This window comes from Agrobacterium sp. LAD9 (assembly GCF_003031125.1).
GTDB classification, from domain to species: domain Bacteria; phylum Pseudomonadota; class Alphaproteobacteria; order Rhizobiales; family Rhizobiaceae; genus Agrobacterium; species Agrobacterium radiobacter.
In genome coordinates, this window is sequence record NZ_PHGS01000018.1 from 57,672 (window position 1) to 114,530 (window position 56,859).

The following is a 56,859-nucleotide window of genomic DNA, read 5'->3' on the forward strand; positions in this document are numbered from 1 at the left end:
CATGCCGGCGCTTGTCGGCCAGAACAGCCTGCCGGACGAGACCGGTTTCAAGCGTGCCGTCGAGCATGCCATCGTCAATTTCCGTCATTCCGAAGTCCGCAAGGCGGTGCTTTCGGTCATGCGCGAACTGACCTTCGCCTCCGAGGTGGATGTCGAAAGATTGCTGGCGAGCCTCGCCAAGCAGAACCGCGAAGGTTACCAGTTCCGCATTCCGCTTCCCGATGGCGGCGACCTGATCGGCGTCAGCCCGGAACTCCTGATCCGCAAGCAGGGCGAGAAAATCATCTCGAACCCGCTGGCGGGATCGGCAAAACGCATGGTCGATCCGGCGGCGGACAAGGCCAATGCGGATCGGCTCTCGGCATCCGAAAAGGACCATTACGAGCACAGCCTGGTGATCGAGGATATCCGCTCGCTGCTTTCACCGGTCTGCGCCGAACTCGATGTTCCTGAAAAACCCTCCCTCATCAACACCGCCGCACTCTGGCATCTTTCAACGCGTATCGAAGGCCGACTCGCTGATCCCGAGACCAATGCGCTGCAGCTTGCTTGCCTGCTGCACCCCACACCGGCCGTCTGCGGCTTCCCCACCGAGCGCGCCCATCGCCTCATCCGCTTCGTCGAGCCTTTCGAGCGTGGCCTCTTCACCGGCATGGTCGGCTGGACGGATTCTGAAGGCAATGGCGAATGGGTGGTGACTATCCGTTGCGGCACCGTGCAGCGGGAAACCGTGCGGCTCTTCGCCGGCGCCGGCATCGTGGAGGCCTCGGAGCCCGAATCCGAATGGGCCGAGGTGCAGACCAAGCTCAAGACCATGCTGAACGCCTGCGGTCTTTCTGCCTAATTTTCCCAGGAACGAACCATGACAATCGAATTTGAACGCTGGCCCGAGGATTTCGTTAGCCGATACCGCCAACGCGGCTACTGGATCGACCGGCCGCTGAGCGGCATCCTCACCGAACAGTCGGAGCGCCGGCCGGATGCGACGGCGCTGATCTGCGGCGACCGCCGCTTCAGCTATGCCGATCTCGACCGGCAATCCTCCAATCTTGCCGGCCATCTCTCCGCCGCAGGCGTCGGCAAAGGTGACACCGCACTGGTGCAATTGCCTAACATCGCCGAGTTTTATCTCGTGTTTTTTGCGCTGATGAAAATCGGCGCGGCACCCGTCAACGCGCTTTTCAGCCATCGCCGGCTGGAAATGACCTCCTATGCGGAGCAGATTGCACCGAAGCTGGTGATTGCCTCCCGCAGCCACGAGCTTTTCGCCGGTGACGCATTTGTGGAGGCGCTGAAGGCGGTCTCTCCAGAGCTTGCCGTGACCCTGCTGCTCGGCGAAGCCGATCCGCAGCGCAGCCTTGAGCGGATGCTTGCCAGTCCCGCCGAAAACCCGCCCGCCTACGCCCCTTCGGCGGCGGACGAGGTGGCGTTGTTCCAGCTTTCCGGCGGCAGCACCGGAACCCCGAAACTGATCCCCCGGACGCACAACGACTATGATTACAGCGCCCGGGCCAGCGCGGAGATTTGCGAACTCTCGCCTGAGACCCGTTTCCTTTGCGCCATTCCGGTGGCGCATAATTACCCGATGAGCTCGCCCGGCGCGCTCGGCGTTTTCCACGCCGGCGGCACCGTGGTCATGGCCGCCAATCCGGAGCCGCTTGCCTGCTTCGATCTCATCGAAAAACACGAGATCGACATGGTGCCGCTGGTGCCGCCGGCCGTGGCGCTGTGGCTGCAGGCTGCACCCGCCCATCGCGAACGGCTGAAATCCCTCAAGCTCCTGCAGGTCGGCGGCGCAAGCTTTGCCGAAGCCCTGGCCCGCCAGGTGCCAGAAGTGCTGGGCTGCGACCTGCAGCAGGTATTCGGCATGGCGGAAGGGCTGGTGAACTACACCCGCGCCGGTGATCCCGACCATATCGTTTTCACCACGCAAGGGAGGCCGATCAGCCCGGATGACGAGATCCACATCGTCGACGAGGACGGCAACGATGTGCCCGAGGGCGAAGCCGGCATGCTGGCGACCCGTGGCCCCTATACGTTCCGGGGCTATTACCGCGCGCCCGAACATAGCGCCCGGGTCTTCGACAGGGATGGGTTCTATTATTCCGGCGATGTCGTGCAGCGCACGCCCGAAGGTTATCTCCGTGTCGTTGGCCGGGTGAAGGACCAGATCAATCGCGGTGGCGAAAAGGTCGCTTCGGAGGAGGTCGAAAACCTCATTCTGCGACATCCAGACGTCACCCATGCAGCACTCGTGGCGATGCAAGACGAACTGCTCGGCGAAAAGAGCTGCGTCTTCGTCGTTTCCCGCAATCCCGCGCTCAAGGCGCCGGCCATCCGCCAGCATCTCGCCGGTCTTGGCGTCGCGGATTACAAGTTGCCGGATCGCGTCCGTTTCATCGAGGCCATGCCGCTCACCGCCGTCGGCAAGATCGACAAGAAGCGCCTGCGCGACCTGCTTGTGACACCCGTCGCCATCAGCGCCTGACACGCAGCACAAAACAAAGGGGACGCTCAAAAAAGAGCGTCCCGAAACCAGAGATTAAGCGCCCCCTGGCGCAGCAAACCACCGAGGTCATCATGACGATCCCCAGCATTTCCGACTATCCGATGCCGGTTGCCGCAAGCTTTCCGGCCAACAAGACAAAATGGCAGCCTGACGCGAAACGCGCCGTGCTCCTCATCCACGACATGCAGCGTTATTTCCTGCGGTTCTACGAGGCCGACGGCAAGCTGATGACCACCCTCATCGACAATCTCGCAAAGGTGAAGGCTTGGGCGGTTCAGAACAGCGTACCTGTTATCTACACCGCCCAGCCGCATGACCAGCCGCCGGGCGACCGTGCGCTCCTGAACGACATGTGGGGACCGGGTCTCACCGTCGTCGATCCCGAACTGCAAAAGGTGGTGGATAAGCTCGCCCCGACACCTCAGGACATGGTGCTGACCAAATGGCGTTACAGCGCCTTCCAGCGCTCCGACCTTACTGAGCGCATGAAAGGCTGGGGCCGTGACCAGATCATCGTCGGTGGCGTTTACGCCCATATCGGCTGCATGATGACGGCGGTGGAAGCCTTCATGAAGGATATTCAGCCCTTCATGATCGGTGACGGCGTTGCCGATTTCTCGGAAGCCGAACACCGCATGGCCTTGCAATATGTGGCGACACGCTGCGGCGTGGTGATCGACACCGCAAGCCTTGTCGGCGCGGGAGAAGCCACCGATATCAGCGAATGGCTGAAAGCCCGCGTCCTGCAAATGGTGGAGGATGAAAGCGATATCGACCCCGACGAGAACCTGATCTTCTACGGGCTGGATTCGCTACAGGTGATGAAGCTTGCCGGCGAGCTGAAGGAACGCGGTGTCACCGTCGGTTTTGACGAGCTTGCGCGTGTACCCACACTTTCCGCCTGGTGGGCGCTGATCGAAGAAAAGCGGCTCGCAGCCTGAGCGGACGAAAAAGATGACGCAACAGAGATTTACCGGGCGGCGTGTGCTGGTGACGGGTACGGCCCAGGGCATCGGCCGCCGCATCGCCGAACGTTTCATCGAGGAAGGGGCCGAGGTCATCGGCCTCGACCTTCTGGCAAGAACGACGGAAGCGCCCTTCCGCCAGATCGCACTCGACATCACCGACGCGACGGCGGTGGAGACGGCCTGCAAGGCAATCGAAAGCGAATGGGGCGGGCTCGATATCCTGGTCAATGCCGCCGGCATCTTGCGGCTCGGCGACAGCGAAAGCCTGACGCCTGCGGACTGGAAAGCCTGCATGGACGTCAATGCAGCGGGACCGTTTTATATGCTGCGGCAATGGAGCGGCATCTTCAAACGGCAGCGGCGCGGTGCGATCGTCAATATCGGCTCCAATGCCGCCGTCGTGCCGCGCATCGGCATGATGGCCTATTGCGCCTCCAAGGCGGCGCTGGTCAGCCTCAGCCATTGCGCCGCCCTTGAGCTTGCACCCTATGGCGTGCGCTGCAACGTCGTTTCACCGGGCTCCACCGATACGCCGATGCTTGCCGGCATGTTGAGCGATCCCGCCGGCAAGGAACGGCTGGTCGCCGGCCTGCCCGAGCAGTTCAAGCTCGGCATTCCGCTCGGCAAGATCGCAAGGCCTGATGATATCGCCGATACGGTGCTGTTTCTCGCCTCCGATCAGGCCGGCCATGTGACGATGCAGCAGATCGTGGTTGATGGCGGCGCCACGCTTGCGGCTTAAATTCGCGCCGTTGGATTGAAGGTGAAGAATATGGCCGTCGCAACGGCGTTTCATCGCGAAGCCGTCTCCGGCGATCCACCGGAGGCCATCTGGCCTTGGCCGGACGACAGCGGCGATTGCCATTGCCTCACCCTTCGTTACAGCGCCGAAGAAGGCGGCGGCGAGGTCCCTCCCTTGCCGCCGCAGCTTTTAAACGCCGCGCAGAGACGCAAGGCGGAATTCATCGCCGGCCGCAGATGCGCGGCGGAAGCCACGCGCCGCCTCACCGGCTACGCCGTTTTTCCCGGTATGGGTGAGGATCGCGCCCCGATCTGGCCCGAGAGCGTCATCGGCGCGATTTCCCACAGCCATGAGCGGGCGATTGCGCTCGCCGGCTCTTCCCAGCGATTTCGCGGCATCGGCATCGATATCGAAAGGCTGCTGACCGAAGAGGAGGCCCGCGATATCGCCCCGCAGGCCTTGACCGCGAATGAGCGCCACGACCTCGGCAAGGATATCGATCCCTTCATGACCGGGTTGGTTTTTTCGGCCAAGGAAAGCCTGTTCAAGGCGCTTTATCCGACAGTGAAACGGCTTTTCTTTTTCGAGGCGGCCGAATTATCCGGCTTTGACGCAAACGGCTCCGCATCATTGCGCCTGACGGCCGACCTCAGCGAAGACTGGCGCCGCGGAACGGAGGTTCCCTTCCGCTTCTGCCGCTTCGAAGGCCTGCTGCTCACTCGCATCCTTCTCCCGTATTGAGGGAAAAATGGTAGATTCATAACTGAGAAGATCATATTTTAAACCCGTCTTCCCGTCATCCGAGTGAAACACTCGGAAGGTACGCAGCCTGTTGGAATGATTCCAAACATTGAACGGTGGAGACACGATATGACCGACATCGATACGAGCAAATTGTCTTGGGATGAGTGGGACGAACTGCAGAACCCGCCGCCGGCCGAAACCGATTTCGACCGCGTGGTTGAAACCGCGATTTCCCGCCGCGGCTTTCTCGGCGGCGTGCTGGCCTTCGGTTCGGCCGCGGCCGCCATGGGTACGCTGGGCAACCTGTTGAGCAGCACCTCCGCCGAGGCGCAGGAAGCTGCCGCCGGCCGTTTCCCGTTCAAGCCGGTTGCCGCCGCAACCGACCACACCATCCATGTCCCGGAAGGCTATAACTGGAAGCCGCTGGCGAAATGGGGCCAGCCGCTGTTCTCCAACGTTCCCGATCTCGACCCCGCCAAGGGCGTCAGCGTTGAAAATTCCGACAAGGTCTTCGGCGAAAACACCGACGGTATGGAACTCTTCGTGGTCGGCAGCCATCAGCTGATCGCCGTCAACCACGAATATGTGAACCCGGAAACCAACCTGCCGCACGCTGAAAAAGGCAACCCGAAGACGGCCGACGATGTGAAGATCCTGCAGAACATGCAGGGCGTCACCGTCATGGAAGTCGCGGAAGACAAGGACGGCTGGAAGATCGTTCTCGACAGCCCCTTCAACCGCCGTATCCACCACAACACACCGATGAAGCTTTCCGGCCCGGCCGCAGGCTCCGATCTCGTCAAGACCGCCGCCGACCCTGATGGTATCGACTGTCTCGGGACCTTCAACAATTGCGGCGCCGGCCGCACGCCGTGGGGCACCTACCTCACCTGCGAAGAGAACTTCAACGGCTATTTCGGCACCACCGACGCCGCCTTCAAGCTGCCTGATGACTACAAGCGCTACGGTATCGTGGCCGAGACGCGTTATGCCTATGAGAAGTTTGACGAGCGTTTCAACGTCGCCAAGAACCCCAACGAACCGCGCCGCGCCGGTTATGTGGTCGAGATCGATCCTTCGGACGCCAAGTCCACCCCGATCAAGCGCACCGCGCTTGGCCGCATCAAGCATGAAAACGCCGCCGTGGTGATTGCCCGTGACGGCCGTGTCGTTGTTTACATGGGTGACGACGAGCGTGGCGAATTCCTCTATAAATTCGTCTCCAACGGCATCTACGTGCCGGGCGGCGACACCTCCAAGCTGCTTGACGAAGGCACGCTTTACGTCGCCAAGTTCTCCGATGACGGCGCCGGCGAGTGGCTGGCCCTGACCCCTGAAACCACGGGCATGAAGATCGACGAAATCTGCGTCTTCACCCGACAGGCCGCTTCCAAGGTCGGTGCAACGACGATGGACCGCCCGGAATGGGTCGCCATCAACCCGGTCGCCATCGAAGCCTATTGCGCGCTGACCAACAACAGCCGCCGCGGCGAAATGAAGGACGGCAAGCTGCGCGCCAATGCCGGCGGCGACGCCATGGCGACCAATGCCGCCAACCCGCGCGAGAAGAACGAATACGGCCAGATCGTGCGCTGGTATCCGGAAAATGACGACCATGCGGACGGCAAGTTCAAGTGGGACCTGTTCTGCATGGCCGGCAACCCCACCGTCCACAAGGACGCCTATGCGGGTTCTTCGAACATCAACGAAGGCAACATGTTCAACTCGCCTGACGGCATGATGTTCGATAGCACTGGTCTGCTCTGGATCCAGACCGACGGCGAGGATAGCAATGAAGGCAACTTCGCCGGCCAGGGCAACAACCAGATGCTGGCGGGCGACCCGGCCACCGGCCGCATCGAGCGCTTCCTGACTGCCCCGAAGGGTTCCGAAGTCACCGGCCAGACCTGGTCCGGCGACAAGCGCACCCACTTCGTCGGCATCCAGCACCCCGACGCCCCCTTCCCGGATGGCGAAGGCAAGCTGCCACGCTCGGCCCTCATCGCCATCAAGCGCGACGACAATGTGAAGATCGGCTGACGCATCGGCATGAATGGACCCGGATCGCGATGGAAATCACGACCCGGGTCACGATAAAAACGCCGCGTGCCCGAAAGGACACGCGGCGTTTTGCCAGGTTACGAAAAGCATGGCTTTGCGAAATGGCACGTCGTCACCGGGTAGCCCCCATCCATTGATCACACAAGGTTGCTCGATCAAGGCCGGTATGGCCGTGCCACGGATCGCAAGAGACTGTTTTATGACGCAGATGCCCGTCAGCGGATGCGGGCATAGCGGCTGGGCGGCTCGGCGGCTCGGCGGCTCGGCGGCTCGGCGGCTCGGCGGCTCGGCGGAAGAAAATTCCACGCGCTTTATAAGCAATGCAACGCCGTGTGCCCTTGGAGGCGCACGGCGTTGCTGAGTTGATCGCGCTATGTCGTCCAGCGACAACGCCAGGCCCTTCGCCCTCAGGCCTCTCGGAAGGTACGGTTCGCCTGATCGAGAAGGGGTTTGAGGAAATAGGACAAGACGCTTCGTTCGCCTGTTGTGATGAAGGCTTCCACCGGCATTCCGGGCATCAGGCTGAATTCACCCAGCCGCTTTATCTGCTCCTGCGAGGTGGCGACGCGGACGATATAATAGCTGGCGCCCGTTCGCTGATCCACCGTCACGTCAGCCGAAATGCGCTCCACCGTTCCGGTGATTTCCGGCGTCGTTTTCTGATTGAAGGCGGAAAAGCGCAGATTCGTGGCCTGGCCGTAAAAGATCTGATCGATATCCTGCGGCGCAACCTTGGCTTCCACCACAAGCTTGTCGACTTCAGGCACGATCATCATGATCTGTTCGCCCGGCGCGACGACACCACCGACGGTGTGCACTGAAAGTTGATGCACCACCCCGTCCTGCGGCGCGACAATATCGACACGTTTCAGCTGGTCCTCGGCCGCCACCCGGCGCTCGACATATTCGCCGATGCGGGCATCCATTTCGCGCAGATCGGACCCCACCTCTTCCGACCATTGCTCGTCGATCTGGAGGATTTGCAGCGCGGTTTCGCTGATCTTCGCCTCAACCCCGGCAATGCCGGCCATCAGCCGGCCGCTATCGCCATCGATATCCGTGGCCTGGCGTTCCAGCGTGCTGAGCCGGCTTTTTTCCATCAGGCCCCTTTCATGCAGCGAGCGAAAGCGGCTGAGCTCCTCGTCGACCATGCCCTGCTCGCGGAAATTCGCTGCGCGCTCGGCCTCCATGCCGCTTATCTCATCGCGAAGCTGCCGCACGCGCTGTTCGAGCTGGCGTTTTTTGCTTTCCCGAACGGCCTTGCGGTTTTCATAAAGACGCTGTTCGGCATTCATCATCGCCAGAACCTCTGCATCATCTGCGCGGCCTGACAGCGCTTGCGGGAAAACCACGCGGCCGGCCCGATCACGCTCGCTCTCCAGCCGCGCCTTGCGGGCAGTGAATTGATCGAGGCTTTTGACGATGATGGCGAGATTGGCTCGCGTCATCGTCGCATCGATGCGCACGACCACGTCGCCCGCTTTCACACGGTCTCCGTCCCGCACCATCAGTTCGCTGACGACGCCGCCCACCGGATGCTGGACTTTTTTCAGGCTGGTTTCGACCACCAGAGAACCTTGCGCGATTACCGCACCGACGATCTCGGTGCCGACGGCCCAGCCGCCGAAGACGCCGGTCAGAGTTAGGAAGCCCAAGCCGCCCACAAAAAGGTGGTTGCGGATCGAGCGTCGCAGTGTCTGCCATTCATCCATTTTCATACCTTTCCTGCTTCCGCGGCCTGCACGACCTTGAGGGCGCCGGCCGCGCCACCGACCGGGCGCAGCACCTTGGCGAGCACTTCCTCCTTGGGGCCGAAAGCCTGCTGGCGTCCGTCAGCGATCATCAGCACCTTGTCCACGGCCAGAAGCGCACTTGGGCGGTGGGCGATGATGACGGCCACGCCACCACGCTCGCGAATGCCGAGAATGGCTGCCGTCAACGCATCCTCACCTTCGGAATCGAGATTGGAATTCGGCTCATCGAGCACGACAAGAAAGGGGTCTCCATAAAGCGCCCGCGCAAGGGCGATCCGCTGTTTCTGCCCCGCCGATAATTGCCGGCCGGTTTCGCCGACTTCGGTGGAATAACCATCCGGCAGGCTGACGACGAGATCGTGAATGCGCGCTGCGCGCGCTGCTGCGATGATCTTCTCCGAACTCGCCTGGCGATCAAAGGAAGCGATGTTTTCGGCGATGGTTCCATCCAGCAGCTCGATCATCTGAGGCATGTAGCCGATGTGGCGCGCCAATGCTTCCGCCGGCCATTGGTCCAGCGTCGCACCGTCCAGCCGGATGGAGCCCTTGAGCGGCCGCCAGAGACCGACAAGCAGGCGCGCAAGAGAACTCTTGCCCGATCCGCTCGCGCCGATCACGCCAAGACCGCTGCCGGCCTGGAGTGTGAAGGCGATGTCCTGCAAGACCGGCTCTGTCGTTTCCGGCGGAAGGGCGCTGACACGCTCGACGGACAGAAGGGCTTGTGGCGCAGGCAGATCGAGGCGCATGGCGGCATCCGGCAGCAGTGCCAGCGTTCTTTCAAGGCGATGACGGCTTTGCCGGGCGGCGATAAAGCCCTTCCAGTTGGCAATGGCAAGATCAACCGGCGCAAGCGCCCGCGCCGACAGGATGGAACCGGCGATGATGATGCCGGGTGTCGCCTGTTCATTGATGACCAGCCAGGCCCCGACGGCCAGAATGCCTGATTGCAGCAGCATGCGCAGCACCTTGCTCGCCACGCCGAAACCGGAGGCGATATCGCTTGCGGAGCGCTGCTCGCGGACATAGGCGCGATTATCCATCTGCCAGCGATCCCTGAGCGGCGTGGCCATGCCCATGACCGAAATGATATCGGCGTTGCGGCGGGTAGTTTCGATCAGCCGGTTGCGTCTGGACGCATGTTGCGCGGCTTCTTCCACCGGTCGCCTGGAGACCAGCTCCGTCATCAGCGTAAACACCGTGAGGATGGCCGCGCCGGCAAGCGCTGTCACGCCGAGCCAGAAATGAAAGGCGAAGCAGATGGCAATGTAAAAAGGCAGCCATGGCAGATCGAACAGCGCGGTCGGTCCGCTTCCGGAAAGGAAGGAGCGGATCGTATCGAGATCGCGAAGCGGCTGCGCCTGACGGCCGCTGACGGGCAGGCGCAATTGCAGGCCGATGACGGCATCATACACCCTGGAAGACAGCACCTGATCGAGACGATCGGAGATGCGCACCAGCAGACGGCCGCGTATGGCATCGAACAGCCCCTGAAACGCATATAGAACTGCGGCTATGGCGAAGAGGGCCAGCAGCGTCGGCAGGCTGCGGCTCGGCAGCACCCGGTCATAGACCTCCATCATGAACAGCGAGCCGGTGAGATAAAGAATATTGACCAGGGCGCTCATCAGGGCAATGCCGACAAAGGCAGTGACGCAGCCCGAGAAGACACCCTTGATTGGCCGGTTATTGTTGTTGGCAGAATGATGACGCATTTTTACGATCCGTTGAGATCGCGGCGGTAGCAACCGGCAATAACACGCCGATGACAACGGGCCGCGAACGAAAAAAGGCGCATCCCGGAGGATGCGCCTTCATGGTTCAGGCGAAGCGGAAGTCGTCGATGACGAACTGCTCGGTCTTCACACCGTCGAAGGTGATGGTCGATCCGTCCTTGAAGGCGATCTCGGCACCGTTGGCACCGTCGGTGAAGGCACCGGAGGCGATCAGCGCCTGATAGTCGGCAAAGACCTCCTTCGAGAGCTGGACGATATCCTTGCCATCAGCCCCGGCCTGGAAGTCCGTCACCACATCCCGGCCGCTGCCGGACGCGAAGACGAAGGTATCCGCACCGCTGCCGCCGGTCAGCACATCGTTGCCCGCGCCCCCAATCAGCGTGTCGTCACCGGAACCGCCGTTCAGCTGGTCGTTGCCAGCACCGCCGTGAAGAACATCATTGCCGGCGCCGCCCATCAGCACGTCGTTACCGGTGCCGCCCTCGACGATGTCATTGCCGTCACCCGCGACCATACGGTCGTTGCCAGCACCCGCATCCACCATATCGTTGCCGGCACCGGCGAGAAGCGTGTCGTTGCCGTCACCGCCTTCGAGCATGTCCTTGCCGTCGCCGGCCACCAATACGTCGTTACCGTCCGTACCGCTGACAACCGTATATTCGGTGTAGCCGTCCACCGTCACGGTCGTGGTGCCAAGGGCTTCACCGCCATTGGCGTCGCGAACCGTATAGGTGAGCGTCACGACCGCCTGCTGGTCATCCTCCAGAGCCGCAAAGGCCGAAGAAGGATCGACAACCAGCTTGCCATCCACCACCGAGAAGGCCGCGGCAGCCTGTTCGTTGGTCAAGGCGAGGCCGGCCACGGCTGCCACCGCGACGCTGACGAGCGTCAGGCGATCGCCTTCCACATCGGTGTCATTGGCAACCAGATCGAAACCGGCGTTATCCTTTTCCGACACGGTGATCCTGTCCTCGACAGCCACGGGCGCATCGTTGACGGGATCGATCGTTACGGTAACGACGCTCTGGACGATGCCGCCCTTGCCATCGGAAACGACGACCGTGAAGCTGTCGGTTCCGTTCACATCCGCGTTCGGCGCATAGACCCATTCGCCGGTCGCCGCATCGATCTTGACATTGCCTTTCGCCGCACCGGCATCGGCCTTGATGACGTAGGACAGTGTGTCGCCATCGATATCAGAGGCGACGACCTTGCCCTTCAGGACAACATCCTCATCGGTCTTTACGGCAATGGAAGCGGCAACCGGTGCGTCATTGACCGGCTTGACGGTGAAGCTTGCCGTCGCCTCGCTGGAGCCGCCGCGGCTATCGGCGACCTTGTAGGTGAAGGATGCCGCACCGTTGAAATCGGCTGCCGTGGTAAAGCGGATACCGTTTTCCTCCAGAACCGCCGTTCCACCGACTGCCAGAGAGACCCCGGTCACCGTCAGCTGGTCGAGATCAGCGTCCTTGTCATTCGCCAGCAGCGTGGTGAAGGAGATAAGGAAGGATGCCGCATCTTCATCGACTGCGGCCAGCGTATCGGCGGTAGCGACCGGGCCACGGTTGACGAGAGCTTTGACGATAGCATCCCGGTTGAGAAGTGTGCCATCTGCAAAGGTCACCAGTTCCACGCCGCCACCAGCAAGCTGGTTGCGCAGCGAGATTTTTTCACCGTTGGTGAATTCGATTTCGACGGCCTCGCCGAACTTGTGCAGGACGGCCTCGTTTCTGGCGATATCATGCAGAACGAGAATGTCCTTGTCGCCCGCGGCACCCGCAGTCTCAATGATGTCGTCGGAGCCGTCGCCGCGTCCGTAGACATAGGTGTCGGAGCCGTCGCCACCGAGCAGCAGATCGTTGCCGGTGCCGCCTTCGATGACGTCGTCACCGAGACCGCCGGAGACGACATCGTTGCCTTCATCGCCAAACAATACGTCGTCACCGTTGCCGCCGGACAGCGCATCGCGCCCTGCCCCGCCCATCAGCACGTCGTTGCCATCGTCACCACGCAGACGATCGTTGCCGCCATTTCCGATCAACCGGTCATTGCCGCCATAACCGAAGATCGTCTCATCGCCATCGGTGCCGACGAGTGTGTCGCGCGCTTCCGTGCCGTTGAGGGTCGTGCCTGCATCGAGACCCGATTTGAGATCGACCACCGTCAGATTGTCGAAAGTCAGACCCGCATTGCCCCAGGAGTAGAGACCGAAAGTACCGGCGTCGAGTTCCCGGTCGCCGATCGGATAGGCAAACAGCGCTTCATCGTTGACGAAGGCGGTGATCTTGTCGCCGACGACCTCGACGCGGAGCTTCGTTTCCTGGCCCGGCTCATATTTGCCCGGCACCTGAGCAAGGATTTCCTCGATGCCATTTCTCATTCGGACGAGGTTGAAGATGCTGCCGGCGCCATTGCCCGGGCTACGATCCAGAGTACCATCGGCGTCGAGTTCAAGCTTGTAGTAGTTCTTGCTGTCCTTGTAGCGGAACAGGAAACCAAGACCGTCCTTGTCCGGTGTCTGGAAAGTCGTCTCGATGGCATAGTCCGTCCATGCGAGCGCTGCTGGGTCGTTGAACAGCGCATAAGTGCCAAGGCGCAGCACGTTGACGCCGTCACCCATCGGGCTCCAGCCGCGCTTCCAGTAGTCGGAGCTGGTTGCGCCGGTCCAGGTCAGTTCACGGCTCGCAAGTTCGGTCGTCTGAAGCAGCTTGCCGTTGGAAATCAACCATTCGGACGCTTTTCCATCCGCTCCGATACCGCCGGATTCACCCTCGTCGACGATCTTGAAGCGCGCCATCGCTTCGGCGGAGGAGAAATCCTCTGCGACGAGGATTTTCGTCTTGTCCACGACCGTGACGTCGACGCGGTCCGTCGAAACGGAACCGTTGGCGGAGGTTACCTTCAGGATCAACCTGTTGATGCCCGCATCAAGGGCGACGTCGACCTTTTTGCCGGTGGCGACGACATTGCCGTCAAGGTCTGTCCAGACGAAGCCTGTCAGTTGCTCAGGTCCAAACGAAGACGATGCATCGAGCGTGACGGATGCCTTGCCGTCGCCATCCAGGTCATAGACCCGCTGGTCGATGCCGGCCTTCGCTGTCGTGACGGCCCGGGTGACAACGATGTCATCGAAAACCGAGGCGCGCTGGCCGCTGGAATAGACACCCACCGTGCCGCCTAAGAGCGGTGACGTTGCATCAACAACGGGACCGCCAAAGACGTTCTTGTCACCCAGGAAGACGTTGATGACGCCGCCGACGACCGAGACAGTCAGCGGAAGCTCCATATTGTACTGGACGCCCTCATTGACGGAGGCAAGGACAACGGCGTTGCCTTCCGAAACCTTGACCAGCTGACGACGGTTCGCTTCACCATCCATGGTAAAGCGGTAATAGTTGTTTGCATCCTTGTAGTAGAAGTAGACGCCAATCGCATCATTATCGAGCTGCGTCAGCGTCGCTTCGAAGACATAGTTGCTCCAGCCAGCTGATTGAGCGCCGATGTAAACGAGCTTGTTGGCGGTCGCATCGCTCTGGTCGAAAAGCGCCGCCTCCGGGGCGTCGAGGCCTTCAGTTGTGGTCGAGCGGGAAAATACCGTTCCCTTGAGCAGGAAATTGCCGGTACTGCCGTCAGTTGCGCCAAAATCGGTGGCCCAGCCGTCAGCCTTGCCGTCATTGAAGTTTTCAATGAGCAGGGTGCGGTCACCGCGAACAAGAACGTCAACCGTATCGATGGTCTTGACACCGTTAGCATCGGTTGCAGTCAGCGTCAGCTTGTGCTTGCCAAGCGAAAGATCGGCGGCGGCTTCCTTGCCCTCAGCAACCACATCGCCATTCTTGTCCGTCCAGACGAACTTCTGGATGTCTCCCGACAACAGCGACCTGGCCGCGGAGAGTTTGACACTCGCCTTCGACGCACCGGTTGCTGCATCGGCCACGATATCGTCGCCGGCATCGGCCAAGGCACGCGCCTTGCCTTCGCCGACATAGACATTCTCGAACACTTCCTGATGACCGCGATAATAACCGGTCAGGCCATCACGATCGAGCGTCGGCTTGGTGCGGTAACCATCGAGATAATCGTCGAAGGCGGTGAAGTAAGTTTCCGTGGTGATGCGGTTGTTGTCAGGGTCGATGGTGATCAGGCGTATCGCGCCGTTGCCGCCATTGTCGCCTTTGTCCTGATTGCCGTTGCCGGTAATTTCGCGCGACACACCGTTCTGGTAGTTGACCAGAAACTGGAAGACCGGCTCGCCATACTGGTTGTAGGTGATATCCGTTTCCGCGCCGTCGCCGAAGATGTGGCCGGAGAAGGTCATGACGATGTTCGGATAACGCGAAAGCAAGGCACGGGCGACATATTCGCCGTCGTTTGCACCGCGCTGGTCGGTGCGCATGCCGTAGTCGTAACCGGCGCCCTCATCATAGAGCGGCAGGGCAAGATTGTCCTGGCGCGTCGCATAGCTCGTCAGCGAATGTGTCGCGAGCATGACGCGGTGGTCGGGGAACTTCTCGATCACGTCACCCGCCCAGCGGATCACGTCGTCGCGCGGGCCGAATTCGAGCGAGATGGACAGCCACTTGGTGCCGTCAGGCGCAGTGAAGGTGCTATAGGTATTACGCGCCGCAGCCTGTTCCTGGTCGTAAGCGCCACCGAAGACGCCGGCATTGGTGATGGCCTGCTTGGCAGCAGAAAAGCGCCGATCCAGTTCGTTGGAGGAATGGTCGGCTGCACTTCCGCCACTCGCCTGATCGTGGTTTCCGGGAAGCAATGCGTAGGGGATCTTGCCATCAAGCTTGCGCAACGCCGCCTCGGCAATGTCCCATTCGCCGCTCTGGTTGTTCTGGGTGATGTCGCCGACATGGCTCATGAAGATGATGTTATGGCTCTGGCGGTTGTCGATCAGCCATTGCGTCATCTCGCCGAACATATGTTTGACACCATCATTGGACGTATAATCCTGGGTGTCGGGAAAGACGGCGATGGTGTAGGCGTTCGGGCCGGCAACGCGCACGCGGAAGTCGTCCGTCGCACTCCTGCCGGCGCCATCAGTGGCCGTCACGCGGATATCGGAGTGACCGAGAGCCGAGAAATCGAGCGTCAGCTTGTTTCCATCCGTCACGACCGCGGTAACGATCTCGTTCTTGCTGTTCAGTACGGTAAAGGTGAGATTTTCACCGGAAAAATGCTGGGAAAGGTCGATCGTCACATTCGTCGCATCAGGCGTCACCATCATGTCCTTGATGGCGGATGTCCTGGTCGCAGCGGCCGGATCGACGACGATTTCCTGACCGACAGCCAAAATTCCGGCTTCGGTTGCTGTCGTGGTTGTAAGGCTCACCCCCCGGCCGCTGAGGGTACCCTCTCCTAAAGCCGGTGCAGTGGAACCTTCGGCGAATTGGAATTCGACCGCGCCGGCAGCCAGAGCCGCCTCCTTCATCGACGCTGGCAGGATGCCGGTATCCTTGGGACCACCGAGCGAAAACATCTCATCTTTTGTCAGTACGCTTTTGATGAAGAGGAGATTGCTGAGGTAGCCGGCCGAGGTCTGTCCGCTATCGTCAGCGAAGATCTGGAAGCCCTTGGAAAGGTCAATTGCGAAACGACCGGCATAGTATGCTGATATGTCCTGGTTGGAGACGAATTCGCCGTTAATATATTTCTTCATCGAAACGCTACCGTTGGCGGCCTTCTCGATTGTCAGACCGATACGGTTCCAGGCATCCAGTTTGGCTGTGCCGCGGTAATCGCCACCCCAGCCGAGGCCGTAGCGTTCGTTGCCGACAGTCTTGCCAAAAATATCGTTGTCGCTGGCGTTATTGGTGTCGGTCTGCAGGAAGGGTATCCACTTGGCGCCGTTCGCCGCAAAACCGCCCGTCGGGAAATAGACGTCGTAGACGAGGCTGTAGGAGGTTGCCATGCCGCTGCCGTTCGGCGAAACGAGAATGCCCTGCTGTTGCGACAGGCGCGGAATGGTCAGCAGCCAGTCGGAAGAAGTTTCGATGGGATTGGCGATCGAATTTTGAGAAGTCGTCATCTTCTTTGACCCTTTACGTGAAACGGATTGGCCCGTGGCCATGCCGGCACGATTAAAGACGGGGACTAACGCCCCGATGACGATTTCTTAACAAACCGTAAACCTGCCATAGCGATTTCCGATACCTGCCATCGGTTTCGCAACGCGGTAAACGAACTCCTCGCAAAGACGTCATTGCGCTGTCAGCTTTATCGCCGATAGTCGCATTGCACCGGCGGCAGAACAGGACCCCATGTCGATCACACAGCTGAAGGCCTTCCACATCGTTGCGCAATCGGGCGGTTTTTCCCAGGCCGCGCGGGATATGGCGATCAGCCAATCCACCCTTTCGGCCCATGTGCGGGACCTGGAAGCCGTCAGCGGCGTGAACCTTCTGGAACGAAAACCAAGAGGGGTTTGCCTCAGCCAACAGGGCGAGCGTTTGTTCGAAATCACGGGCCGCCTGTTTCAGGCTGAGAACGAGGCCACGGCCTTCCTGCGGGGTGAAGCGAGTGCCGCAGGTGGGCATTTACGGGTCGCTGCAGACGGCCCCATCCTGCCGCTGCCCATCCTTTCGCGGCTGAAGGCCGAGCGGCCACAATTGACCTTCTCCCTTTCGGTCGACAATTCCGCGCGGGTGGTGGAACAGATCATCGACTATCGCGCCGATGTCGCCATCACCGCACGCGCGCCGGATGATCCACGTCTTTACGGCATCAAGTTTCTCAGCATGCGGCTTGGTCTCTGCGTGCCGGTCGCGCATCCGCTGGCGCAGCGGCAGGGTGTATCCGTGACAGAGCTTGAGGGTTTATCCTTCGTCATGCGCGAGCGGGGATCGCGCACCCGTGAAATCTTCGAAAAGAACCTCTCCGCTCACGGCATCACCATTCAGCAGGTGGTGGAAATCTCCTCACGCGAAGGCGTGCGCGAAGCCATCGCCAACGGGGTGGGATGCGGCGTGGTGGCCGATCTGGAATTCGGTCATGACGCACGCCTCTCCTTCGTGCCGCTCTTCGATGCCAGCGAACTCATCGACGAATACGCGATCTGCCTTGCCGAAAGGCGACATCTGCCCTTGCTGCGAAGCTTCATCGAGGCAGCCGGCCGGGCCTGATTGCGGCCCGATCACGGCTTCCTCAACCGGCCACCCCAATATTCAGAAAACGTTCCGATGCACATCCGTCATCGCGCGCCTCAGGTCGTCCACAGCAGAGGCCGTCGGGCCCGGTTGGTCGTCTAGTGCCGGCGGCATTTTCCAGCCGGGGTCGATGCCTTCCATATTCGGCAATTCATGGGCGATGCCCTTGTGGCAATCGATGCAGGTGGCCTTGCCCGTCAGCAGATATTTGGAATGGATATCGGCGGCGCGCTGCGTCTGTTTGGTAAAATCCATGGCGGCGGAGGAATGGCAGTTGCGGCATTCCAGGCTGTCATTGGCCTTCAGGCGCGACCATTCGTGCTGGGCAAGCTCCAGACGCTTGTCGAGGAACTTCTTGCGCGTATCGATGGTGCCGAAAATCTTGCCCCAGACCTCCTTGGAGGCCTGCATCTTGCGGGCGATCTTGTCCGTCCATTCATGCGGCACATGGCAATCCGGACAGGAGGCGCGCACGCCGGAACGGTTGGAGAAATGCACCGTCCGGGTCAGTTCCTCATAAACATTCGCGCGCATCTCATGACAGGAAATGCAGAAGGCTTCCTTGTTGGTCATCTCAAGCGCGGTGTTGAAGGCGCCCCAGAACATCACCCCGCCGACGAAGCCGCCAAGCGTCAGGAAGGCAAGGCTGAGCGTACCGGCCGGCGTCGTCAGAATAGCCCAGAGCCAGGCGAGAAGTTTTTTCACTCGGGCGATCATCATTCGCTACCCGCCGGTTTGACGCCCATTTCGCTCATGTCCTGAAACGTGTTGGGCACGAGCGGCCGCGTATCAGCCTGCGGCACATGGCAGGCGGTGCAGAAATAACGGCGCGGCGAAACATCCGCCAGCATCTGGCCTTCGCGCGTCATGTAATGCGTCACGCTGATCATCGGCGCGCCGGAATCCTGCGTGAATTCGCGCTTGTGACAGGACAGACAGCGGTTGGCATTGACCGAAAGCTGGTAGCCATCGATCGAATGCGGGATGACCGGCGGCTGTTCCGGATAGGCGCGCATGCGCCTGAAGTCGTCGATCACCCATTTCGGCAGAGGTTTGGCGGGCTCGGTGCGCATGGCGTCGCCGCGCGGGCCGGACAATTCCGGCACCATCTGCGCAACGGCACCCGTCGCCACCGCGACCACCAGAAGCGTGGCGACCATCCATCCGTGTTTCCTGATCATGCGACTGGCTCTATCTTGACTGCGCATTTCTTGAAATCCGTCTGCTTGGAGATGGGATCGGTTGCGTCGAGCGTCACCTTGTTGATGAGCTGGCTGGCATCGAACCAGGGAACGAAGATGACGCCGGGCGGCATGCGGTTGCGGCCGCGTGTTTCCACCCGCGAGCGGATTTCGCCACGGCGCGAGACGATGCGGATTTCCGCGCCCTGATTGAGCCCGCGCTTGCGCGCATCATCGGCATTCATGAAACAGCGGGCGCCGGGGAAAGCTTTGTAGAGTTCCGGCACGCGCATGGTCATGGAACCGGAATGCCAGTGCTCCAGCACGCGGCCCGTCACCAGCCAGGTATCGAATTCGTCGTCGGGGGATTCGGCCGGCGGCTCATAGGGCACGGCGATGATGACCGCCTTGCCGTCCTTGTTGCCGTAGAATTTCACGCCCTCGCCGGGTTTGACATAGGGGTCGTAACCCTCGCGGTAACGCCACAGCGTTTCCTTGCCGTCCACCACAGGCCAGCGCATGCCGCGCACCTCGTGATAGGCATCGTAAGGCGCAAGATCATGGCCGTGGCCGCGCCCGAAGGCGGCATATTCCTCGAAGAGGCCCTTCTGCAGATAGAAACCGAAATCCTTGGATTCCTGGTTCTGGTAATCCGCGTTGATCTCGCTCAGCGGGAACTTGCCGACATCGCTGTCCTTGAAGAGAACCTCATAAAGCGTCTTGCCGCGATAGGCGGGATTGGCGTCGAGTATCTCCGCCGGCCACACTTCATCGGTGGTGAAGCGCTTGGAAAATTCCACCAGCTGCCAGAGATCGGAACGCGCCTCACCCGAGGCCTCGACCAGCTGGTGCCAGACATGGGTGCGCCGCTCGGCATTGCCATAGGCGCCCTCCTTTTCCACCCACATGGCGGCGGGCAGAATAAGGTCGGCGCTCATGGCCGTGATGGTCGGATAGGCATCCGAGACCACGATGAAGTTTTCGGGGTTGCGATAGCCCTGATAGGTCTCGTTCTTGGTGTTGGGACCTGCCTGTACGTTGTTATTGACCTGCACCCAGTAGAAATTCAGCTTGCCGTCATGCAGCATGCGGTCCTGCTGCACGGCGTGATAACCCGGCTTTTCCGGGATGATGCCGTGCGGGATGCGCCAGATTTCTTCGGCATGTTTGCGGTGCTCGGGGTTGGTCACCGTCATGTCGGCCGGCAGGCGGTGGGCGAAGGTTCCCACCTCACGCGCCGTGCCGCAGGCCGAGGGCTGGCCGGTGAGCGAGAACGGGCTGTTACCCGGCTCGGAAATCTTGCCCGTCAGCAGATGGATGTTATAGACCATCTGGTTGGCCCAGACGCCGCGAACATGCTGGTTGAAACCCATGGTCCAGAGCGACATGACCTTGCGTTTCGGGTCGGCATAAAGCTCGGCCAGCTCCTCCAGAAAACCGGCTTCAACGCCGGTCATGGCCGCGGTCTTTTCCAGCGTGTATTCGGAGACGAATTCCTTGAAGGTTTCGAAATCGATCGCTTCGGTCTTGGTCGGATCAGCGGAATTGGCGGCATTCATCTCCACCGGATTGTCCGGCCGCAGGCCGTAACCGATATCGGTGACGCCGCGCACAAATTTCGTGTGGTTCTTCACGAAGTCTTCGTTGACGCGCCCGGTCTTGATGATGTGGTTGGCGATGTAATTGAGGATGACGAGATCCGTGCCAGGTTTGAAGACCATCGGGATATCGGCAAGGTCCATGCTGCGATGGGTGAAGGTCGAAAGCACCGCCACCTTCACATGGTCGAACCCCAGACGCCGGTCGGCGATGCGCGTCCACAAAATGGGGTGCATTTCCGCCATGTTCGAACCCCAGAGCACAAAGGCATCGGCATGTTCGAAATCGTCGTAACAGCCCATCGGCTCATCCATGCCGAAGGTGCGCATGAAGGCATAGGCAGCAGACGCCATGCAGTGGCGGGCATTGGGATCGAGATTGTTGGAGCGGAAGCCGGCGCGCATCAGCTTGGTCGCGGCATAACCCTCGAAGATCGTCCACTGGCCGGAACCGAACATGCCCACAGCCGTCGGTCCCTTTTCCTTCAGCACCCGCTTGCACTGCGCGGCCATCACGTCGAATGCCTCGTCCCAGCTTACCGGCTCGAACTCGCCATCCTTGGCATAAACGCCGTTTTTCTTCCGCAGAAGCGGGGTCTGCAGGCGGTCCTTGCCATACATGATCTTGGACAGGAAATAGCCCTTGATGCAGTTGAGGCCGCGATTGACCTCCGCCTGCATGTCGCCATGGGTGGCGACGACCTTGCCTTCCTTGACGCCGACCATGACGCCGCAGCCCGTGCCGCAGAAACGACAGGGCGCCTTGGACCATTTGATCTGCAAGGCGGAAACGCCGCCCGGCACCGGCTGGGCCGCGGCCGGCAGCGCAATGCCCGCCGTCGCCGCCGCAATGCCGGCGGCATGCGCCTTCAATAGATCACGCCGCGTCAGTTCGCTGCTCATCGCCGCTTGTCTCCTCTGTATCGACGTGTTCGAAAACCATGTTGGCGGCAATCACACCGTCGAGTGTCGAAATATAAGTGAGCGTATCGCCCAGCATGCCGGTGCTCGTGCCATCGATGACGATGACGATCTTGCCGTTGCCCTCGCCATGAACCTCGACATTGTCGAGCGTTAAAAGCGTTGCGAGCACGGCGTCGCGCATCTGCGGCATCACCGCCACCACGGCGCTTGAAACATGATACCGCCCTGTATTTTCAGGCATATTGCATCTCCGTGGCTGCTTCCTTGATCTCGATCACACCGGCCGGGCAGACGGACACGCAGGCCCCGCAGCCGGTGCAGGCTTGTTCGATAAGTTCAGGCACGAAGGGACCGCCGCGGCGGGGACGAAACCGGATGGCCTCGGTCGGGCAGGCATCGCGGCAGGCCTGACAATCAATATTGCCGAAGGCGAGACAGCCCTCGCCGATCGCCATGACATGATCGAAGCGTTGCGCGGCGGGGGCGGCAAACACCGGCTCCGGACAGGCCTCGGCGCATTTGCCGCAAAAGGTGCATTCCCCGACGGAGAAATCCACCGAAGGCAAACCGCCCACCATGGCAATGATGCCGGTGGGACAGGCTTCGACACATTTTGCGCAACCGCTACAAGCGGTGAGGTCGCTCAACGCGACCCCGGGGGGACAGATGCGTGGTCTATGTTTTTGCCCGCCGCGCAGCAAATCGCGCCGGCTGAGAGAGGCTTCCATCATCATGGCGCCCTCAATGACCGGGCGGCCCCGGAGGGCCGTAAATGATCTGGAACATCCAGACGATAAAGCCATAAGCCCCAACAAATCCGACCGCCAGAACGGGCCAGATTCCAAAGGCCAGAACGGCGAAGGTCACAAGTTCCCTCGTCCGGCCAGGCTTTTCATCTGCGTGTTGAGGCGCGACTATTTTAGGCATATTCGCGTTTCCTATTCGTTTCGAGTCATCATCGGCTAAAAGACGGAAATATTCAACCACTTGATTTTATTGATTATTTATCAAAACTAACATTCATCAAGACGGCTCGCCTAAGTCACTGATTTCGCATTGTGCTTTTGCTGAAAAAATAAACAGTCGACGTAAAACGGTTGAATGCGCCTGCTGCGGGAATCTCGCTCTCATCCGCAGGCTCCCGTATCGTCCATTCCCGGCGCGCGCATGAAGGGCAGAAAACCCTGCAGCCAGATGCCGAAACTCGCCGCCCAGAACATTGCACTGAGGCCATGATGATAGGGTGACAGGATCGCGGCGAAATCGAACTCAGGCAGGATGCGGATCAGCCCGGCCGCCACCATCAGGGCCGCCGCCGCATGGGCCTGCCACGGCAGAGACGCCAGATTGCGGCCCGTGTGCCGAAGCCCGGCGATGATGAAAACCGCCATGACAGCGCATCCAAGCGCACCGACCGACAGGAGATGCAGCCCTGCGGCGGGCGTGACGGAAAAACCGAGCCGTGTCGCCCCGAGCGCCAGAAAACCCGCGCCGGCAAAGGCGTTGCCAAGCCCGAGCAGCAGCACCTCGGTCCTGAAGACCGCGCGCCCGATGAACCATTCGGCCAGCCGGTCGAAAAACGCCGCACCGGCCGCAAGCGCTAGCCAGGCGCAGACATCGCTTTGCGGAAAGGCGAGCCTCGCCGCCATATAAATCGTCACCATGGCGCCCGCCATGTGCTGGCGGCCGGGATGCGGCCGGTAAGGCGTGGTCTCTCCGCTTGGATCGAGCGCCAGATTGATGACAACCACATTGATGCGCGCCGCCGAGAGCGAAAACAGCACGGTGAAGATGCACAACGCCACCTCCAGACAGCGGGATGCGAATGCGAGATCGCCGGCCCACCAGCCATAACGCACACCCGCTTCCGCCGCCGCGAAAAGAAGAAGCCAGATGAGGAATGTCAGGTGCTTCACCGTACGCCGCGCCAGCATCGCCCTGCCGATGATGGCAGAGAGCGCCAGCAGAAAAGCCATATCAAAAAAGCCGGCCAGCAGGCTCCACGCATCAGCCCCCAAGAAACCGATGATGCGGCCCGGCAGCCAGAGGCAGGCAAGATGGACCAGCGTTCTTCCCTGCGCCGGTTTCGTATCCGTCCATTCCGGCACCGCCGAACCGAGGAAACCCGCAAGCGCCATGCCATAGGTGCCAAAAATCATCTCATGGGCGTGCCATTGCGAGGCAGGCAGGGCATCGGCGAAAGGCAGGCCGTAACCGCCGATAACCACCCACAAAAACGGCCAGACTGCGCCATGTAGGGCGGCCAGAGGAAAAAACAGCCGCAGGGCTTCGGAAAGGATCGGCGGCGGCCTCATCTGACCCGCTCCCTCGCCGAAAACAGTTCGGCAAAGGCCGGGCTCTCGGCCAGGCGTTCCGCTTCGTCGAACACCGCCCGCGCCATGCGCCCGCCCGGCGAACCGGAAGGCTTGTGAGTGGCAACCACGCGGCCGTCCATGCCTGAAAGCACGATCAGCCTGTCGGCCACCATCAGCGCTTCATGAAGATCATGGGTGACAAGAAGGGTGGAGAAACCGCGCCTGCGGGTGGCATCCACCAGAAGCTCCTGCAAATGGCGGCGCAGGCCGACATCCACGGCGCTGAAAGGTTCGTCCAGAAACAGCATGTCCGGCTCCACCGCCAGCGCCCGCGCCACACCGGCGCGCTGGCGCATGCCGCCGGAAAGCTCGACCGGATATTTGCCTAAATCCGCTTCTTCCAGCCCAACTTCGAGCGCAAAACACCCAGCCCTTTCACGGCGTTCCCGTTTCGGCATGCCGGTGGCCGCAAGGCCGTAGGCGATATTGTCGATCAGCGTCATCCATGGCAGCAGCCGCGGTTCCTGAAAGACCAGACCCTGCCGGCGATATCGACGATGCACGCGGCCGCGAACGGGATCGATGATACCAGCCGCGATCTGCAGGATCGTCGTCTTGCCGCTGCCGGAAGGGCCGAGCAGCGCCACGGTTTCCCCCGGCGCTATGCTCAGGTCGAAATTCTCGAACAGGCTGCGACCTAAAAAGGCGTGGCCGACATGTTCGAAACGCAGGTTGGAATGATCGCTCATCGTTTGACACCCCATGGCAGCCCGGCGGCGCGCCAGCGTTCCAGCGCTTCGCGCAGCAGATGCAGCAGGCCGTAATCGGTGAGCAGCGCCAGCGCGACGGTGATGGTGAGCCAGGCGCTGACCTGCGCGATATCGAACAGCGCGCGTGCGGTGGCCAGTTCGCCGCCGATGCCGCCGGAATTCGACAGAAGCTCGGCCATGACAGTGACTTTCCACGCACTGCCGGCCGTCGTGGTCCAGGCGGGAAAGAGATAGGAAAGCACATGCGGCATTGTGACGGTCCGCAACCGGTAAAACCATGGAGCACCGAAGGCCTGCGCCATCACCTCCAGCTGACGATCCCGCTTGGCGACACCTTCCAATGCACCGGCAAAGGAAACGGGAGCCGATGCGATGACAACGGTCATGACGGCAGTGCCGCCGGAGGAACCGAACCAGATCAGCGCCAGCACGATCCAGCCTATGGGCGGAACGCCGAGCAGGACGGTGACAACAGGCTTCATCAGCCGCATGGCCGCGAAGGAGTAACCCGCCATCACGCCGGCGACGGTGCCGATGCCCGCCGCAATGGTGAAACCGGTCAGAGCCCTGACGGCGCTCTGCGACAGGATCGCGAAGAAATCCGGCCTCGCCGCAAGCACTCCGATAGCCGTGAAGGTCTCACCCGGCGAAGGCAGGATGAAGGAGCCATAAATTTCATGCCCGGCCTGCCAGGCGGCGAGAAAGCAGAAAATACCCGAAAGCCCCGCCCAGCCCGCCCAGAGATAGCGGCCCATCCAGCCAAGACTTTCGAGAATGCGGTTCATGCCTGCTACACCAGATAAAAACCGTCATCCGGCCGCCGACCGCCGATGATCGCGGGGTCGGCCTTGGCGAGTTCATCGTAAAACGCCTCAAGATCGGTACGCGCAGCACTCGCCTTCAGCGCACATAGATGGCTAGTCGGGAAGGAGGCAGCGATGATGTCAGGCGGAAAGCCCAGAGCTTCGGCGACGGCATCGGCCGCCGTCTTAGGGTCGGCCATGGCGCTGGCGAGCGCCGCCTCCATGGCGGCCTGTAGAGCCTCTATGCCGGACTTGCCGAGCTTTTGCTGAACCTGCGACGTCAAGGCGAGGCCGGCCTGCGGGATTTCAGCCTTGCCGGCCACCTTCGCCCATTCCTGCTGGATATCGATGGTGCGGTGAACGGTCATGAAAAACGACTTCGCCTTGATCAGCACAGCGGTCGCGGCCGGTTCGCTGAGCAACGCGGCATCCACCCTGCCCGTCAGCAGCAATTGCACAGCTTCCGGCGGCGAGGCGGCATATTCCAGCTTGATGTCGCCGGACTTCAAGCCGTTTTCGGCGACAAGGCGATGCAGCACGAAATCGGGCATATCATTCTTGAACGGCAAAGCGAGCGTCTTGCCGGAAAGGCTTTTCAGGGAGTTCAGCGTCTCGTCTTTCGAAACGATATAGAGCAGACCCGTGGTCAGCACGTTGAGCAGCCCGAGGCCGAGGCCGCGATTATGGAGATTGGCGGCGCCATAACTCGGCATCACCACCGCCCCCATGGAGCCGGAGGCAACGGCCGCGCGCATTTCATCCGGCGTTTTCCAGGCCTTGAAGACGGCCTCAGGCGCAACGTCCTTCAGGAACCCGCCTTTTACGGCATGGGCCAGCACGGCGGACGGCGCGGCGGGAGGCCCATAAAAGGTGAGCGGTGTCTCGGCTTTCAGAATATGGGGTGCGGCAAGCGTCGCCACCGTGAAACCGGAAAGGGCCGAAAGAGCCTGACGACGGGTGAGATGATGGGCCATGGTCCTGATCCTTGTTCGCGCCGGAAGCGCCCCCGATGCCCGCACAACCGGCCTTGCGGCCCGGAGCGTCACCAACCCGGAAATGACATTTTGCAAGCGGGTGCTCTTTGCGCAGGATCAAACAACGCCGGAAGCAAGGGGCTATTTGCATGTTTTAAGAGACCGGGCCTCTCGCAGAATGCGCGAACCCTCCTGCGCGGCGGCGGCGATATCGAGAAACATCAGGCTCGCCGTTTCGACCACGCCTTCATCGACCGTGTCGTCCTCGGCAAAATCCGATAGCATATCGGTCAGAAGCCCGATCTTGCGCCGCTCCTCGCGGGCGGCGGCAAGGAGCTTGACGACATTGCGCTGGCGCTCGAAATCCTCAAGCTCGCGCAGCGCGTCGTGCACCTTGTCGCGGCAGCCGCAATCGAGCGCGCTTTGCAAAACCACGTTACGCACGAGATGGATCGCCGCCGCGATATCCGCCCCGCCCGGCGCTGCCGCAGACTGTGATTGCACGTTTTTTCCGTTCGTCGTCATGCATTCACCCCATGCGCCGTGTTGCGGGCGCGGGCGATCCAGGCCGCCCCTTCCTGCCCGTGGTGAAAACCATTGGAAAACGGCACGTCCGGATAGATTTGGCTGAGACGGGCAAGACCATCTTCCGCACCCCGCCTGCCGGTCAGAACATCGTCATGGATCTGCGCCACCGCCACCATGTCGCAATCCTGCGGCGAGAGGCGGAAACGGGCGATGCCGGCAGCGGCCAGATCCTGAAGCTCGCCAAGCAGCGACTGGCAGGTGTGCGACACCGTCTGCACCCCGTTCAGCGCCAGAAATGATTGCCGGTCAAGCGTGCGGACCGGCAATCCATCCGGATCGTCGCCGCAGACGAACTGGCAATTATCCTTGATATTGCCCTTGGCGCGGGCATGGGCGCAGCGCGCCGAAATGGCGAGCGGCAGGCGGCCGAAGGCGAAGATTTCGAAGTCCACATCAGGCGTCTCCGCCACGATGCGCTCCACCGAGATCATCGGCAGTTCCGGCGGCAGGCAGATGGCGCTTGCCCCGCGCGAGGAGAGCAGCCGCGCGGTCGCGGCATTATAGACATTCACCATCGGCCCGACGACGTGCGGCGCGCCATGCAGCATGCCAAGGGCGGAAAGGTCATTCGCCTCGACGGGATAGGGACTATCGGCGATCAGGCCGCGCAGCTGGCGGCTTTCCCGTTCCAGCGTCACCAGTGAAAGCGTCGAGAGGATCACCTGTTTTCCGGCGTTCTCCAGCCGCTCGATCACCTCTGCCAGATGCGGCTCGGTGAAATGAAACCGTTTGGAACAGACGGTCTCGCCGAGATAGACATGGCTGACGGGCGCCTCATCGGCGATGCGGAAATAGAAATCTCGCCATTTCTCGCCCTGCCAGAGATAAAGGACCGGGCCGAGCGCCAGAGTGGCCTTTGCGGGTTTTACCATCGCCTTCATCTCCAGCGTTTCTCATAAGCGCCAACGGTGGTGCGCTGGCCTTCGCTTAAGAGCCGCAGGCGTGAGAGCAGCCTGCCGCGCTCTTCGGCACCGGCGGAAAGCGCCCGGTGCAGGGTGGAAACCACTTCCGCCACATAGGCCTTGCCGCGCTGGCGACCCTCGATCTTCAGCGCGCTGACCCCCGCCTCGCGCAGCGCATCGATCTGGTCCATCACGTCAAGCGATACCGGATCCTCGAAGGCATAGGACTTGTCATCGGCAATCTCGAAACGGCCCTTGCACAGCGTCGGGTAACCCGCCGCCTCACCCGCCGGAAAGCGGTTGATGGTGTAATCACCGAGTTCCGACACCAGCTCCTGCCCATCCTGCCGGTAATGCACATGGCTTGCCGGCGAGCAGACGCCGTTCATGTTGGGTGATTTGCCTGTGGCGTAGGACGAAAGCGAACACCGTCCCTCCGCCATGACGCAGAGACCGCCGAACACGAAGATTTCGATTTCGCAGCGGATTTGCCGCGCCAGCCGGGCGATGTCGGAAATCGTCAGGGTGCGCGGCAGCACCACCCGTTTCGCGCCGAAGGCATCGACGAGAAAATTGACCGCATCGGCATTGGAGGCGGAGGCCTGTACCGAGACGTGGATGCGCTGCTGCGGATGGTTTTCCGCCACATGCGCCATCAGGCCGAAATCGGCGAGGATAAGCGCGTCAGCCCCCGCCTTCACGGCATCGGCCGCGCCGCGATACCAGATATCCTCATTACCGGCGCGCATGAAGGTGTTGAGCGCCACAAAGGTCTGGACACCGCGTTTCTTCGCGTAAGTGATGGCGTCGGCCAGCTCTTCGCGGGAAAAATTGAGGCCGGGAAAATTGCGGGCGTTGGTTTCATCACGAAAGCCGCAATAGACGGCGTCCGCCCCGGCATCCACGGCCTCACGAAAGGCGGCGGGCGTTCCCGCAGGACAGATCAGTTCCATGCCTGCTCTCCCCGCGTTTCGGACAGAACGTGGCCGCGCAGACGGTTCGCGACACGCGTTACCACGGGCGCGAAAGGCCCGGCAAATGCACCGAGGTCACGCGGCAGATCGATACCGCTGTCATCAAGCGCATTGCGCAGCGCCAGCATCGCCTCCATGTCGCCGGTGACGCTGAGATCACGCGAAAAGAACAGCGCATCGGCATCCTGCCGCCCCTCCATCAGCGCAAGCAGCATGAAAAGCGGTCCCTCGACCGCCGCGTCCGTCTTGGGCAGGCGGCCCTTTCGGCTGACGGTGATGGCAGGACTTGCGGGTTCGACCATGAAGGCGAAGGGGAGATCGACAGGCAGAAAAGCGTAGCGCTTGTTGCGATGTTCGCCGAGCCGGACGAACATATTCGGATGCCGCTTCATGATCTGCGCCAGCATCGCCGCCGTCGCTCGCTGCACCACGGCAATCGGCAGAAAATTCAAGGGGGTGGCGATGGCGGCGGGAAAAGGTCTCATGAAGGGTCCTGTCGGCTCTGTTGCGGGCGGCAACCTAACCGTGGCGCACGGATGGCGGTTTGAGCGAACGCAAAGACAGGGTGATTTTCCGGCGTGAAACGATGAAAAGCGCTATAGATCACGGACTTGCCAAGCGAAGGAGGTCGCCCATGTCCGACATAAGGGTCAAACGGATTTACGAACCCGCCAGCGACGATGACGGCACGCGCGTTCTGGTGGACCGGCTCTGGCCGCGCGGCATGCGTAAGGAAGATGCAAAACTGTCGCTATGGCTGAAGGCGATCGCGCCCAGCAACGAATTGCGAAAGAACTTCTCCCATATGCCATCGCGCTTTGGCGAATTCACCCGGCATTATCATGAGGAACTGGCGGCCAACCCCGATGCCGTGGCCCAGATGAAGGAGCTGATGGCGAAAGGCCGGGTCACACTGCTTTATGCCGCCCACGATACCGAACACAACCACGCCCTCGTTCTCGCCGACTATCTTCGTTCGCACTGAACCCGCATTTGCGGCAGCGCAAGGACATGCCCCACTGCCACCGGCAAACAAGCGGCATGAGAGACGAACCGACAGACACAAAGACAGAAGAGAAACCCGCCCGCGCTACCGATCTGCGCGGTTTCGTCCGGCTGCTGGAAGAGCGTGGGCAGCTGCGGCGAATCCGCCAGCCGATCTCGCTGGTGCACGAGATCACCGAAATCCACCGCCGCGTACTCGCCGAGGGCGGGCCGGCGCTGCTGTTCGAGCAACCCGTCGACCACGAGGGCAAGGTGCGGGAGATGCCGCTGCTTGCCAATCTGTTCGGCACGCGTCAACGCATCGAATGGGGGCTCGGGCTGGAAACGGGCGGCCTGCCCACGCTTGGACAGAAGCTGGCAGAATTACGCGAACCGCGGCCGCCGAAAACCATGGCAGAGGCCTGGAGCAAGCTGCCTTTGCTCCGGGCAGCACTTTCCATGCGGCCACGCAACGTCTCCCGCGCGCCGGTACAGGAAAGGGTGCTGACGGGAGATGCAGTCGACCTTGCCCACCTGCCGGTGCAATGGTGCTGGCCGGGCGAACCGGCCCCGCTCATCACCTGGCCGCTGGTCATCACCCGTTCGCCTGATGATCCCGACGATATCAATGTCGGCATCTACCGCATGCAGATGTTGGGGCCGGACAGGGTGATCATGCGTTGGCTGGCTCATCGTGGCGGGGCACATCACCACCGGCTGTGGCAGGCGCGCGGGCTGGATATGCCCGTTACCGTCGCCATCGGCACTGATCCCGCCACAATTCTCGCCGCCGTCATGCCGCTTCCCGAACATATCAGCGAGCTTGGCTTTTCCGGCCTGCTGCGCGGCTCGAAAAGCCGCATCGCCAGAGCATTGACCGTGCCGATGCCGGTGCCCGCCCATGCCGAGATCGTGCTGGAAGGGACCGTCTCAGTAACGGAAACGGCGCTGGAAGGCCCTTACGGCGACCATACCGGCTATTATAATTCCGTCGAAGCCTTTCCGGTCATGACGCTATCGGCAATCACCATGCGCCGCAATCCGATCTATCTTTCCACCTATACCGGCCGGCCGCCGGATGAACCCTCGGTTCTCGGCGAGGCCATGCTCGAGATTTTCCTGCCGCTCGTCAAAAGACAATTTGCGGAAATCGTCGATCTGTGGATGCCGCCGGAGGCCTGTTCCTACCGCGTGATGGTCGCTTCGATCGACAAACGATATCCGGGGCAGGCAAAACGGGTGATGATGGGCCTTTGGTCGATGCTGCCGCAGTTCAGCTATGTAAAACTCATCATTCTGGTCGATCCCGACATTGATGTGCGCAACTGGGCGGACGTCGTCTGGGCGCTCTCCACCCGTTTCGACGCCTCGCGCGATACAACGATCATCGACGACACGCCGATTGATTATCTCGACTTCGCCTCGCCGAAAGCCGGGCTCGGCGGCAAGATGGGGCTGGATGCCACCCGCAAGTTGCCGCCGGAAACGGAGCGCGAATGGGGCCGCGTGCTATCAATGACACCTGACGTGATCGCGAAAGTCGATCTGATATGGCGTGATCTCGGCCTTGGAGAACGGCCATGACTCCGTGCCGCGTCGTGGTCGGCGTTACCGGCGCCTCGGGTGCCGCCATTGCGCTGCGCATCGTCGAACGCCTCGCCGGGATGAAAAGCGTCGAAATCCATCTCGTCCTGTCGCAATCGGCCAGACGCACCGTGCTGCATGAGGAAGGTGCGCAAGCCATGGGGCGGATGTTGTCGCTCGCAAGTGTCAATCACGCCGTCGATGACATCGGCGCGGCAATTGCCAGCGGCTCTTTCCCGACAGCCGGCATGATCGTTGCACCCTGCTCCATGCGCACACTTGCGGCCATTGCAACCGGGTTTTCGGACAATCTTCTCACCCGCGCCGCCGATGTGCATCTGAAGGAGCGCCGGAAGCTGATCCTGATGACACGCGAGACGCCGCTGCATCTCATCCATCTGCGCAACATGTGCGCGGTGACGGAAGCGGGCGCCACCATCATGCCGCCGGTTCCGGCCTTTTACAACAGACCGCAAAGCATCGCCGATATTGTCGACCAGATGGCCGCTCGCGCCATTGATCAGCTTGGCATCACTTCCGCGCCGCAGGCTACTATATGGCAGCCACATGTTGTGAAAGCGCCCTGAGCGATCAGAGATAGGCCATAGGGTCCGCGCCGAAGAGCGCAGCATGGCCACCTGCCAGCAGCCACCAGATCGTCAACGCCGTCAGCGCCACAGCAAGCAGCATCGGCCCGTCCACGGCGAGGCGCGTTTTGCCGGAGAGGATTGCTGCGAAGGGAGCCGTTGCGCTGCCGGCAGCCGTCGCGCTCCACGCATCGCCCAGTCTTTTCCGGGCGCGTTTTTCGGTCATGGCCATTCCGCCGAGAGAAAACAGCGCAAAGCCGCCGAAGAGAATAACGGAGCGCAGGTCGCCATTCGGCACGACATGCCCCAGCGACCAGAACAGAAAACCGACAAGCACCGGATGGCGGGTGATGCGGACAATGGCGCCCGGTCTCTGCCCCTGCCGTACGGAAATGGAGAGCGGATTGACGCTGAGGAGGCCTGCCAGCACGAAAAACAGGCCGAGCGGTGCTGCCAGAAACGTGACATGCGCCTGCCAGGGCGCGACATCCCAGAGCGGAATGTAATCGACGGACAGCGCGGCATAAAAAACCCAGGCCAGCGTCAGAAGCGAGACCACGGAATAGGCGCCGAAATAAGCGGGCCTGCCGATGGCCGCAATCAGCCGGCCGCGCACGGCCGGCACGGCGGGAATGGAATGCAGCGCCACGAAAAGCGAAAGAGCGGCGACAAGTTCAAGCATCCGACTGCCTTCTCACTGGTTCAGGAACAGCACCGACGCAATCGCCACGGAGGCAAGAACGGCGGAAACCGCGCCCATGCGCTGTAATACTCCCATACGGTACAACAGTACCGCAAAGCCAATGATAACAGGGGTTGCGACAATCAGCCCGACCTGTGCGTCGTTCATGGGAAGCTCCATTTTCCAGAGTTGCGCTTTGTCAGGACAATAGGGCTTTGCGCGCTCCCTTCTTTGACCGACCGCAAAGAAGCGGGGTTTGAGGACGCCTAAGCGTGGCTTGCTGTTTTACAATTACGGACAAGGCCATGGCGACAAATACGGAAGAGGAAAGCGGAAATCTGCTCCTGTGGATTCTGGTCTGGAGCGAACTTGCCGCCTTCGGCGCTTTGACCGGCGCATTCATCATCGCCTTCGCCCTCAATCCCGATGCATTCGCCGCCGCGCGCCAGCATCTGCAGCCGCAGCTTGCCGGTCTCAATACGCTTATATTGCTGGCGAGCGGCTGGCAGGCGGCCGTGGCGGCCAGCCGTCACACCGCGCTGCCGGGCAAAAGGCGGGCGCTTGTCATTGCCGGCCTTCTGGGCTTCGCTTTCGTTGGTGTGAAGCTCTATGAATATTCCACCGAAATCGCCTTCGCGTCCGATCCCGCCTATGGCGCATTCTTTGAGCTTTATTTCCTGCTCACCGGCTTCCACCTGCTGCATGTCGTCTTCGTGGCGATCCTGCTGTTTATCGTGGCCTGCTGGCCGAAAAACGAGAACATCACGCTGGTGACGACGCTGTGGCATGTCATCGATCTGGTCTGGATCGTCATCTTTCCCGTCGTTTATCTGGTTTGACATCATGATCCATCGCACCTCCCGCCAGCTTGCAAGAAGCTTCACAGCACTCGCCATTCTCGTTCTCGCCGGCACGGCCGTCGTCATATCGTGGAAGGCGGCGTTTCTGCCGCCGGTCGCAGCCGCCTGCCTGATGCTGCTTTTCGCGCTCATGAAATCCAGACGCGTCATCGACGACTTTCTGGGCTTTCGCGAAGAGCGCGGCCTGCTGCGCGCCGCCCTTCTGGCATGGCCCGCCATCTTCGCCGCCGCAGCCCTTTTGCGGGCATTCGTCCAGGGCATTTTGTCACTCTGAAAAGGCCGGCGGCACCACCTCTCCCGTTGTTTGCCAAAAGGCAAAGAACGCCCGCGGCCAACGGCTAGAAAGGGTTCAGGCCCCACCGCATTCCGCCAGCCCGCTGGCAAATCCCGGCATGAGGGTTCGATCAAGCCAGTCCGCATAAGCGGTCTTCCGGATGGAAAGGACCATTGGCATGGCAGAACGCCTGACCAAAACAGGAGCGCGAAACGTCTTTTACGGCGGCTCCATCTTCTTCTTTGTCATATTCGTCGGGCTGACCGCCCATAGCCATTATTACATGCGCACCACCTCGACGGATGAAAGCACGCTGACGGAAAGCGTCGCACGCGGCAAGCACGTGTGGGAGAAAAATTCCTGCATCAACTGTCACACGCTGCTCGGTGAAGGCGCCTATTTCGCGCCTGAACTCGGCAATGTCTGGAAGCGCTATGGCGGCGTGGAAGACAAGCAAGCGGCGCGCGATTCCATCAAGGGCTGGATGGCCGCCCAGCCCACCGGCATCGAGGGCCGACGCCAGATGCCGCAGTTCAATCTCACCGAACAGGAGCTCGATGATCTCGTCGACTTCCTCGAATGGACGAGCCGGATCAAGACGCAGAACTGGCCGCCGAACGAGGCGGGTTGAGGTGGACGGCAAGGAGATGACGAGATGAAATACCAGACACAAAAAGTCGCCATGCTGTATTTTTACGGCGCAATCGGGCTGTTCGTGGCGCAGATCCTGTTCGGCGTCGTCGCCGCCACGATCTACGTGCTGCCCAATACGCTTTCCGAGCTTCTGCCCTTCAACATCGTGCGCATGATCCACACCAACGCCCTTGTGGTGTGGCTGCTGATGGGCTTCATGGGCTCGACCTTCTACCTGCTGCCGGAAGAGACGGAAACGGAGCTTTACAGCCCGAAACTCGCCATCGCGCAGTTCTGGATCTTTCTGGTGGCCGCAGCCGTTGCGGTGGTCGGATATATGTTCCGCATCCATGAAGGCCGCGAATTCCTCGAGCAGCCCTTCGCCATCAAGGTCGGCATCGTCCTCGTCGTCCTGATGTTCCTGTTCAACATCACCATGACGGCGCTGAAGGGCCGCAAGACCACTGTTATCAACATCCTGCTCTTCGGTCTCTGGGGTCTGGCGATCTTCTTCCTCTTCGCCTTCTACAATCCCATGAACCTGGCGCTCGACAAGATGTACTGGTGGTACGTCATCCATCTTTGGGTGGAAGGCGTGTGGGAACTGATCATGGCCTCGATCCTCGCCTTCCTGATGATCAAGCTCAACGGCATCGACCGCGAAGTGGTGGAAAAATGGCTCTATGTCATCGTCGGCCTTGCCCTCTTCTCGGGCATCCTCGGCACCGGACACCACTATTACTGGATCGGCGCGCCCGGTTACTGGCAATGGATCGGCTCGCTCTTCTCGACGCTGGAAGTGGCCCCCTTCTTCACCATGGTCATCTTCACCTTCGTCATGACCTGGAAGGCCGGCCGCAAGCATGAGAACCGCGCGGCATTGCTCTGGTCGATCGGCTGCTCGGTCATGGCCTTCTTCGGCGCCGGCGTCTGGGGCTTCCTGCACACGCTGTCGTCGGTGAATTACTATAGCCACGGCACGCAGCTCACCGCCGCCCACGGGCACCTCGCCTTCTTCGGCGCCTATGTGATGCTGAACCTCGCCATGATGGCCTATGCCGTGCCGGAAATGCGAAAGCGCGCGCCTTACAATCAGTGGCTTTCGATGACGAGCTTCTGGGTGATGTGCACGGCCATGTCGGTGATGACCTTCGCGCTGACCTTTGCCGGCGTGGTGCAGATCCAGCTACAGCGCGTCATGGGCGAAAGCTTCATGGATGTGCAGGACCATCTGGCGATCTTCTACTGGATCCGCCTCGGCTCGGGTTTCGCGGTTCTCATTTCGGCGGCCATGTTCATCTGGGCAATCCTGGTCCCGGGCAAAGAAAAACAGGGTGGCGTTGCCCGCCTCGTGCAGCCCGCCGAATGAGAAAACGGACCGGCTCTCCTTTTCCCCCGGAGAGCCGGTTCCTTACCATCAAACATGGAGATGACCATGAACACCCTCTTCCGCCCGACGCCGCCGCCCTTACCAGATGCCCCCTTCTACACGCCGCTCGGCAATGAATGCGTGCTGTTCGAAAGCGCCTGGGTGCGGCAATTGCCGCTTCTGCTGAAAGGCCCGACAGGCTGCGGCAAGACCCGTTTCGTCAGCCATATGGCGGCGAAACTCGGCCTGCCGCTTTCGACAGTTTCATGCCACGACGACCTTGCCGCCGCCGACCTGACCGGCCGTTACCTGCTGAAAGGCGGTGAAACCGTGTGGATGGACGGCCCGCTGACACGCTCGGTGCGCCAGGGCGGCATATGTTACCTCGACGAGATCGTCGAGGCGCGCAAGGATGTGGCCGTCGTGCTGCATCCGCTTACCGACGACCGCCGCATCCTGCCGCTGGAGCGCACCGGCGAGGTTCTGCAAGCGCCCTCCGGCTTCATGCTCGTCGTGTCCTACAATCCCGGCTACCAGAACCTGCTGAAAAGCCTGAAGCCCAGCACCCGACAGCGTTTCGTCGCCATTGAATTCGACTTTCTGCCCAAGGAACAGGAAATCGCCGTCGTTTCGCATGAAAGCGGGCTCGATGCGCGCGATGTCGAGCCGCTCGTCGATCTCGCCCACCGGCTGCGCGGCTTGAAAGGTCACGATCTGGAAGAGGGCGTCTCCACCCGCCTGCTCGTCTATTGCGCCAGCCTCATCGATACCGGCCTTCCCGCCCGCCAGGCCGTGCGCGCGGCGATGATCGAGCCGCTGACCGACGAGCCTGACGTGAAGGCCGCGCTGCATGAAGTCGCGGATGCGATCATCCGATAGGGCGCATTTATATCCATACCGGAATGCGCGGCGAGGCCCGCGCATTCCGGCCCGATGCCATGAGGATAAACCATGCTGGACTTTCTGGAACTGGAAGAAACCGTCGGCCGCGCCTGGCACAGGCTGATCGGCGAAACCGGCACATGGTTGCGCTTTCCAGATCATGCCGTGAAGCTGGAGGACATGCAGGCCGTGCTGGCCATCTGTTTCCGCGGTTTTGGCGGTGAACATGCGGTGCAGATCGCCCCGGCGCGCGCGCGCACCTCCACGCACCGGCTGAGGCTTCGCCAGCGCATGGGCCTTGGCGAGGAGAAACTGGCCCAGCCCGGCCGCGATCACGCCACGCTGATGCTGCCGCCGGTGCTCGATCTGTTTCCCGACCGCCGCCTCAACCGCGATCTCTATCTCTGGCTCGCGGCCGCCATGGCGATGATGCCGCTTCAACCGGTCATGGTCGCCGACCCGCTGCGCAACGATCTTGCCCGGCTCGACAGCGCCGCAGAACTGGCGGAAGCTGTCATCCGTGCCTTCCCCGGAATGAAGACCCGTTATCGGCGGCTTTGCGCTGCCCTGCTCGCGGTGCGCCAGAAGCGGCCGCTGCCGCAGGCCGAGCAGCAGGTGGAACAACGAGTGCTCTCCATGCTGGCGGAAGCGGCGGGGATCGAGGGCCACACACCGCCCGCCGGCTTCCCGGTCAAAGCGCCGCCGCGCTACCTGCCCATGCTGCCGGTTCCGCTCTGGCCGGACACGCTGCTGCGCGAAACCTCCGAGGCGCGGCAGGGCGAAGACCAGCCGGCGGCGAGCGCCGCGCCGCAGGGGGCGGAAGCGGCCCGCCATATCGCCGTGCGTGAAAAGGCGGAGAACCGGCAGACCGAGCGAAGCCCCTTCATCCTCAACCGTTTCGAAAAGATCCTTGCCATGGCCGAGATGGTCAATGTCGACCGTCCCGGTGACGACAGCGACGATGCCGACGGCAGTGCGGCCGACGAGCTGGACGACATGACGCTTGGAGAAAGAAAGGGACGTCCTTCCGCCCGCTTCCGCTTCGATCTCGACCTGCCGCCCGAAGCGCTGGATCATACGCCGCTGACGGCGGAACTGACCTATCCCGAATGGGATTATCGCAGTGGCACCTACCTCGCCAACCATTGCCGGGTCATCGCCTCCCGTGCGAAGGGTGCTGAGACGGCACCGGAACCCGACCCGGACACCAGGAGCCTTATCCGCCGGGTCAGGCGGCAGTTCGAGGTACTGAGGCCACGTCACGAAATGCTGCGAGCCCAGCTTGACGGCAACGATCTCGATCTTGACGCGGTGGTTCGCGTCAGAAGCGACATCGCCGCCGGCGGACAGGGCAGCGACCGCATTCATATGGCAAGCCGCCCGCAGGCGCATGATCTTGCCGTGACGATCCTCGTCGACGTATCGCTGTCGACCGACGCCTGGTTCGACAATCGCCGAGTGCTGGACGTGGAAAAGGAAGCGCTGCTGGTGCTTGCCCACGGGCTTTCCGCCTGCGGCGACAGTCACTCGATCCTGACCTTCACCTCACGCCGCCGCTCCTGGGTGCGGGTGGAGACAGTGAAGGATTTCGATGAACCGATGGGCCACACTATCGAGCGTCGCATCGCGGCGCTGAAGCCCGGCTTCTACACCCGCATCGGTCCCGCCATCCGCCACGCCAGCGCCAAGCTGCATGAAAGACCGGAGCGCCGCAAGCTGCTTCTGTTGCTGACGGATGGCAAGCCGAACGATGTCGATCATTATGAAGGTCGCTTCGCCATCGAGGACAGCCGCCGTGCCGTTTCCGAGGCAAGGCGCTCGGGCGTCAGCGTCTTCGGGGTGACTGTCGACAGCAAGGCGCAGTCCTATATTCCGGCCATGTTCGGCCAGAACGGTTATGCCATCGTCAGCAGGATAGCGAAGCTGCCATCGGCGCTGCCGGCAATCTATCGCAGCCTTGCCGGCTGAAGCCTGTCGCGCAAACAGACCTGACGAATCTCAGGTTTATTTGCGCGGCGACAATGTCTCCCAACCGCACGGCGGATAGGTTTTTCCAGTCCGCCGGCCGGCCGCACCGCCGGACATCATTCCATCCGCGGCCGTGGAGCCAGCCTATGTCCGAAGCCCAAACTGCAACCAATATCGATGTGCGCATCATTCCGCACCGCGAACGCCATCCGCGCATTTTCGGCGCGCTCGGCGCATTGGCTCAAGGGCAATCGCTGCAGATCACCAGCGATCATGATCCCCGTCCGCTGCTTTATCAGCTTGCCACCAATTTCCCCGGTGAATTTGGCTGGGAATATCTCGAACAGGGCCCGGAAGTCTGGCGTCTCGATATCGGCCGGCTGGAAGAGCAGGCCGAAGGCTCCGAGGACGATATGTCCGGCTGCGAATGCTGCTGCGGATCCGAGCATTGACCCCAGCGCCTGCGGCATGGTGAAAAGACCTCTGGCGGACGGCTCATGCCGCCGCCAGCCGACTAACGAGGTGAAGCAATGACGGAAATGATCAGGGAACTCGATGTCCGGCCGCTTTTGCAGAGCGGCGGCGAGCCCTTTCCGGCAATCATGGAAGCCGTGGCCGGGCTTGCGCCGGGTGAGGCGCTGCGATTATTGGCCACCTTCCGGCCCGTTCCGCTGTTCAAGGTGATGGCCGAGCGCGGTTTTAACCATCAGGTCCGGGAAATCGGCGGCGGCGACTGGGAAGTGCTGTTTACGCCGCAATCCAGTGAAGCCGAGCAGATTTCCGTTTCGCCGGCGCTTGCGGGCAATGCCGAAGAGCCGCAGATATGGCCAGACCCGGTCATCTATCTCGATCTCAGCGACGAGGCGACCGGGGGGCAGGCGAGCCGTACGCTTGCCGCACTTGACCGTCTTGCGCCGGGCGCCGTGATCTTCGTGCTGATGCCGCAGGAACCGACCTTCCTCTACCCGGAGCTTCTGGCCCGCGGCCATCAATGGGCCGGCAATTTCGACGAGGCGCGCACGGCGTTTCGCATCTTCATCCGCGCCGGGGCCGGCGCACATTAAACCATCGGGTATCCTCGATAACGAAACGCCCCGGAAATTGCTTCCGGGGCGTTTCGTTTTGGCGGTTTAGCAACGAACCCGACTACGCTTTCAGCGGTTTGCGCTCACGCATCAGTATCGGCCCGTATTCAACGCAGAAGAGACCGAAACCGACGATCCAGAGAAGCGCCGAGCAGGCGTAAAGATGCATCATGGCGCCCGGGAAGAACTCGGCCGCAGGTCTCAAGAGCGCGCAGGCGATCAGAGATACATAAGCTGCGATGGTGACGCTGCTGGCCGCAAGCTTGCGTCCGGTGTGGCCAAGGCTTGCTCTCGTCATGACCGCAAGCATCATGCAGCCGATGACGCCGACAGTGAAGATGTGCAGGACGGACCGCGTGTCCATGACATCGAGAGCCGCCAGCGCTATGGCGATGAAACCGGCGGGGATAAAGGCATAGGCCACATGCAGCACCACCAGCACCTGCTCAGGCCAGGTCGTCCAGCCGCGCCAGCGAATGAGACGCACGGCGTGCATGAAAGCTGCCAGAAGTGCCGTGGGCACGGCCACCATGCTCTCGGGTTCCATTGTCCAGACGGCCAGCGCCGCGATGCCGGTGAGGATGGCGGCGGTGTCGAAGCCATTATAGGGCACAGGAAAATCCGTGCGGCCGAAACGGTTCAGCCAGTTGCGAGTGAAACTCGGCACGATCCGGCCGCCGACGATAATGACGAGCACGGTGTAGGCCGAAACGGCAAGGCGGGTCGCCATCTGGCTCAGGTCGCCTTCGATCGCCGCCACATGGAAAATGATATTGGCGACGGAAAGCGCCAATAGCCCGCCCAGCACTTTGAGGTCCTTCCACTTGCGCCCGGCAATGACCTCGCGCGCGCAGATCGTGAGAAGTGCCGGCAGGAAAAGTCCGTCAACGGCTGCGGCGGTGACCACGCCCACCGTGTCCGGCACGAGCAGGAAAATCCGGCCCGCGCACCAGAGCGCAAACAGCCAGACCAGCGGTTTGCCCGACACCGGCAGCCGCCCCGTCCAGTTCGGCACAGCCGTCAGTAGAAAGCCGGCCAGCACCGCCGAAGCGAAACCAAACAGCATCTCATGGGAATGCCAGTTCGGCGCACCGTAATCTCCGCCGATGTCGACAAGGCCGGAAAGGGCTGCGATCCACAACACCATCGCCACGATGGCCCAGATGGCGCCGCCGAGGAAAAATGGCCGGAAGCCATAAGAAAAGATAACCGGGCCGGTGCGTGCCAGCCCCCTTGGAATGCCGCCCTTTGGCCGGCTGCGCCCTTCGGTGAGAACGGTTTGGCTGCCACTCATTGTAATGCTCCTCGTTTGGTCTTGACATATGTCTAGACGCAAGCCCGTCTCGCTTCTTTGCGAACAGGCAAAGAGGAGGTGCGACGCCTCCGCATGAAGCCGTAACCGCCTGCCAAAATGTCGCAGGTGGCCCGACGCGCAGTTTGCTCCATCTCAAATTGTATTTCCGCCCCTCCGCTACAAATGCTGTGACAGAGCGAAACATGCTCTGCCCTAAGAGGGACAGGAGAAATATGATGACGGAAACCTTCCACATCACACGGCGTAATATTCTCGCAGGCGCAGCATTTGCAGGGGCTGTAGCCCCCATGGTCATACCATCGGCGGCGAGCGCGGCAGAGGAAAAGAAGGCCGCAGCCAAGCCATTGACGAGCGCGGAGATTGCAGCGCTTCCTCGCGTAAAGGTTGATCTCGTCAAGCCGCCTTTCGTGCACGCCCATACGCAGAAAGCCGAAGGCGGACCGAAGATCGTCGAGTTCACCTTGACGATCAAGGAACAGAAAATGGTCCTCGACGACAAGGGCACCGAGGTCCATGCCATGACGTTCAACGGCTCTGTTCCCGGGCCCCTGATGGTGGTGCATCAGGACGACTATGTCGAACTGACCCTCATCAACCCCGATACCAATGAGCTGCAGCACAATATCGATTTCCACTCGGCCACCGGCGCGCTCGGCGGCGGCGGGCTCACCATCGTCAACCCCGGTGAAAAGGCGATCCTGCGGTTCAAGGCCACCAAGGCCGGCGTCTTCGTCTATCACTGCGCACCTCCCGGCATGGTGCCGTGGCATGTCACCTCGGGCATGAATGGCGCGATCATGGTGCTGCCGCGCGAGGGCCTGACGGACGGCCACGGCAAGGAGCTTGTTTATGACAAGGTCTATTATGTCGGCGAACAGGACTTCTACATCCCCCGCGACGAGAACGGCAATTTCAAGAAATATGAAAGCGCCGGCGACGCCATGGCCGATACGCTGGAAGTCATGCGCAAGCTGACGCCAAGCCACATCGTCTTTAACGGCGCAGTCGGCGCCCTGACGGGGGAACACGCCCTTCAGGCCGCCGTGGGCGAAAAGGTGCTGATCGTGCATTCGCAGGCGAACCGCGATACCCGCCCGCACCTCATCGGCGGCCATGGCGATTATGTCTGGGCGACGGGCAAATTCCGCAACCCGCCGGATCTCGACCAGGAAACCTGGTTCATCCCCGGCGGCACGGCGGGCGCGGCCTTCTATACCTTCGAGCAGCCCGGCATCTATGCCTATGTCAACCACAACCTCATTGAAGCCTTCGAGCTGGGCGCGGCGGCCCACTTCAAGGTGACGGGTGAGTGGAACAACAGCCTGATGCAAGCGGTGCTCGCTCCGTCGAGCATCTAACGCGCCCGGAAGCGCGCCGCCGCCAACAGAGTGCGGCGCGCTTCCTTTCTGCTCTCTACGGCCTGAAGGCAGGCCCGAACTTTGGCGTTCCCAAAACGCAGGCAGGTTCCCATGGGCATTCCCGGCAGCAGCCATTTTCCAAATGCCGTCTCGCTCCTTTTGCCGCTCTCGCTTGCCACGCTGCTCGCGACGGCGATCGGTTTCCAGTCAGGGATCATCCGCAGCGACACTGATCCACGCGCAGCCATGGCGCCGCCGCAGGTCGTTACCGTGCCTGCTGGCAGTTTCACCTACCGGGCGGAAGGCGAATATTTCCGCAATGGTTATGCCGTCGATGGCCCGATGGTCGACGTAACGATGCGGCAAAATCTGACGATCATGAAATATCAGGTGTCGAGCGCGGATTATGCGCGCTGCGTCGCCGAAGGCGGCTGCCAGCAGCCGGAACCCGGCTTTGCCGCTCCGGTCGGCGGCGAGATACCGGCAACCGGCATCAGCCAGGATGATGCCCACGCCTATGCCGCATGGCTGAGCGAGCGGACGGGCACCACCTGGCGCCTGCCGAGTGATACTGAACTGGCCTTCGCCGCCGGCTCGCTTTTTCCTGACGAGACGCTTGGCGTAGCTGCCGATAGTGAGAACCCGGCCTTGCGCTGGCTGGCGGACTACGAGCGGCAGACCAGCCGCAAGGCCTCGGGCAATCCCGTTCCGCAATCCTATGGCAGCTTCGGCGAAAACGAATATGGCCTTGCCGATTTCGGCGGCAATGTCTGGGAATGGACCTCGAGCTGCAGCCGGCGTGTGACGCTTGGCAAGGATGGCGAAATGCTGGATACCGTCGCCTCCTGCGGTATTCCCGTCGCTTCGGGAAAACACCGTGCGGCGATGAGCGCCTTCGTCAAAAACCCGAAAAGCGGCGGCTGCGCGGTCGGCGTGCCGCCTGATAATCTCGGTTTCCGGCTCGTGAAGGATACGCGCTGGTATGCGCCGCTTCTCGAAAAGCTTCGCGCAGCCGCTCTGATTTCTTGATAATCGTCAATTAAAACAATTAGTTGATTCATATCATTTGATCTTCTTCAGCCGGTGATAGTGCTGTATTGTGAGGATACAGAAAAGGCCGACACCCGGGTGCCCATTGCGGGAACCGTGGCGGCGGCCGACCACCGGAGAGGGTGCAAGTGAAGATTGACCGAAGCGTCATCCGGTCGCTGGCCTTGTTTGCCAAGATGGCCGACGATGAGCTGGACGGACTGCTGACCCACGCCACATCCCGGCTCGTGCCGGCGGGCGAAGCCATTTTCGAGCAGGGCCGGCCGGCCACGCATTTCTTCCTGCTCATCCACGGCCGTCTGAAGGTAACGCAGGTGACCCATGACGGTCAGCAGATCATCGTGCGCGTGGTGCATCCCGGCGATCTCTTCGGTTTCGCAAGGGCGCTGCAGCGGGCCGATTATCCCGGCACCGCAACGACGGCTGCCGAAAGCGTGATCCTGTCCTGGCAGACGGATCTCTGGCCGCAATTCGTCGAGCAGAACCCGCATCTTGCCGTCTCAGCCATGCAGACAATCGGCCAGCGTCTCGAGGAAGCCCATACGCGCATCCGCGAAATGTCGACGCAGGAAGTGGAGCGCCGGGTGGCCCATGCCGTGCTGCGCCTTTCGCAGCAGGCGGGCCGCAAGGAGGTGGACGGCATCCGTATCGACTTCCCGATTTCGCGTCAGGATATCGCCGAAATGACCGGCACGACGCTGCACACCGTTTCGCGCATCCTCAGCAGCTGGGAGACCAAGGGGCTGGTGCAGGGCGGGCGGCAGAAGCTTCTGGTCTGCAATCTGCCGGGCCTTGCCCAGCTGGCGGAAGGCGAAGCCAGCCAGGTGTAGAGTGGAGGCGCCTGCCTCCATGTGCTTGGCCTTCGCCAAGGGTGGGCCTCGACCGGGTAGCCCCCGGCTCTCACTCAACCGGCTTTGAGGCCGCGCTTTCAATATAGGCGATGAGATTGTCCAGATCTTCCGGCTTGCTGATGCCGGCCAGCGCCATCTTGTTTCCGGGGATTTTCTTTTTTGGCGCGCTCAGGAAATCCCGCAATTCCTCCGGCGTCCAGACGAGACCGTCCTCGCCCGCTTTTTTCATCGCACTCGAATAAGTATAGTCAGGCACGCCGCCCGCCGCCCGGCCAATGATGCCGTTAAGCTGTGGACCGATCCTGTTTTTCGCGCCCTCGCCGATGGCGTGACAGGCGGAACAGCGCTTGAAGACCGTCTCCCCCTTGGCAACATCGCCCTCCGAGAGAGCGGGAATGGCGCTTGCGGCGACCATTGCCGCCGCGATGATTATTATATTGCGCATCATGTCATCCTTGTCTTGCCGCTTGAGTGTGGCCCGTCCACAAATGCGGACGGGCCAACAGTTCTCTCTTCAGGTCGTGCCCCAGGCAGGCGTGCCCCTCTTGTAGGAAATGCGGTCTTCGAAACCACCGGGAATCTCGTCGTAGACGAGAACTTCCGTGGCCCCGATCTTCGACGTGAAGAAGCCGAGCAGCGTCAGTTGTTTGACCAGCGTGAAGGCGTGCGGTTTCGCCGGTGTCTGTTCCGCCCTGGCCTGCTTGTCCAGCGCCGAAAGCAGCGCCTGCCGCTGTTCCGCCGTCAGCTCCAGAAAGGCCTTCTTGTATTCGGTCTGGCTGCGCTTCTCGATGTCGGAAATTGCCGAAAGGAAGAGTGTCCGCTGCTCGTCGGTGTAGCAATCGGCTGCATAGACGGCCATGAATGCACCCACTTCGGCATCCTTCGCACCGGGCGTGGAAGTGCGGGGAATGATGGTCTCCGCCACTTCGTCCAGAAAGCGGATTTCCTCCGGTGTAAAGACATGGCCAGCGCCGGCAGGCTTGGCAGCATTTTCCGCGGCCGTCAGGACATCCGCGCCGATCAGCGGAAGGCCGGTGGCAATGGCTATCAGTTTCAGCAGTTCGCGTCTGTTCATCACAGGTTCCCCTTCTTGCGTTCGGAAACGGCAAATTCGGCGGCACGCGCCGTCAGCGCCATGTAGGTCAAAGACGGGTTGACGCAGGAAGCCGAGGTCATGCAGGCACCATCAGTCACAAAGACGTTCTGTGCATCCCAGACCTGGTTGTTGCCGTTGAGGACGGAGGTTTTCGGGTCGCGCCCCATGCGGGCCGTTCCCATTTCGTGAATGCCCATGCCGGGTGCATAGCTGCCCCTGGAGGGTTTGACGTTCTTGATGCCGACCGCCTCGAACATCTCGACGGCGTCATTGACCATGTCTTCGCGCATGTCGAGTTCGTTCTGCTTCATCTCGACATTCATGGAGAGGACCGGCAGGCCCCATTTGTCCTTCTTCTCATGATCGAGCTTCACGCGGTTCTCATGGTAGGGCAGCATTTCGCCGAAAGCGGTCATGCCGATGGTCCAGCCGCCCGGCTCGGTCAGCGCTTCCTTGTAATCGGCTCCGATATTGAGCTCGGCGATTTCCCGTTCCCAGCGCGAACGGCTGGCCGAGCCCTGATACCCGAAACCACGCAGATATTTGCGCTTGTCGTCGCCGGTATTGCGGAAACGCGGAATGTAGAAACCCGCGGGACGGCGGCCCTTGAAGTAGAAGTCCTCGAAACCTTCCACCTGGCCTGTCGCACCCATGCGGAAATGGTGGTCCATCACGTTGTGGCCGAGTTCGCCGGAGCTGCTGCCAAGCCCGCCTTCCCAGACATCGGTGGCCGAATTCATCAGCACCCATGTCGAGTTCAGCGTCGAGGCGTTCAGGAAGATGATGTCGGCGGTGTATTCATAGGTCAGGTTGGTTTCTGCGTCGATGATCTCGACACCGCGCGCCTTCTTCTTGTCCTTGTCGTAGAGGATTTCCTTGACGATGGAGAAAGGCCTGAGCGTGAGATTGCCGGTGGCGACCGCCGCAGGCAGGGTGGATGCCTGCGTGCTGAAATAGCCGCCGAAGGGACAGCCCAGCCGGCACTTGTTGCGGAACTGACAGCGCGTGCGCTCCTGATCGGGAAGTTCCTGGGTAATGTTGGCGCAGCGCGAATTGATGAGGTGGCGCGTGCCCTTGAACGCTTTCTTCAGCCGGCTGGCCACATCCTGCTCCACGAAATTGAGCGGAATGGGCGGCAGGAATTCGCCGTCAGGGAGAATGTCCAGCCCCTCGCGGCTGCCGGAAATGCCGGCGAAGCGCTCGACATAATCATACCAGGGGGAGACGTCTTCATAACGGATCGGCCAGTCGACGGCGATGCCGTCTTTCGCATTGGCCTCGAAATCCGTCTGCGACCAGCGATAGGTCTGGCGGCCCCAGAGCAGGGAGCGGCCGCCGACATGGTACCCACGGAACCAGTCGAAGCGCTTTTCTTCGACATAGGGCGTTTCCTGCTCATCGGCCCACATGCCGAGCGTTGCCTCTTCCAGCAGGTAATCGCGGCTGAGAACGGGATATTTCGCCTTCATTTCCTGCGTGGCGCGGTTGCGATGGGGATAGTCCCAGGCTTCCTTGTCGGCATTCTGATAGTCGGTGATGTGCTCGATGTTGCGGCCGCGCTCCAGCATCAGGACCTTCAGGCCCTTTTGCGTGAGTTCCTTTGCGGCCCAGCCTCCACTGATGCCCGAGCCGACAACAATCGCATCATAATGATTGTTTGCCATGATAACTCCTCCGATGTGAGCTTGGAAAAAACGACAGGACAAAGCGCTTCCCGTCGCGACGCGGCGGAAACTGGTTATGTGTCTGTCGAACCTCATGCGCCCCGGCGAACCGGCCGCCGGGGAGCGGTTCTGGTTTTACTGGCAGTGTTTACTGAAGGGTCGGCAGGCGTTCGCTCAGGAACGCATTGCCCTTGGTCACGACGGCTTCGGCATCGAGCGGAAGGTCGTGTTCAAGGATGAACCATTTTGCGCCGGCCTGTTTTGCCGCCGGCAGGATCGTCTTCCAGTCGAGCGTGCCGGTGCCGAGTGTGGCGAAGCCGCGCTCGTTTTCCGCCGTTCCCGCAGGCGCATTGTCCTTGGCGTGGATGGCAAAAACCTTGCCCTTCAAGGTGCCGAGGAATTCGGCCGGATCATTGCCGCTGCGCGCCACCCAGGCGACATCGACTTCGGCCTGCAATTTCGGGCCTGCCGCATCGAGCAGCAGTTCCAGCGCCGTCTTGCCGTCGAACTTGACCATTTCAAAGTCGTGATTGTGGTAGGCCATGGAGAGGCCTGCCGCAGACAGTTTGTCCGCATATCCGCCGAGCTCCTTGCCGAAGGCGGTCCAGCCTGCGGCGTCCTTCGGACGGTCTTCCGGCTTCAGGAAAGGCACGGTCACGACGGGATTGCCGACGGCCTTCTGCTCGGTGATGACCTCGTCGAGATTGCCGCGCAGCTTATCGATCGGCACATGCGAAGAAATGACCTTGATCTTGTGCTTTTCGAGAAGCGTGTTCAGTTCGCTGGCGCTGACCTTCTGCATGTCCACCGTTTCCACGGCGGAAACGCCTGCGCGGTTGAGGATGGCAAGCTGTTCTTCCAGCGTTCCGGAATTGCGCAGCGTGTACATCTGCGCGGCGATCGGCAGCGTCTTGCTGTCATCGGCAAAAACCGGATTTGCGAAACCGGCCGCCAGTCCGACGACGAATGCCATGCCTGCAAGTTTTGACTTGAACGTTTTCAAACGCGTAACTCCCTTTCCGTTTGATCAATGTGACGACACGCCCACCCTTCCCGGTCTCCTTGACCGGGCAGGTGCCGGGCACAGCCTCCGGTGCCCTGCGTCGTCTCCTCCAATAGGCTGCGACCTAGATGTCGATTTTGACCCAGGTCGAGGTCTGGCTGGAGCGGACGGCGGCATCGATGAATGCGAGACCCGCAAGGCCGTCCTCCATGCCGGGGTAAATCACCTCCCCGGCGGCTGTTTTTCCCTCCCTTTTGGCGATGATTGCATCTGCGGCTTCGCGGTAGATCGTCGCAAAACCCTCGAGATATCCTTCCGGGTGCCCTGACGGCACGCGGCTAACACGGTTGGCGGCAGCTCCCGCGCCCGCACCGTTGCGGGTGATCAGCCGCTTCGGCTCCCCATAAGGCGTGAACCACAGCTCATCCGGCACGCGGTGGTGCCATTCAAGCCCGCCTTTATCGCCATAGACCCGGAGCGACAGGGCGTTTTCATTGCCGACCGCGATCTGGCTTGCCCAGAGCATGCCCTTGGCGCCGCTTTCGTAACGCAAGAGAATATTGGCGCTGTCATCCAGCTGCCGGCCCGGCACGAAGGAGGTCAGATCCGCATAAAGGCTGCTGGGGATTTCGCCCGTGACGAAGGCGGCAGCGTTGAAAGCGTGCGTGCCGATATCGCCGATTGCCCCGCCCGCGCCGGAGCGGCTGGGGTCCGTGCGCCATTCCGCGCCCTTCGCCCCGATCTTTTCAACCGCTTCGGTCAGCCAGTCCTGCGCATATTCGGCCTGGACGTGACGCAGCTTGCCGATATCGCCACTGGCAATCATCTCCCGCATCTGCCGCAGCATGGCATAGCCGGTGTAATTATGCGTCAGAATGAACAGCCTGTCGGATGCCCCGACGATTTTGGCCAGTTCCTTCGCCTCCTCCAGTGTCGCGGTCACCGGCTTGTCGCAGATGACGTGGATCCCGGCCTCGAGAAAGGCCTTGGACGGGGCGAAATGAAGGTGGTTGGGGGTCACGATGGCGACCGCCTCGATTCCGTCTTCACGACCGGCCTCAACCGCCGCCATCTCCTCAAACGAGGCATAGGAGCGCTCCGGCGCGATGCCGAGCAGCGTTGCCGAAGCGCTAGCACGCGCCGCATCGGAAGAAAGCGCGCCGGCCACGAGTTCGTAACGGTCATCCAGCCGGGCGGCGATGCGATGCACCGCACCGATAAAGGCGCCCTGACCGCCGCCGACCATTCCGAGACGGATGCGGCGGCTATCGAATTTTTTTGTAACGGAGGACATGGCTATCCCTTTCAAAGTCCGAGAAGGCGGCGATTGGCGGCATCATCGACGCCGCTTTTGGCGAAATCGTCGAAAGCCCGCTCGGTCACGCGGATGATGTGGTTTTCAATGAAGGCTACGCCCTCACGCGCGCCATCTTCCGGGTGCTTCAGCGCGCATTCCCATTCCAGCACCGCCCAGCCGTCGAAGTCATATTGGGTGAGCTTGGAAAAGACTGCGCCGAAATCCACGTGCCCGTCGCCCAGCGAACGGAAACGCCCCGGCCGGTCGACCCAGCTCTGATAACCGCCATAAACGCCCGAGCGGCCCGTCGGATTGAACTCGGCATCCTTGACGTGAAAGGCGCGGATACGCTCGTGATAGATGTCGATGAAATCGAGATAATCCATCGCCTGCAGCACGAAATGCGAGGGATCGTAGAGGATGTTGGCGCGTGCATGGTTGCCGGTGGCGTCAAGAAAACGCTCGAAGGTGACGCCGTCATGCAGATCCTCACCCGGATGCAGTTCATAGCAGAGATCGACACCATTCTCCTCGAAAGCATCGAGAATGGGTGTCCAGCGCTTGCCGAGTTCGGCAAAGGCCATTTCGACAAGACCAGCCGGACGCTGCGGCCACGGATAAACGAACGGCCATGCGAGCGCACCGGAGAAAGTCGCATGGCTTTTGAGGCCAAGATGCCGCGACGCCTTCGCCGCACACTTCAGCTGGTTGACCGCCCATTCCTGCCGCGCCTGCGGTTTGCCGCGCAGTTCGGCCGGTGCAAAACCGTCGAACATTTCATCATAGGCCGGGTGAACGGCCACGAGCTGGCCCTGAATATGGGTCGAAAGCTCGGTGATCTCGACGCCTATCTCGGCCAGACGGCCCTTGATATCGTCGCAATAGGTCTTGGAGGCGGCGGCTTTCTCGAGATCGAAGAGCTTGGGATCGGTCGGCACCTGAATGCCCTTGTAACCGAGGGAAGCCGCCCATTGGCCGAGATTGTCGAGCGTGTCGAAGGGGGCTTCGTCCCCGACAAATTGCGCGAGGAAAATCGCCGGGCCTTTGATCGTCTTCATGTCCTTACACTCCTTGCATTCACAATTCCGATTGGCCGCTATCGGTGCGGCGGGCGGCAGGGCGCGACCGAGCCGCGCACCACCAGTTCCGTATCCAGCACGATGGTTTCGGCCGTGCGTTTGCCGTTCAGCCGGTCCACCATCAGCGCCATGGCCTTGCGGCCCATCTCCTGCCGGGGCTGGCGCACCGTCGTCAGCGGCGGTTCGAAGGCATTGGCGAAGATGATGTCGTCGAAGCCGATGACCGAGACATCGGACGGAACCGACAGGCCCCTGCCCCGCAACTCGCTGATCGCACCGATCGCCATCTGGTCGCTCGATGCGAAGATCGCGGTGAAGGCAATGCCATTTTCAAGAAGACCTGCAATCGCCTGACGGCCGGCCTCGATGCTGTAATCGCCCGTCACAACAAGTTCGTCGGCATAAGCGATACCGGCCTCGGCAAGTGCATCGCGGTAACCGTCGAAACGCTCCTGCGCCAGACTTTCCGGCACGGGACCGGCCAGATGCACGATCTTTTTGTGTCCGGCCTCGATAAGGTGGCGCATGGCGTTGATGGAGGCGGCGCGGTTATCGACCTTGACGGTCGGCAGCGCGAGGCCGGGCACCGTTTCCGACGCGATGACGATGGGCGGCAGCGCATCGCCCTGATCGAGAAGCTCGGACGGGAACTGGCCAGTCATCAGGATCAGGCCGTCGGCATGTTTCTGGCGCACCATGTCGATATGGGTCGCCACGCGGTGCTCGTCGTTGCGGGCGTCACCCATCAGCACCTTGAAACCCGCTTCGCCGGCCGCTTCCTCCACACCCTTGTAGATTTCGAGATAAAACGGGTTACCGATATCGCGAACGAGAAGGATGACGGTGTTGTTGGATTGACGCCGGAAGCTCGCCGCCTGCGCATTGGGAACGAAGTTCGCCTGCCGGACGGCGTCGAAAACCTTCTTTCGGGTTTCCGGGCGAACCTTGTCGGGTTGCTGCAGCGCCCGCGATACGGTCGCGATCGAAACGCCCGCGAGAGCTGCAACTTCCCTGATATTCGAACCTTGGTCTTTGCTCATCTGTCACACACGCAACTGCTTTTGGCGGCCATAAAGCAGCATCAGCGCTAGCAACGTGACACCGAATATGATCTGCCGTGCCCATACATCGAGGTTGAGCGTTATCAGTACGCTTTGCAGAATGGTGAGCGCAACTGCCCCGGCCATGGTTCCGACATATCCGCCCGCACCGCCCGCAAGCGAGGTGCCTCCGATGACGACAGCGATGATCGACGGAAGCACATATTGGTCGCCAACGGAGATGAAGGACGTGCCGGTGTAACCGATGACGCAGACCCCGGTCAGCCCGGCAAACAGGCCGGACAGGCCGTAAAGCAGCGTGCGGATCAGGGAGACGGGCAATCCGGTGAGCGTCGCCGCTCTCTCATTCGAGCCGATGGCATAGATGGCGAAACCGAAGGCCGTGCGGCGCAGCACGAACAGCATGATAGCGGCGATGCCCAGCCAGACGAAGAGCACGCCGGGAATGCCGAAGATGAACGGACGGTTGATGAAGCCCGCCAGCAGCGGTGCCGCCGCACCTGATGGAACGCCCTGCGAATAAACCACCAGACCGCCCTGAATGACCGCCGTCATGCCGAGCGTCATCACCAGCGGCGGAATACGCACGAAGGTGATGCCGAGACCATTGATGAGGCCGATCAGGAAGGGAATGCCGCCCGCAACGAGAATGGCAAGCGGAATGCCGGCATTCTGGCCGTTCATCATGTTGCCGGCAAGGACCGCGCCGAGCGAGATCATCGCACCAACGGAAAGATCGATGCCTTCGCGTCCGCCGAGGATGACCAGGTTCTGCCCCGCCGCGACGATGCCGAGAATGGCGGCGATGGTCAGCAACCGCACGATCTGCGAGCCCTGTGCAAAACCGGGCGAGAGCAATTCCCCGACCAGCAAAAGGAAGGCGGACGCGCCAATGGCAATGGTCAGAGGATCGGTGAGAAGGGTTTTGAGTTGCAAGCCGGGATTGGTCATATCAACGCCTCGTCACCAGAACACCGCCGGCAAGAGCCGTCAGCACGATCAAACCCTGCACCAGTGTCTGGTACTCAAAGGGCAAGCCCGCAAAGAAAATCACATTCCCGATCATGCCCAGCACGAGTGCGCCCGCAATCGACCCGGTCGAACTGCCGAAGCCGCCGGAAAGCGCAGTGCCGCCCAAGACCACCGCCGAGATGGAGGAGAGCGCCAGACTTGCGCCGAGAAGCGGATCGCCCGAGGCCGTCTCGCCGGTGAGGCAGAGCGCTGCCAGCGCCGAGAACAGACCGGAGATCATGTAGGCGCCAATGCGGATGCCGGAGAGGCGCAGGCCCGTCTGGAAGGCTCCGGTGCGATTGCCGCCGACCGCCAGGAGATGCGTGTGAAACGGAATACGCGACACGATCAGCGTGAAGGCGATGCCGGCCACGAGCACCCACAGCACGAAGGGCACGCCGATGAAGCTGCCGGAATAGGTCTGCCAAAAGGCTTCCGGCACCGGAAGACCCGCCTGCGGCAGCACCCAGATCGCCGTCCCGGCGAAGATGATGCCTGTCGCAAAAGTCGTGACAATCGGCTGGAAACGCAGGCCGGAGATGAAGAGGCCATTGACCAGTCCACAGAGCAGCCCGACAGCCGCACCCGCCGCCATGCCGGCAAAGACGGCGCCCGTCGTACCACCCAGCGCCGCGATGACACTGACGGTAACGACATTGGCGAGCGCCACGATGCTGCCGACCGACAGATCGATATCTCCCGCCAGAATGACATAGGTCTGGCCGATGGCCACCAGAATCAGCGGCAGAAACGTCGTCAGGTTCGATTGCAGCACGGATGGCTGCACGAAAGACGGCTGCAGAAACGTGTTGACGGCAACGAGAACGGCCAGAACCACGAGGGTGATGATCCAGGGTTGCCTGCGCAGAAAACCGGAAGAGCTCATGCGGCGTCTCCATAAGCGGCGCGGGTCATGTTTACGGATGTCATGTCGGCTCCGGTCAGTTCCGCGGAGATGCGCCCGCCATTGAAGACGAGAATGCGGTCGGCATATTCGAGGATTTCCGCATCTTCCGAGGAATAGAGAAGAATGGTCGCGCCGGCATCGGCCTGCTGCCGCATCAGCGCGAAGAGATCGGCCTTCGCACCGAGATCGATGCCCTTGGTCGGATCATCGAGCAGCAGCAGTTTTGGTGCGGTGGCAAGCCAGCGGGAAATGAAGATCTTCTGCTGGTTGCCGCCGGAAAGCGTGCCGATCGGCATATCCAGGCCGGCAAATTTCGTTTTCATGTCATCCGCGACCTTCTGCACGCGCGGCTTCAGCGTCGCGGGCCGGATCAGCCGCATCTTTTCGCGCACCATGAGGGCCGCAACGAGATTTTCGAAGATCGACCGGCCCTGAAGCGACGCGTCACGCCCGCGGTCACCCGAGACATAGGCAAAACCACTATGAACGGCCTGAGAAGGCTTACCGATGGTGATGTCACTGCCCTCGAACCGGATTTGCCCCGTTGCAAACGGGCTGGCGCCAAACAAGCCCTTCAGCAAGGCCGATTGTCCCTGCCCCTGCAGACCGGCCAGACCGACGATTTCGCCCGGATAGGCTTCAAGACTGACGCCACGCACGCCCTCGCCCGCAACATCCGTTACCTTGAGGCTGGGGACTGCGGCGGCACGCCCCTGCTGGCGAGCCGGTGCTGCGCGGACATCGCCGACCATATCGTGCACGACGGCCTCGCGGCTGGTGGTGGCCGTATCCAGTTCGGAAATCGTCGCGCCATTGCGCATCACGGTGATGCGGTCGCAGACGGCAAAGACCTCATCGAGACGGTGGGAAATCATGATAGTGGAGACGCCGTCGGCCTTCTTGGCCCGAAGTATCCCGAAAAAGCGCTGCGACTGGCGGCCATCGAGCGCCGCCGTCGCCTCGTCCATGATCATCAGGCTGGCATTCTGGGCGAATACCTTGAGGATTTCGACAAGCTGGCGCTGATCCGGAGGCAGCGTGCCGACGATCGCATCCGGCTCCAGCCCTTCGCCAGCCACGCCGTCAAACAGCGCGATCAGTCTGCCCGCTTCGGCCTTCAGCGCCTTGCTGTCGACAAAGACGCCGCGTTTCGGCTCACGCCCGAGGAAAATATTGTCAGCGACGGAAAGCTGCGGAATGAGGCTGAGTTCCTGATAAAATAGCGCGACACCGGCATTTTCGGCGTCCCGCGGGCTTTTGAAGCGCACGTCCTCACCGTTGAACCTGATGGTGCCGCTGGTCGGCGCGACCGCGCCTGCAACGATCTTGCAGAGCGTGCTCTTGCCGCAGCCATTGGCGCCCAGGAGCGCGTGAATTTCACCGCGGCCCACGGTCAGCCTGCCGTCCGAAAGCGCACGCACGGCGCCAAAATTCTTCGTTATGCCGGCCGCTTCCAAAGCGTTCGCCATCGCATGTCCCCGAATTGTGTCTGTCGCAGGCGGATGGCCAAGGCCCGGTCCGCGCTCGAATTTCTGGTTCGGGCCGGCGTTCGCCGCCGGCCCGAGACGGATATTACTTGAAGAACTCGCCCGCCTGTTCCGGCGTCACGGTTGCCGTAACGGACCAGTAGCCGGGTTTGCCTTCTGCAGTCTTGATGTTGTCGGCAAGGTTGTCGTTGCTGACGAAGGGGATCGGAATGTAGATGGCGTTGCCATAGGTGCCGCCAAAAATGCCGTCCTTGAATTCCTTGCCCTGCAGCTTCAGGACAGCAACGTTGAGCGCGCTGGCCATGACGCCGGGAGGATTGACCGAAGCGCCGGAATTGAACTTTTCCTTTTCCCAACGGGTCATGAAGTCCTTGCGGATTTCACCGGTTGCGGCAATGTCCTTGGTCTTGCCGGCGGCTTCGATGGCGCGCCATGCACCATCCGCCATGCCGTCCTGAACCCAGACGCCGCTAATATCGGGATAGGTTGCAAGCAGGTTCTGCATGGCCTGCTGGCCCTGCGCCTGATCCCAGCTCGCATTGGCTTCGTTCAGCACCTTGATGTCAGGGTATTTCTTGAACACTTCCCGGTAACCGGCGACGCGGGCTTCGTTGGCGGGGTTGCCGGCGATGCCGTTGATGGCGACGACGCTTCCCTTGCCCTTCAGCGCATCCGCAAGCCATTGTGCGGACTGGGCCGCCCATGCCTTCTGGTCGATGCCGACATAGATCGCATCCTTGGAAGACACTTCCGCATCGGTGGCGATGACGAGAATGTTGCGCGCCTTGGCCTGCGCGAAGATCGGGTCGAAGGCCGTCGGGCTGCCGGGATTGATGAGGATCGCATCAACGCCTTGGTTCATGAAGTTACGGATATGACCGATCTGCCCCTGCACATCGACATTGCCGCTCTGAACGACGACTTCGACCTTGACGCCCTTTTCGCCCCACGCTTTTGCGGCAGCCTGAGCCTCTTCGATCATCTGCGTGCGCCATTCGCTGCCGACGAAGGAATTGGAAAGACCGATCTTGAAGCTCTGCTCCTGGGCGTGCGCGGACGTGCCGGCCGCCAGCACCAAAGCGGCGGCAGCCATCAAATGTCTAAACATGAAATTTGCTCCTCCAAGCACGGTTTTCAACTGATGAAACCGTTTACATCGGCAAATGTAACCGGTTTCATAATTGAGTCAATCCCGAGAATGATTTTTGTTGCGGCGTGCGGAAAGAAGGAAAATGACGGCTGGCAGCGTTCGAAAACCCATATGGAAGAGCGGGATAACCACGCGAGAACGGTCGTGTCATCGGGTTTTCGAGAGGCATATAAGCGTTTCCGGTCGGGCAGATTTTCACTCGGCTGTGGACAAGCGGGGAATTCCCACATCAAATCGCCGCTCGAGACCAGTCAGGAGAACAACCATGGAAATATTGCGCGCGGGAACACGAGCGTCCGGCAAAGGTCCGGATGCCTGGTTCACCGGTTCGGTCCGTATCGATCCGCTCTTCAACCCCTTCGATGCCGAACGGGTGCAGGGTGCTCAGGTGACTTTCGAACCCGGCGCCCGCACCGCCTGGCACACCCATCCTCTCGGCCAGACCCTGATCGTGGTATCCGGCCTTGGCCGCGCGCAGCGTGAGGGTGAGCCGGTGGAGGAGATTCGCCCCGGTGATATCGTCTGGTTTGCACCGGGTGAACGGCACTGGCACGGCGCCGCACCTGATGTGGCGATGACCCATATCGCGCTTCAGGAGGTCAAGGACGGCAAGGTGGTAGACTGGATGGAGCATGTGACGGATGAGCAGTATGGCGCCTGACGCTATTCCGCCGATCTGGCGGATGAATGGCCCGTAGCAGCGTGCGGGAGCGTCAGCAAAATCCGACGCGTCTGGAGCCCCGCGACGTTAGAGAAGCTGTCGCCGGAGCAAGGCCTCCAGCCATTCCGCAAAGACCTGCAACCGCCGCGACAGATGCTGGCGATGCGGATAAAGCAGCGTCATCGGCATCGGTTCGGCCCGATGGGCCGGCATCACCTCGATGAGTTCACCGTTCTCCAGATGCGGCCTCACATCATAGGCAGGTAT

54 protein-coding genes (2 of these 54 running past the window's edge) are annotated in these 56,859 nt (G+C 61.3%); 22 read left to right on the plus strand and 32 right to left on the minus strand.

Features of this window, described 5'->3' with window-relative positions; genetic code table 11:
* The 6 genes from DA915_RS19210 to DA915_RS19235 all read left to right on the plus strand — a co-directional run.
* Positions 1-844: the 3' portion of an isochorismate synthase MenF gene (locus DA915_RS19210; RefSeq protein ID WP_107676957.1), read on the plus strand. The gene continues 332 nt to the left of window position 1, outside the view; 844 of the gene's 1,176 nt are visible here — the last part of the coding sequence; the start codon falls outside the window, past its left edge; it ends in the stop codon at positions 842-844.
* 18 nt (positions 845-862) lie between these two features.
* Complete coding sequence (locus tag DA915_RS19215; protein WP_107676958.1) at positions 863-2,488, plus strand: (2,3-dihydroxybenzoyl)adenylate synthase; 1,626 nt, start codon at positions 863-865, stop codon at positions 2,486-2,488.
* Between the two features lie 92 nt (positions 2,489-2,580).
* Positions 2,581-3,450: an isochorismatase gene (locus tag DA915_RS19220; protein WP_107676959.1), complete on the plus strand. Its 870-nt coding sequence runs from the start codon at positions 2,581-2,583 to the stop codon at positions 3,448-3,450.
* Positions 3,451-3,463: 13 nt separating this feature from the next.
* Positions 3,464-4,219, plus strand: coding sequence for a 2,3-dihydro-2,3-dihydroxybenzoate dehydrogenase (gene dhbA / locus DA915_RS19225; RefSeq protein ID WP_107676960.1), 756 nt, complete (start codon positions 3,464-3,466; stop codon positions 4,217-4,219).
* Positions 4,220-4,249: 30 nt separating this feature from the next.
* The gene (locus DA915_RS19230) at positions 4,250-4,960 is read left to right on the plus strand and encodes a 4'-phosphopantetheinyl transferase (RefSeq protein ID WP_107676961.1); all 711 of its coding nucleotides are present in this window, start codon (positions 4,250-4,252) and stop codon (positions 4,958-4,960) included.
* Between the two features lie 129 nt (positions 4,961-5,089).
* Positions 5,090-7,003, plus strand: coding sequence for a PhoX family phosphatase (locus DA915_RS19235; RefSeq protein ID WP_107676962.1), 1,914 nt, complete (start codon positions 5,090-5,092; stop codon positions 7,001-7,003).
* A gap of 428 nt (positions 7,004-7,431) precedes the next feature.
* On the opposite strand, the gene DA915_RS19240 is transcribed toward DA915_RS19235, so the two are convergent.
* The 3 genes from DA915_RS19240 to DA915_RS19250 all read right to left on the minus strand — a co-directional run bounded on the left by DA915_RS19240 (position 7,432) and on the right by DA915_RS19250 (position 16,548).
* Entirely contained in the window at positions 7,432-8,736 is a 1,305-nt protein-coding gene (locus DA915_RS19240) for an HlyD family type I secretion periplasmic adaptor subunit (protein ID WP_107676963.1), read from the minus strand.
* 2 nt (positions 8,737-8,738) lie between these two features.
* Complete coding sequence (locus DA915_RS19245; protein ID WP_107676964.1) at positions 8,739-10,490, minus strand: type I secretion system permease/ATPase; 1,752 nt, start codon at positions 10,488-10,490, stop codon at positions 8,739-8,741.
* Between the two features lie 106 nt (positions 10,491-10,596).
* Positions 10,597-16,548 carry an Ig-like domain-containing protein gene (locus DA915_RS19250; protein WP_192886609.1) on the minus strand — a complete coding sequence of 1,984 codons (5,952 nt, stop codon included), beginning with the start codon at positions 16,546-16,548 and terminating at the stop codon, positions 10,597-10,599.
* Between the two features lie 232 nt (positions 16,549-16,780).
* Between DA915_RS19250 and DA915_RS19255 the strand changes: the two genes are divergently transcribed.
* Positions 16,781-17,641 carry a LysR substrate-binding domain-containing protein gene (locus DA915_RS19255; protein WP_107676965.1) on the plus strand — a complete coding sequence of 287 codons (861 nt, stop codon included), beginning with the start codon at positions 16,781-16,783 and terminating at the stop codon, positions 17,639-17,641.
* A gap of 42 nt (positions 17,642-17,683) precedes the next feature.
* On the opposite strand, the gene DA915_RS19260 is transcribed toward DA915_RS19255, so the two are convergent.
* The 14 genes from DA915_RS19260 to DA915_RS19325 all read right to left on the minus strand — a co-directional run bounded on the left by DA915_RS19260 (position 17,684) and on the right by DA915_RS19325 (position 29,179).
* Positions 17,684-18,379: a cytochrome c3 family protein gene (locus tag DA915_RS19260; RefSeq protein ID WP_272872986.1), complete on the minus strand. Its 696-nt coding sequence runs from the start codon at positions 18,377-18,379 to the stop codon at positions 17,684-17,686.
* A 2-nt stretch (positions 18,380-18,381) separates the two neighbouring features.
* Positions 18,382-18,873 (minus strand): nitrate reductase cytochrome c-type subunit, encoded by a 492-nt coding sequence (locus DA915_RS19265; protein ID WP_080814697.1) that lies wholly within the window; start codon positions 18,871-18,873, stop codon positions 18,382-18,384.
* Complete coding sequence (gene napA, locus DA915_RS19270) at positions 18,843-21,347, minus strand: periplasmic nitrate reductase subunit alpha (RefSeq protein ID WP_107676967.1); 2,505 nt, start codon at positions 21,345-21,347, stop codon at positions 18,843-18,845. The genes DA915_RS19265 and napA overlap by 31 nt, the downstream gene beginning before the upstream one ends.
* The gene (locus tag DA915_RS19275) at positions 21,322-21,609 is read right to left on the minus strand and encodes a chaperone NapD (protein WP_060724395.1); all 288 of its coding nucleotides are present in this window, start codon (positions 21,607-21,609) and stop codon (positions 21,322-21,324) included. Before DA915_RS19275 ends, napA begins: the two co-directional genes overlap by 26 nt.
* Positions 21,602-22,102 carry a ferredoxin-type protein NapF gene (locus tag DA915_RS19280; RefSeq protein ID WP_107676968.1) on the minus strand — a complete coding sequence of 167 codons (501 nt, stop codon included), beginning with the start codon at positions 22,100-22,102 and terminating at the stop codon, positions 21,602-21,604. The genes DA915_RS19275 and DA915_RS19280 overlap by 8 nt, the downstream gene beginning before the upstream one ends.
* A 7-nt stretch (positions 22,103-22,109) precedes the next feature.
* Complete coding sequence (gene napE, locus DA915_RS19285) at positions 22,110-22,295, minus strand: periplasmic nitrate reductase, NapE protein (RefSeq protein WP_107676969.1); 186 nt, start codon at positions 22,293-22,295, stop codon at positions 22,110-22,112.
* 200 nt (positions 22,296-22,495) lie between these two features.
* Positions 22,496-23,683 (minus strand): NnrS family protein, encoded by a 1,188-nt coding sequence (locus DA915_RS19290; RefSeq protein ID WP_107676970.1) that lies wholly within the window; start codon positions 23,681-23,683, stop codon positions 22,496-22,498.
* Positions 23,680-24,432, minus strand: a complete 753-nt coding sequence (locus DA915_RS19295; RefSeq protein ID WP_107676971.1) for an ATP-binding cassette domain-containing protein — start codon at positions 24,430-24,432, stop codon at positions 23,680-23,682. The genes DA915_RS19290 and DA915_RS19295 overlap by 4 nt, the downstream gene beginning before the upstream one ends.
* Entirely contained in the window at positions 24,429-25,238 is an 810-nt protein-coding gene (locus tag DA915_RS19300) for an ABC transporter permease (protein WP_003504683.1), read from the minus strand. Before DA915_RS19300 ends, DA915_RS19295 begins: the two co-directional genes overlap by 4 nt.
* Before the next feature lie 5 nt (positions 25,239-25,243).
* Entirely contained in the window at positions 25,244-26,230 is a 987-nt protein-coding gene (locus DA915_RS19305; RefSeq protein WP_107676972.1) for an ABC transporter substrate-binding protein, read from the minus strand.
* Positions 26,231-26,371: 141 nt separating this feature from the next.
* Positions 26,372-26,755: a hypothetical protein gene (locus tag DA915_RS19310; protein WP_107676973.1), complete on the minus strand. Its 384-nt coding sequence runs from the start codon at positions 26,753-26,755 to the stop codon at positions 26,372-26,374.
* The gene (locus DA915_RS19315; protein WP_099086885.1) at positions 26,752-27,690 is read right to left on the minus strand and encodes a U32 family peptidase; all 939 of its coding nucleotides are present in this window, start codon (positions 27,688-27,690) and stop codon (positions 26,752-26,754) included. Before DA915_RS19315 ends, DA915_RS19310 begins: the two co-directional genes overlap by 4 nt.
* 5 nt (positions 27,691-27,695) lie before the next feature.
* Positions 27,696-28,673, minus strand: coding sequence for a peptidase U32 family protein (locus tag DA915_RS19320; protein WP_003504676.1), 978 nt, complete (start codon positions 28,671-28,673; stop codon positions 27,696-27,698).
* Positions 28,664-29,179 carry an SCP2 domain-containing protein gene (locus DA915_RS19325; RefSeq protein ID WP_020809032.1) on the minus strand — a complete coding sequence of 172 codons (516 nt, stop codon included), beginning with the start codon at positions 29,177-29,179 and terminating at the stop codon, positions 28,664-28,666. Before DA915_RS19325 ends, DA915_RS19320 begins: the two co-directional genes overlap by 10 nt.
* Before the next feature lie 149 nt (positions 29,180-29,328).
* Here DA915_RS19325 and DA915_RS19330 point away from each other — a divergent pair, with 149 nt between their 5' ends.
* From DA915_RS19330 to DA915_RS19340, 3 genes are read left to right on the plus strand one after another with little or no spacing between them, the layout of a single operon-like run.
* Positions 29,329-29,679 carry a DUF488 domain-containing protein gene (locus DA915_RS19330; protein WP_099086846.1) on the plus strand — a complete coding sequence of 117 codons (351 nt, stop codon included), beginning with the start codon at positions 29,329-29,331 and terminating at the stop codon, positions 29,677-29,679.
* Between the two features lie 56 nt (positions 29,680-29,735).
* Positions 29,736-31,262 (plus strand): UbiD family decarboxylase, encoded by a 1,527-nt coding sequence (locus DA915_RS19335; RefSeq protein ID WP_192886610.1) that lies wholly within the window; start codon positions 29,736-29,738, stop codon positions 31,260-31,262.
* Entirely contained in the window at positions 31,259-31,849 is a 591-nt protein-coding gene (locus DA915_RS19340) for a UbiX family flavin prenyltransferase (RefSeq protein ID WP_107676974.1), read from the plus strand. The genes DA915_RS19335 and DA915_RS19340 overlap by 4 nt, the downstream gene beginning before the upstream one ends.
* Before the next feature lie 4 nt (positions 31,850-31,853).
* On the opposite strand, the gene DA915_RS19345 is transcribed toward DA915_RS19340, so the two are convergent.
* A complete protein-coding gene (locus DA915_RS19345) occupies positions 31,854-32,531 on the minus strand; it encodes an NnrU family protein (protein WP_107676975.1) in 678 nt (225 codons plus the stop codon).
* A gap of 12 nt (positions 32,532-32,543) precedes the next feature.
* Positions 32,544-32,699, minus strand: a complete 156-nt coding sequence (locus DA915_RS19350; RefSeq protein ID WP_003504656.1) for a hypothetical protein — start codon at positions 32,697-32,699, stop codon at positions 32,544-32,546.
* Positions 32,700-32,836: 137 nt separating this feature from the next.
* Here DA915_RS19350 and DA915_RS19355 point away from each other — a divergent pair, with 137 nt between their 5' ends.
* From DA915_RS19355 to DA915_RS19390, 8 genes are all read left to right on the plus strand, one after another.
* Entirely contained in the window at positions 32,837-33,370 is a 534-nt protein-coding gene (locus DA915_RS19355; RefSeq protein ID WP_107676976.1) for a cytochrome c oxidase subunit 3, read from the plus strand.
* A gap of 4 nt (positions 33,371-33,374) precedes the next feature.
* Positions 33,375-33,665, plus strand: a complete 291-nt coding sequence (locus tag DA915_RS19360; RefSeq protein ID WP_107676977.1) for a hypothetical protein — start codon at positions 33,375-33,377, stop codon at positions 33,663-33,665.
* Between the two features lie 178 nt (positions 33,666-33,843).
* Positions 33,844-34,296 carry a cytochrome c gene (locus DA915_RS19365; RefSeq protein ID WP_003504650.1) on the plus strand — a complete coding sequence of 151 codons (453 nt, stop codon included), beginning with the start codon at positions 33,844-33,846 and terminating at the stop codon, positions 34,294-34,296.
* Between the two features lie 24 nt (positions 34,297-34,320).
* A complete protein-coding gene (locus DA915_RS19370; RefSeq protein WP_087746647.1) occupies positions 34,321-35,667 on the plus strand; it encodes a nitric-oxide reductase large subunit in 1,347 nt (448 codons plus the stop codon).
* Between the two features lie 66 nt (positions 35,668-35,733).
* Complete coding sequence (locus DA915_RS19375) at positions 35,734-36,546, plus strand: CbbQ/NirQ/NorQ/GpvN family protein (protein WP_080867472.1); 813 nt, start codon at positions 35,734-35,736, stop codon at positions 36,544-36,546.
* Between the two features lie 72 nt (positions 36,547-36,618).
* Positions 36,619-38,517 carry a nitric oxide reductase activation protein NorD gene (locus tag DA915_RS19380; RefSeq protein WP_107676978.1) on the plus strand — a complete coding sequence of 633 codons (1,899 nt, stop codon included), beginning with the start codon at positions 36,619-36,621 and terminating at the stop codon, positions 38,515-38,517.
* Between the two features lie 146 nt (positions 38,518-38,663).
* Positions 38,664-38,969, plus strand: coding sequence for a DUF2249 domain-containing protein (locus DA915_RS19385; RefSeq protein WP_003504642.1), 306 nt, complete (start codon positions 38,664-38,666; stop codon positions 38,967-38,969).
* A 78-nt stretch (positions 38,970-39,047) separates the two neighbouring features.
* Positions 39,048-39,581 carry a DUF2249 domain-containing protein gene (locus DA915_RS19390; protein WP_107676980.1) on the plus strand — a complete coding sequence of 178 codons (534 nt, stop codon included), beginning with the start codon at positions 39,048-39,050 and terminating at the stop codon, positions 39,579-39,581.
* 82 nt (positions 39,582-39,663) lie between these two features.
* Here DA915_RS19390 and DA915_RS19395 read toward each other — a convergent pair whose 3' ends face one another.
* Positions 39,664-40,896, minus strand: coding sequence for an NnrS family protein (locus tag DA915_RS19395; RefSeq protein ID WP_107676981.1), 1,233 nt, complete (start codon positions 40,894-40,896; stop codon positions 39,664-39,666).
* A 236-nt stretch (positions 40,897-41,132) separates the two neighbouring features.
* Here DA915_RS19395 and nirK point away from each other — a divergent pair, with 236 nt between their 5' ends.
* The 3 genes from nirK (at position 41,133) to DA915_RS19410 (ending at position 44,155) form a co-directional block, all read left to right on the plus strand.
* Positions 41,133-42,275: a copper-containing nitrite reductase gene (nirK, locus tag DA915_RS19400; RefSeq protein WP_003504637.1), complete on the plus strand. Its 1,143-nt coding sequence runs from the start codon at positions 41,133-41,135 to the stop codon at positions 42,273-42,275.
* 111 nt (positions 42,276-42,386) lie between these two features.
* Positions 42,387-43,304: an SUMF1/EgtB/PvdO family nonheme iron enzyme gene (locus tag DA915_RS19405; protein WP_107676982.1), complete on the plus strand. Its 918-nt coding sequence runs from the start codon at positions 42,387-42,389 to the stop codon at positions 43,302-43,304.
* A gap of 149 nt (positions 43,305-43,453) precedes the next feature.
* Positions 43,454-44,155, plus strand: coding sequence for a Crp/Fnr family transcriptional regulator (locus tag DA915_RS19410; RefSeq protein ID WP_003504633.1), 702 nt, complete (start codon positions 43,454-43,456; stop codon positions 44,153-44,155).
* A 70-nt stretch (positions 44,156-44,225) separates the two neighbouring features.
* Here DA915_RS19410 and DA915_RS19415 read toward each other — a convergent pair whose 3' ends face one another.
* The 11 genes from DA915_RS19415 to DA915_RS19465 all read right to left on the minus strand — a co-directional run bounded on the left by DA915_RS19415 (position 44,226) and on the right by DA915_RS19465 (position 55,889).
* Positions 44,226-44,621 carry a cytochrome c family protein gene (locus DA915_RS19415; protein ID WP_099086837.1) on the minus strand — a complete coding sequence of 132 codons (396 nt, stop codon included), beginning with the start codon at positions 44,619-44,621 and terminating at the stop codon, positions 44,226-44,228.
* Positions 44,622-44,690: 69 nt separating this feature from the next.
* Positions 44,691-45,251 carry a gluconate 2-dehydrogenase subunit 3 family protein gene (locus DA915_RS19420; protein ID WP_107676983.1) on the minus strand — a complete coding sequence of 187 codons (561 nt, stop codon included), beginning with the start codon at positions 45,249-45,251 and terminating at the stop codon, positions 44,691-44,693.
* Positions 45,251-46,936: a GMC oxidoreductase gene (locus tag DA915_RS19425; protein WP_107676984.1), complete on the minus strand. Its 1,686-nt coding sequence runs from the start codon at positions 46,934-46,936 to the stop codon at positions 45,251-45,253. The genes DA915_RS19420 and DA915_RS19425 overlap by 1 nt, the downstream gene beginning before the upstream one ends.
* A gap of 148 nt (positions 46,937-47,084) precedes the next feature.
* Complete coding sequence (locus tag DA915_RS19430; RefSeq protein ID WP_192886611.1) at positions 47,085-47,939, minus strand: sugar phosphate isomerase/epimerase; 855 nt, start codon at positions 47,937-47,939, stop codon at positions 47,085-47,087.
* A 124-nt stretch (positions 47,940-48,063) separates the two neighbouring features.
* Positions 48,064-49,233, minus strand: coding sequence for a Gfo/Idh/MocA family protein (locus DA915_RS19435; protein ID WP_107676986.1), 1,170 nt, complete (start codon positions 49,231-49,233; stop codon positions 48,064-48,066).
* 11 nt (positions 49,234-49,244) lie between these two features.
* Positions 49,245-50,294, minus strand: a complete 1,050-nt coding sequence (locus tag DA915_RS19440; RefSeq protein WP_107676987.1) for a sugar phosphate isomerase/epimerase — start codon at positions 50,292-50,294, stop codon at positions 49,245-49,247.
* Positions 50,295-50,332: 38 nt separating this feature from the next.
* The gene (locus DA915_RS19445) at positions 50,333-51,355 is read right to left on the minus strand and encodes a LacI family DNA-binding transcriptional regulator (RefSeq protein WP_107676988.1); all 1,023 of its coding nucleotides are present in this window, start codon (positions 51,353-51,355) and stop codon (positions 50,333-50,335) included.
* Positions 51,356-51,358: 3 nt separating this feature from the next.
* A complete protein-coding gene (locus tag DA915_RS19450; protein ID WP_107676989.1) occupies positions 51,359-52,327 on the minus strand; it encodes an ABC transporter permease in 969 nt (322 codons plus the stop codon).
* 1 nt (position 52,328) lies between these two features.
* Positions 52,329-53,273, minus strand: coding sequence for an ABC transporter permease (locus DA915_RS19455; RefSeq protein WP_060724261.1), 945 nt, complete (start codon positions 53,271-53,273; stop codon positions 52,329-52,331).
* On the minus strand, positions 53,270-54,763 hold the full coding sequence (locus DA915_RS19460; protein ID WP_107676990.1) for a sugar ABC transporter ATP-binding protein: 1,494 nt from the start codon (positions 54,761-54,763) through the stop codon (positions 53,270-53,272). Before DA915_RS19460 ends, DA915_RS19455 begins: the two co-directional genes overlap by 4 nt.
* Before the next feature lie 103 nt (positions 54,764-54,866).
* Positions 54,867-55,889 carry a substrate-binding domain-containing protein gene (locus tag DA915_RS19465; protein ID WP_035212759.1) on the minus strand — a complete coding sequence of 341 codons (1,023 nt, stop codon included), beginning with the start codon at positions 55,887-55,889 and terminating at the stop codon, positions 54,867-54,869.
* Positions 55,890-56,196: 307 nt separating this feature from the next.
* On the opposite strand from DA915_RS19465, the gene DA915_RS19470 reads away from it, so the two are divergent.
* Positions 56,197-56,592, plus strand: coding sequence for a cupin domain-containing protein (locus tag DA915_RS19470; protein WP_003504609.1), 396 nt, complete (start codon positions 56,197-56,199; stop codon positions 56,590-56,592).
* Between the two features lie 87 nt (positions 56,593-56,679).
* Here the strand turns inward: DA915_RS19470 and DA915_RS19475 are convergent, their stop codons facing one another.
* Positions 56,680-56,859, minus strand: the end of a protein-coding gene (locus DA915_RS19475; protein WP_107676991.1) for a LysR family transcriptional regulator. It continues 720 nt past the right edge of the window; the window shows 180 of its 900 coding nt (coding positions 721-900); its start codon lies beyond the right edge, outside the window; its stop codon occupies positions 56,680-56,682.

Bases quoted from the DNA above. Each gene is read 5' to 3' on its own strand.
- DA915_RS19320 (WP_003504676.1), bottom strand. From the start codon at position 28,673: ATGGAACTGATCTGTCCTGCGGGAACGCCCGCCGCCTTTCGTGAGGCC.
- napA (WP_107676967.1), bottom strand. From the start codon at position 21,347: ATGAGCAGCGAACTGACGCGGCGTGATCTATTGAAGGCGCATGCCGCC.
- DA915_RS19350 (WP_003504656.1), bottom strand. From the start codon at position 32,699: ATGAACGACGCACAGGTCGGGCTGATTGTCGCAACCCCTGTTATCATT.
- DA915_RS19330 (WP_099086846.1), top strand. From the start codon at position 29,329: ATGTCCGACATAAGGGTCAAACGGATTTACGAACCCGCCAGCGACGAT.
- DA915_RS19345 (WP_107676975.1), bottom strand. From the start codon at position 32,531: ATGCTTGAACTTGTCGCCGCTCTTTCGCTTTTCGTGGCGCTGCATTCC.
- DA915_RS19435 (WP_107676986.1), bottom strand. From the start codon at position 49,233: ATGTCCTCCGTTACAAAAAAATTCGATAGCCGCCGCATCCGTCTCGGA.
- DA915_RS19220 (WP_107676959.1), top strand. From the start codon at position 2,581: ATGACGATCCCCAGCATTTCCGACTATCCGATGCCGGTTGCCGCAAGC.
- DA915_RS19250 (WP_192886609.1), bottom strand. From the start codon at position 16,548: ATGACGACTTCTCAAAATTCGATCGCCAATCCCATCGAAACTTCTTCC.
- DA915_RS19425 (WP_107676984.1), bottom strand. From the start codon at position 46,936: ATGGCAAACAATCATTATGATGCGATTGTTGTCGGCTCGGGCATCAGT.
- DA915_RS19295 (WP_107676971.1), bottom strand. From the start codon at position 24,432: ATGAGCGATCATTCCAACCTGCGTTTCGAACATGTCGGCCACGCCTTT.
- DA915_RS19305 (WP_107676972.1), bottom strand. From the start codon at position 26,230: ATGGCCCATCATCTCACCCGTCGTCAGGCTCTTTCGGCCCTTTCCGGT.
- DA915_RS19230 (WP_107676961.1), top strand. From the start codon at position 4,250: ATGGCCGTCGCAACGGCGTTTCATCGCGAAGCCGTCTCCGGCGATCCA.
- DA915_RS19340 (WP_107676974.1), top strand. From the start codon at position 31,259: ATGACTCCGTGCCGCGTCGTGGTCGGCGTTACCGGCGCCTCGGGTGCC.
- DA915_RS19280 (WP_107676968.1), bottom strand. From the start codon at position 22,102: ATGATGATGGAAGCCTCTCTCAGCCGGCGCGATTTGCTGCGCGGCGGG.
- DA915_RS19375 (WP_080867472.1), top strand. From the start codon at position 35,734: ATGAACACCCTCTTCCGCCCGACGCCGCCGCCCTTACCAGATGCCCCC.
- DA915_RS19315 (WP_099086885.1), bottom strand. From the start codon at position 27,690: ATGGTAAAACCCGCAAAGGCCACTCTGGCGCTCGGCCCGGTCCTTTAT.
- DA915_RS19245 (WP_107676964.1), bottom strand. From the start codon at position 10,490: ATGCGTCATCATTCTGCCAACAACAATAACCGGCCAATCAAGGGTGTC.
- DA915_RS19420 (WP_107676983.1), bottom strand. From the start codon at position 45,251: ATGAACAGACGCGAACTGCTGAAACTGATAGCCATTGCCACCGGCCTT.
- DA915_RS19240 (WP_107676963.1), bottom strand. From the start codon at position 8,736: ATGGATGAATGGCAGACACTGCGACGCTCGATCCGCAACCACCTTTTT.
- DA915_RS19450 (WP_107676989.1), bottom strand. From the start codon at position 52,327: ATGACCAATCCCGGCTTGCAACTCAAAACCCTTCTCACCGATCCTCTG.
- DA915_RS19470 (WP_003504609.1), top strand. From the start codon at position 56,197: ATGGAAATATTGCGCGCGGGAACACGAGCGTCCGGCAAAGGTCCGGAT.
- dhbA (WP_107676960.1), top strand. From the start codon at position 3,464: ATGACGCAACAGAGATTTACCGGGCGGCGTGTGCTGGTGACGGGTACG.
- DA915_RS19395 (WP_107676981.1), bottom strand. From the start codon at position 40,896: ATGAGTGGCAGCCAAACCGTTCTCACCGAAGGGCGCAGCCGGCCAAAG.
- nirK (WP_003504637.1), top strand. From the start codon at position 41,133: ATGACGGAAACCTTCCACATCACACGGCGTAATATTCTCGCAGGCGCA.
- DA915_RS19455 (WP_060724261.1), bottom strand. From the start codon at position 53,273: ATGAGCTCTTCCGGTTTTCTGCGCAGGCAACCCTGGATCATCACCCTC.
- DA915_RS19365 (WP_003504650.1), top strand. From the start codon at position 33,844: ATGGCAGAACGCCTGACCAAAACAGGAGCGCGAAACGTCTTTTACGGC.
- DA915_RS19300 (WP_003504683.1), bottom strand. From the start codon at position 25,238: ATGAACCGCATTCTCGAAAGTCTTGGCTGGATGGGCCGCTATCTCTGG.
- DA915_RS19460 (WP_107676990.1), bottom strand. From the start codon at position 54,763: ATGGCGAACGCTTTGGAAGCGGCCGGCATAACGAAGAATTTTGGCGCC.
- DA915_RS19405 (WP_107676982.1), top strand. From the start codon at position 42,387: ATGGGCATTCCCGGCAGCAGCCATTTTCCAAATGCCGTCTCGCTCCTT.
- DA915_RS19255 (WP_107676965.1), top strand. From the start codon at position 16,781: ATGTCGATCACACAGCTGAAGGCCTTCCACATCGTTGCGCAATCGGGC.
- DA915_RS19360 (WP_107676977.1), top strand. From the start codon at position 33,375: ATGATCCATCGCACCTCCCGCCAGCTTGCAAGAAGCTTCACAGCACTC.
- DA915_RS19415 (WP_099086837.1), bottom strand. From the start codon at position 44,621: ATGCGCAATATAATAATCATCGCGGCGGCAATGGTCGCCGCAAGCGCC.
- DA915_RS19215 (WP_107676958.1), top strand. From the start codon at position 863: ATGACAATCGAATTTGAACGCTGGCCCGAGGATTTCGTTAGCCGATAC.
- DA915_RS19235 (WP_107676962.1), top strand. From the start codon at position 5,090: ATGACCGACATCGATACGAGCAAATTGTCTTGGGATGAGTGGGACGAA.
- DA915_RS19325 (WP_020809032.1), bottom strand. From the start codon at position 29,179: ATGAGACCTTTTCCCGCCGCCATCGCCACCCCCTTGAATTTTCTGCCG.
- DA915_RS19390 (WP_107676980.1), top strand. From the start codon at position 39,048: ATGACGGAAATGATCAGGGAACTCGATGTCCGGCCGCTTTTGCAGAGC.
- DA915_RS19445 (WP_107676988.1), bottom strand. From the start codon at position 51,355: ATGAGCAAAGACCAAGGTTCGAATATCAGGGAAGTTGCAGCTCTCGCG.
- DA915_RS19370 (WP_087746647.1), top strand. From the start codon at position 34,321: ATGAAATACCAGACACAAAAAGTCGCCATGCTGTATTTTTACGGCGCA.
- napE (WP_107676969.1), bottom strand. From the start codon at position 22,295: ATGCCTAAAATAGTCGCGCCTCAACACGCAGATGAAAAGCCTGGCCGG.
- DA915_RS19310 (WP_107676973.1), bottom strand. From the start codon at position 26,755: ATGACGACGAACGGAAAAAACGTGCAATCACAGTCTGCGGCAGCGCCG.
- DA915_RS19355 (WP_107676976.1), top strand. From the start codon at position 32,837: ATGGCGACAAATACGGAAGAGGAAAGCGGAAATCTGCTCCTGTGGATT.
- DA915_RS19440 (WP_107676987.1), bottom strand. From the start codon at position 50,294: ATGAAGACGATCAAAGGCCCGGCGATTTTCCTCGCGCAATTTGTCGGG.
- DA915_RS19385 (WP_003504642.1), top strand. From the start codon at position 38,664: ATGTCCGAAGCCCAAACTGCAACCAATATCGATGTGCGCATCATTCCG.
- DA915_RS19335 (WP_192886610.1), top strand. From the start codon at position 29,736: ATGAGAGACGAACCGACAGACACAAAGACAGAAGAGAAACCCGCCCGC.
- DA915_RS19290 (WP_107676970.1), bottom strand. From the start codon at position 23,683: ATGAGGCCGCCGCCGATCCTTTCCGAAGCCCTGCGGCTGTTTTTTCCT.
- DA915_RS19465 (WP_035212759.1), bottom strand. From the start codon at position 55,889: ATGTTTAGACATTTGATGGCTGCCGCCGCTTTGGTGCTGGCGGCCGGC.
- DA915_RS19265 (WP_080814697.1), bottom strand. From the start codon at position 18,873: ATGCGCAGTCAAGATAGAGCCAGTCGCATGATCAGGAAACACGGATGG.
- DA915_RS19275 (WP_060724395.1), bottom strand. From the start codon at position 21,609: ATGCCTGAAAATACAGGGCGGTATCATGTTTCAAGCGCCGTGGTGGCG.
- DA915_RS19380 (WP_107676978.1), top strand. From the start codon at position 36,619: ATGCTGGACTTTCTGGAACTGGAAGAAACCGTCGGCCGCGCCTGGCAC.